A 57671-nucleotide genomic window follows, 5' to 3' on the forward strand; every position below is an offset into this window, starting at 1 on the left:
CTTCTTCGCCACGCCTTGCCTTCTTGCTGTGTCTGCAACGTACAAGTCATTCAGAACCCAAGTTCTAGCCGCAGAAACAGAAGAAAAGCTAGGATACAGTTGAGTAAAGCCTAGCCCATTGCCTTGCTCATCAAGTGCTAGAAATATAACTGATTCATTATTATTTAATCGAGATTCAATAAATTCACGTGCAACATTGAGATCACTTTTTTGACCATAAAACACTCGATATGAATCGAAAAGAGGAGAAATCACGTTTAAGTGTTCGACTTTTGCTTTTACTATTTCCATGTATCAAATCCATTTTTTGTAGAAAGGCATAACGCCCAACTTTGGGGCAGTAACATGCAGGCTTAACTTGGAGCGAAGCGACAGAAGCCTGCATGTTACTGTCCCAGCGAACGCAGTGAGCGACAACAGTTGTTTGTTATGTGCTTTACTCACCAAGCCACTCAAATCGAGCTTTTCTGGCTATTTGATTGAATTCGGCCTTATCTATTTTGCCCTCAGACAGGTCTTCTTCAGCTGCCATTATTGTTTTTTGGTAACTGTATTCAATCTCAGCAAGAACATACCCTAATTTCCTTTCTGTAATGCACCCTTTTTTATAACACTCTATTGCTAATTTCCTATTCCACGATTTACCCGCTGGAGGATCGGGTAGAGAAAAATCCTTTTCGAGTAGTGAGTTATCGGTTATAGAGTACCCCGCCGCTATCGACTCTTTAGCACATTGATAAAGCATATAATCAATTGAGTCTTGTAATCCATGAAGATGCCAATCAAACCCAGCAATACAACCACCAACTATTTTTCCATTTCGATCAATGATGTCAATTCGCCGTTCAGCACACGCCGACAACATAATCAAAAGGATTGTAAAACTCAAAAGCTTTAAATGCATAATCTCAACTTTTGAAGCACATAACGCCGTTTTAAGCGGCAAATTGTAGTTGGCTAAAATAAGTGAGGCACGAATAAAAAGCCAACTGTAATTTGTCTGACTTGAAAACCCTTGTTATATTTTTACTTCACTAATTTGAATGGGTGTTTTGCCAATAATCTGGCTATTATTTTTACCAGTTTTTTGGTGTATTGCTACAAAATACTCCATTGGGTATTTGATATTGGACAACTGTTCTTTAGAAGGGGAAAATGTTTTATCAAGTAAAGTGGGCCATGTAATTGATATTTCACCATTGGCTTTATCCAACTGACAAGGTATTCGCTTACCTGTTGAAGTAGAAGTTGTAGTTCCATCCAGAGCTAAAAACTGTACGGAGCAGTTGTATAAATTAGCCCCCTCGGCATACTCAGATATTTGATAGTCAAAGGATAATTTTAGTTTATGTTGCCTTTTTTTTAAGTTATAAACTTCTTTAACTTCAAGGTTTGATATAAAAGCCTCTCCCACTTCGAAGTTGGAATAATCAGTTGATGCACAACCAACTAAAGTTAAAAAAGTAATTGAAGTTACAAGTTTTTTCATTTCATTTTCCTTAATGATTAATTTACACCTAACGATGTGATAAAAATATAACGCCCAAATTTAGCGCGGAAAGCCGCGCAGCGGGTTGACGTCGCAGCCAGCGCTTTTTGCTGGCGATAAAATTTGTTTGTTATATTTTTTTGGCCGTTACTTCGACCTTATAAATATTTTTACCCTCTGTGCCAATCTCGATAACTGCTTGCTTTTCAAGCGCTACACGCAATACAGGCTCTGCAAACTTACTAAATGAACCATCCTCAAATTTGTGTAACGATGACGTCAAGGTAACGACCTCATCATTGAGGGTTGGCGTAACATCAAACATCAACACATCTTTCGCGGTAATTGATTGTAATTGACCACTTTTACCCTGTATTACGTCTGCTGCAACAAGCTCGTTATTCAGGTAAACACTGACATTTAACTCTAAAGGTTCATTAGCAAAAGCAGAAAATGCAGCGACAAGGGATAAAACAGAGAGTACTTTTTTCATTAAATTATTTCCTTATAAAACAATTGGGTTGGGTTACGTAAAAATATAACGCCCGCCACAAACGCGAGCAACTTGTTGCGAGTCGAGCCGCGAAGCGGCGTTTTGGTGGCGTTTGTTATACGTAGATTATGCACCGTACTTTATTCTAAAGAGCTGCTTCAGCAAATCAGTGCGTTTGACATTTGAATAACCAACACTACTAATAGCTATCGCAATTGGTAGTAATTGCATTGTTGTCCATGACACCGAAAACCAAGTAAACACAAATATCCAGATAATCATTCCCGCACAAAAAATTGCGGGTATATAACTCAGTCGATGTAATTGTCTCTCGATACGTTCAATTTGTTTTAGTTTTTGGTACTCATCGAGTGCATTAACATCTTCAATTGAATTAAGCTCCATCTGCTGAATCTCCTCTACGTATAACGCCCGCAACACACGCGAGCAACTTGTTGCGAGTCGAGGGCCGAAGGCCCGTTGTGATTGCGCTTGTTATGTACCATTACTAATGATGGATGCCACTGCCGAAAAACTTATTTTGGCAATCATTGCACTCCATTTTAATTGGTAACGGTTGCGCCCCTGTAATAGCTAACAAAGCTAACCCAAATGGATAAAGTATGAAGTTTGGAAGATAGCTCCGAATTACATGGATATTTTCAGAATTGCATTGACTGCAATGACAGTACAAATGCTCTTCAATGTATTTTTGTGGCATATAGCCTCCATTTCATTTAAGCCCGACCAAAGAATGATGAGCAGAACTATCTTGGTACATAACGCCGCAATAAAAGGCGAGCGTTAGCGAGTCCAGCCCACGTCTTTTGTGGGCGATTTTTAATTGCTTTGTTATATGCTCTTGCCTTTTTGGTGTTCGAACAAAAATCTAAATCCATTTAATAACCCAGCTGGCAAAACAAGCCCATGAGGTACATCTTGAAATTTATCTGACTTGAAACCTAAATTCTTAGGTAAGTACTTTTGTATTGCAGGCTCTAAAGAATCGTATACTTCACGCATTTCACCACCTTCATTCCCAATACTGATATAAAGAAAATTTTCAAGGTTAGGGGAGTTTTTTACAAATGCTTTAAACTGTTTGAGTGTTTCTCGAGCTCCCCACCAAACCGCGGGACTGTACGCTAAATGAGCTTGAAACAAATGAGGACGTGATTGAAGACTATGTAAAACAAATAGACCACCAATTGACGAGCCAACAATGGTTTTATTATCTGATGTTCGATATTGCTTATTTATCTGAGGTATTAATTCTTTTTCAATGAAATCTAAAAATTTATCAGCCCCTCCTCCTTGCCCTACTGGACCTCGAGGGTCGTAATTAACTGTTGGAGCAAGATCTCTTGTTCTATTTGTATTATATATGCCTACTACAATATGTTGATGAGCTTCATTTGCCAAATGCATTCTATGGAGCAAGCTCGCTGTTAACTCTAGTTCAGTTTCAGCGTCCAACACATATATTACAGGATATTTTTCATTTTTATTTTCAAAATAACCGTCAGGCAACTTAACAACTATTTTTCGTTCCTCAGATAGATTTTTTGATTCAAGACTAAAAACCTCACTAGAAACATTTGCATAAGCTAAGTTCAAACTTAAAATTGCAATTAGAATGAATATATATTTTTTCAAAACTATAATTCCTTTTTATCGTTGACATTGTAGAGCATATAACGCATTACTAATGGTCTGCCGCAGCGCAGCGTAGGCAGTCCCGTGGAGGCCGCGCCGTTTGTGGCCGGAACGAAATTTAGTAACTTGTTAGGTATTGTTTGAAACATAGCCAATGAACTTACTTTTGAACAATAGCCATATAACGCTAGTAAACGCCGCAGCAGCGCAAACAGCCTGGACTGCCGCAAAGTGATTGCCATACGAAATTGAGAAATACACAGCGGGCATCACCGTCAAAAAACCACCCAACCAATCATTATTCCTACGCCACAAAAACGGTAATACAAGAGCGGTATACAGACCATAGGGAATACTTAAAAATAATAAGGAGTAAATTGGCCTCTCAAAAAAGCTCATCACCAAAAAAATGACAGTAAATATCGCCAAAAACCACCGTGCATCACCAATCGTTTGGATGAATGCTTTTTTACTAGATGACTGCATCATTCTTACCTAACGCTTGCAGCATGCGCGGCTTTGTAGTGAAGGCAGAGCCGCAACGAAAAAGCCGTCGCTGTGCCTGCGATTGTTAGCTCATTCATTGGGGATTAGAATTTTCTCAAGATCCCAAGTTTTATCGCTCATCTCGCATTTGTACAACAACAGGTTCTTTTTCTTCATGTCAGAAATTATTTTCTTCATATTTTCTTGGGTCACACTTTTTCCATCTATATTTTTTGTAAAGTTCTTTCCGAAGAAAACCTCTTTGATGGCATCCTCGGGAACTGACAAGCAATATAGTTTTCTTTTGCCTATATTTATATCTCGCCATGTACCAGCATTGTTTTTGTATGTGGCTTCTCGAAAGCCACTAGCTGTAGGCGGACATCTTACGTTTTTCACAACCCTTACTTCTTCCTCGTATGCCCACTCAACTGATTTATAAAGAAAAGCGGATTTGTAGAATTCGTAGCAGCTGTCATCAAATTTTTCTATATCTGAACCAATTTCCTGTAGGTCTGAATCTGAGGGCATTGGCAATACAATTCTGGGTTTTGTCTTTGTATAGATGATTTCGCCATAGCTCGCAGGAATCACGTTTGACTGAAGATCAAAAAAACCTGCCTTATTTGCATCGAACCCTATCACCATACCCTTATGTGAATCTGCATAATGAGACCACATAAGTGCGTTAAGCGGTTGCCTTGTTAAAGAAAGCACGCCGAAATTATCATTGCACCTACTTTTCACTATAGGGACAGCGATCTCCTCCAACTCCCTCCGCTCTTCGTCTTCATACTTAAATGCGGACATCTCAAATGGATCGTTAAAATCCTTTGGTGACGAAAAACCGATAGACGAGTTATTTATAATCGCCATCCCACCCTCAAAAGAAACGTACTTATACAAAATCATGTCGACATTCGCCTCCTGGCTATCGAGCTAACGCTCGGGCTAAACGGCGCGAACGCAGTGAGCGTCCTGCGGAGTGATACGGAGCGAATTTAAGTCGCCTGTTATGCGTAATGAGCACCTACAAAAACTCGACTTTTAATGCTTCAGACCGCTCAACAGTACAGCTATATATCTCATCCCAATTTGCAGGCGTTGGAGTTTTAGTTAGCTTATTACAAAGGTTGTCTTTTTCGTATTCATTAATTTTCATAACTTCCACCCAGCAAGCCGACTTTACTTCCTCCAGCAACCCTTCTGATTTTGTTGATATAAGGCCGTAAAATCTTATTTGGGAGGGAGATTGCCTCGCCTGTAGCCTATTCCAATCTTCTTCCACTTTGGCTAACTCTTCTGAATATTTAGACTCAAATTTCTCTAATTCTTCTTGGTAGATGGTGTATTGCTTTTGCCACTGTCCATCTTTCGAATCAACGGTTACATAATGTTTGTATTTCGGTTTTTGAGAAGCAATTTCCGCTGGTAAAGCTGGACACATATCTGTAAGTTCAAGTTTTGGTTCCAGTTCAGCTTTTTGTTCGCAGCCAACCAAAATAAAAATGGCGCAAGTGCCTACCAAAAATTTATACATTTATACTCCTAGTAATTCAGATTTTTAGAAAACTTTAGTTAGCTGGATATGTCTAGATTACGCATAACGCCGCGCACAACGGCGAGCGTAGCGAGTCCAGCCAGCTTGCTGGCGATGTTGCTGCGCCTTGTTATACCCATTATTGAAACTTTTGATGACTTTGAATAAGAGTACAGCTCGGTTCATTTTCTCTATCACTATTTGTGAGATCGTATGCGGCTTTCACTGCTTTGCCTATGGATTGATTAACTTGATTTAAACCAACGGTTTCGACCGCCCTTAAGTATGCTTGCATCAATTCACGATCATTTTGAATGATAGTAAAAATCTCATTTGTAATTTTTGAATTCAATACTTCTATTGCTCTATTTGCAATTTCTTCTGGTGTCATTCTTTATTCTCCATTTTGGTATAACGCCCAAATTTAGCGCGGAAAGCCGCGCAGCGGGTTGACGTCGCAGCCAGCGTTGTTTGCTGGCGATAAAATTTGCTTGTTATAGCGCGACTGAACCGATTAAACCGGTTATGGCTAATACACCAGCACTAATAATTAGCTTGTCTGAAATTTGATGTCGCTTACTGGCACCTACTTTTTGAAAAGCCTCAGACATAGGTAAGAATAGTTTTTCTGGGGCAAGACCGATTGAAATACACCCAAGTGCGCCAGCTATACCCTTTATAAACTCAAAAAAGTTGAATACATCGAACTCGAAAATTTCTAGTACTGTATTAAGAAATATGGCCGCGCCTAAAGTCAAAAAGATAAATGACGCAATTTTGTACTTCCGTTTATCTCCTATCATCCAAACTCCATTTAGCGCTATAACGCTCAAAACAGCGGCGCGGTACGCGTCCGCCTGCTTTTGCTTGTTAGCAGCCTGAACCGGACTTGCGCGGCTTGCCGCACTGGCAAACCTGAACAACGGCAAGCTGCATTTATTAAAAACTACACCAGCCAACTGCGATACGGCGAGCCAACCGGAACCTGAAAAATTGTTAAGCGAAGCTACGAAGAACAACGCCAATTAACTAACCGTTTGCAGCAAACCCACAAACGGGCGAGCTTTGACTATTTGCCAGTGCTGCTTGGAAAGCCGAACACGAGCGATGCCCGAACAAAACTACTGACTAAACCCCTTAAAACTTTGAATGCCTGCTAACGCCCAAAGCAAGCGCGCGGTACGCGTCGCCGTGCCTTTGTTTGTTAGCAGCCTGCACCGGACTTGCGCGGCTTGCCGCACTGGCAAACCTAAACAACGGCAGACTGCTTTTAATTAAAACTAAGCCAGTTAACTGCGATACCGCGAGCCAACCGGAACCTGTAAAACTGTTAAGCGAAGCCACAAAGAACAACGCTACCGCCACCACTGTTTGCAGCAAAACCCGCAAACTGGCGAACTAAACCTTTTGGCGCTGCCGCTAGGAAAACCAAACGCGAGCAGTGCCGGAACAAAACTACTGACTGAAACTGTTAAAACCCGAACAACGGCAAGCTGCTTTTAATTAAAACTAAACCAGTTAACTGCGAAACAACGCACTAACCGGAACTTGTAAAACTGTTTAAGCGAAGCCACAAAGAGCAACGCCGCTGTGCCAACAAAGATTGCACCTAACCAACAAACTGGCGAACTTTAATGGCTTGGTTTTGCTGCTATAGAAAACGAAACACGAGCAATGCCAAAATAAAACTACAAACTAAAACCGTTAACACCCGAAACCTGCTAACGCTCGGCTAAACGGCGCGAACGTAGCGAGCGTCCGGCGGAGTGGAACGGAGCGAATTTGAGCCGCTTGTTATGCATTTTAAAGCAACTCTATTTCTAAAAAGTCAAGTAGTCTGATTGCTTCGAAACGATCAAATTTTGCTTTTTTTATTTTGTTTATAAAAATATTAATATCGAAATCAGTTGCACCTGAAAAGTTTACTCCTGATAAATTCGTATCCGCAAATGTAGAGCCGGAAAAGTCAGTATTCATAAAGTTAGAGCTACTAAAATCTCCACTTCTAAAATCAACATTGTGCGCCATACAGTTTTCAATGACTAGATCTTGCAGTGATAATCCATAAAATGAACTTTCGCTAACAATACAGTCATAGAATTGAATAGGCGAACTGAATATCAGTCTAGGCCAAGCCACTTTAGTCCAATCAATACCAATTAGTTTCGAATCCCGAAATGTAACATCAGAGAATTTGCTGTACTCCATCTTCACTATGCTTAAATTACATTTTGAGAATTCACAATCGACAAAATTAGATCTACTAAAAATAGCTTCAGAAAAATTACATCCTATAAAAGTACAGCCATCGAACTCTTTTGAGGAGATTCTTCTTTCAGAAAAATCTTCACCTTCAAATGTCTTTGACCAGTACTCCTTTTCGTCTCCAATACTCACTCTATATCCTCGCGACTCTATGAAGCATAACGCTTATTGGGCGGAAAGATCCGTATTTAAACACGGACTTTTCCGCCTTTGTAAATTTATTGTGTTGAACATTACGTAATAATTTATGAATTTACAATAGATTAAATGCTTAGAATAACTTTTGTTTGGTGTGAAATACGGAAATTTCCATCTAACAAGGCACAAGTAACACTTTCAGCTATACTGTTTATTTAAACAGCACTTCTTAGGAGGTAAGTTATGCCTGCGTCGTCACCATTCTTACACTATATCGCTGAAGAAATGCATACTCGTCGTTATGCTAAACGCACTATAGAAACTTATTTATATTGGATTAAGTTTTTTATTTTATTCCACAAAAAGCAGCACCCCAAAGATCTGTCGAATGAGCATGTAGAGCAATTTTTAACTTATTTGACCGTAACGCGACACGTTGCGGTGCAAACTCAAGCTTTAGCACTTAATGCGTTAAGTTTTCTTTATAAAGAGATATTAAAGCGGCCGCTGGCGTTGAACCTTAATTTTAATCAGTCTACCAAAGCCCGAAAATTACCCGTGGTGTTAACCCAAACCGAAGTTAAGCGGCTATTGGCTACTATTGATCCGCAGTATTTGCTATTAACGCAGCTACTATACGGCAGTGGCTTGCGGTTAATGGAAGCAATAAGGCTACGGGTAATTGCCATTGATTTTGACTATTTATCGCTAATGGTATGGCATGGTAAAGGCGGTAAACACCGTAGGGTTACGCTAGCGCCAGAATTAATAGAACCACTACGCCGGCAAATTAGTCTGGTCGACGCTTTTTATCAACAGGATATGCAAACGGATAGCTTTGCAGGGGTATGGTTACCTTTTGCGTTGGCGCGTAAGTACCCCGCCGCACCAAAAGAATTAGGCTGGCAATACTTGTTTCCGTCAGCACGCTTAAGCATTGAGCCGCGAACCACTTTTATGCGACGGCATCATATTGATGAGTCAGGTTTACAAAAGGCCGTACGCACTGCTGCGAAAAAAGCTGCCATAGCCAAAAACGTAACCTGCCATACTTTGCGCCATAGCTTTGCCACGCATCTTTTAGAAGCAGGTATGGATATTCGCACTGTGCAAGAGCAACTTGGCCATTCTGATGTTAAAACCACCCAAATTTATACCCATGTATTGAAACAAGGCGGCAATGCGGTAAAAAGCCCGCTGTCGCAATTAACGCTGTAACATTTAAGCCGTAAAACCAGCTGGCATTTACTCAGCTGGTTTTTATATAAAAAAGCATTTTAAAAAGTGTGCTTTAACCCAACCAAGGCTGATTAGCTTTTCGCTGTTGCTCGTAGCTGGCTATTTGCGGGTTTAGTTGCTCGCTGCTGCCAATGAAGTCTAGCCCGGATAGCAAACGCTGTTTAATGTCTGGGTCGATACTAAAACCCATAGCAGCATTGTTGCCGAACAGTATTTCTTGGTTTTGTAAGTCAATTTGCCAGTTTTGCGGCTCTTGCTGGCAGCGGTCAAATAGCAGTTCAATATTGGTTTTACTTAATTGAATTAATAACATGCCGTTGTTAATGCTGTTATTAAAAAAAATATCGGCAAAGCTTTGTGCAATAATAACGTTAAAACCAAACTGTTGAATGGCCCAAGGGGCGTGTTCACGGCTAGAGCCGCAGCCAAAATTAGCTCGGGTTAATAATATAGTGGCGCCAGCATATTGAGGCTGGTTAAGCACAAAGTTCGGGTTAAGGTTGCCGTTGGCTAAATAACGCCAGTCAAAAAACAGGGCATCGGCAAAGCCATCACGGCTAACACTGGTTAAAAACTGTTTAGGAATTATTTGGTCAGTATCTATGTTATTTTTATCTAGCGGGCATACTCGCCCTTGGCTGAATATAGTGCTCATGCTGGCTCTCCTTGTGGTTGTTCAATAGCGGCAATGTTGACAAACTTACCGGCAATAGCGGCGGCAGCGGCCATAGCAGGGCTAACTAAGTGGGTGCGTGAACCGCGCCCTTGGCGGCCTTCAAAGTTACGGTTGCTTGTTGAGGCGCAGCGCTGGCCAGCGCCGACGCGGTCGTCATTCATACCCAAGCACATGCTGCAACCGGGTTCGCGCCATTCAAAACCAGCTTGCTTAAATATTGTGGCTAAGCCTTCTTGCTCGGCTTGACGTTTTACAATGCCGGAGCCTGGCACCACTAACGCCCGCACACCTGTCGCCACTGTTTTACCTTGCACTAGGCTGGCCGCGGCGCGTAAGTCTTCAATGCGACTATTAGTGCAGCTGCCTATAAACACCACATCTACTGGGTAGTCGGTTAGCTTAGTGCCGGCAGTTAGTCCCATATACGCCAAAGCGCGCTCTGCCGCTTCGCGTTTAGTGGCATCAGCAAAATTGCTTGGCTCGGGGATGCTTTGGTCAACGGCAATTACTTGTTCGGGGTTGGTGCCCCAAGTAATTTGCGGGCTAATGATGCTGGCATCAATAACTACGGTTTTATCAAACTCAGCATCATGATCTGAATACAGGCTTTGCCAATATTGCACTGCCGCTGGCCAATGCTCGGCGCTGGGTGCATACGGTTTTCCTTGTAAATAAGCAAAGGTGACGGCATCTGGGGCAATTAAGCCAGCTTTAGCGCCCATTTCTATGCTCATATTACATAGCGTCATACGGGCTTCCATGCTTAAGCCTTTAATAGCACTGCCGCAAAACTCGGCTACATAACCATTGCCACCCGCTGTGCCTAACTGGCCTATTATTGCCATTATGATGTCTTTAGCTGTGACATAAGGGCTTAATTTGCCGTTAATTTCTACTTTTAAGGTTTTAGCGCTTTGCTGGGGTAGCGTCTGGGTAGCTAAAACATGCTCGACTTCTGAGGTGCCAATACCAAAAGCTAAAGCACCAAAAGCACCATGGGTAGAAGTATGCGAATCGCCACACACTATAATCATGCCCGGTTGGGTTAGGCCTTGCTCGGGGCCAATAACATGCACTATGCCTTGGTTAGGATGATTAAGATCGAACAGTTCAATTAGGTTTTCATCACAGTTTTTTGCTAACGCTTCCAGTTGCTGCCGGGCAATATCGCCTGCGGCTTCTAAAGTGCGTATTTGGGTAGAAACGTTGTGATCCATAGTAGCAAAGGTTAAGTCGGGCCGGCGCACCTGACGATTAGCTAACGTTAAGCCTGAAAACGCCTGCGGCGAAGTAACTTCATGAATAAAGTGCCGATCAACATACAATAAGTCGGTACTAGGGTTTAGTTTAGCCACCACATGGCTAGCATAAATTTTATGATATAAGGTTTGGGCCATGGTTAGTTTACTCCTACAGTTGCTATGGCTTGGCTAGTTAGTACTGGCATGCGGTTTATAATGGCAACAACGGCTGCGCCAACGGCAACCGTGCTGTAAATCGATTTAGGATCGATATCTTGGGTAACAATATGTTGAGCTAAACATTGCTGCACGGCTTGCTCTATGGCTGCGGCAGCATCGGGCTGGTTACAACTAAAGCGCAACATTAAAGCGGCACTTAATATTTGTGCTATTGGGTTAGCAATGCCTTTGCCGGCAATATCAGGCGCACTGCCACCGGCGGGTTCATATAGGCCAAAGCCTTGTTCATTTAAGCTAGCTGATGGCAATAAGCCTAGCGAGCCGGCAATAGCGGCAATTTCGTCAGATAAAATATCGCCAAATAAGTTATCGCATAACAGAACATCAAACTGCTGCGGGCTGCGAATTAACTGCATAGCCGCATTGTCGATATACATATGCTCTAGCTCAACTTCTGGATACTGCTTAGCTAGGTTGGTCACGGTTTCACGCCATAGCACACTGGTTTGCAACACATTGGCTTTATCAATAGAAGTAACTTTTTTACTGCGGGTTAAGGCAGCCTTAAAAGCCACATGGCTAATACGTTCAATTTCAGTTTTGCTGTAACGCTGAGTGTCGTAGGCACTATTAGCTGTGCGGCCTTTTTCACCAAAATAAATACCGCCTGTTAGTTCACGCACGCACAATACATTCATGCCTAAGCAACTTACTCGCGGGTGCAGCGGCGATAAGTCAGCAAATTCTGGGTAAATTTGCCCAGGCCGTAAATTTGAGAATAAATCAAAATGTTTACGCAGCGGCAATAACGAACCACGCTCAGGTTGCTGATCAGGCGCTAAATTTGCCCACTTAGGGCCACCCACAGAGCCAAATAAAATGGCATCGCTTTGCTGGCAAAGCTGTAACGTAGCAGCAGGTAATGGCTGGCCAGTGGCATCTATTGCTGCGCCGCCAACTAAAGCTGGCATTAAGTTAAGCGTAAACTGAAACTTGTTTGCCACAGCTTGTAGCACTTTAACCGCTTCGGCCATTACTTCAGGGCCTATACCGTCACCACTTAACACCGCAATATTGTAATGGTTTTTAGCTTGTTGGCTTGGTTGTGACTTATTCATATAGCACCTACCGCTGCGGTTTTTAGGCTACGGCTATGCTTATAAGCATCTATTGTTTGGGCGCGCTGGATCATATTTAGCACATGAACATAAGCCAATACTGAAGCGCGCACTATATCTGTGGCCAAGCCAGCACCATGAAAATGCCTTCCTTCATGCTCGGCAGTAATGTCTACTTGGCCTAAAGCCGACTCGCCACTGCCTTTAGCTTGCAGGTTATAATTGACCACTTTAACTTGTAATTTGCTAATACGGCTAATGGCATTAAAGGCCGCTTCAACAGGGCCATTACCGGTGGCCGCTTCGGTTATTAATACTTCATCGCAATGCAAGCCTACCGTCGCGCTTGCCACTTGGCCGGTATCAGTGGTAGAGCTTAAAAATGCCAAACGATAATAATCATCTGGTTCTTGTAAAGTTTGAAAGAACACTAAGGCTTCTAAGTCATAATCGAACACTCGGCCTTTTTCATCGGCTAGGCTAATAAAGCTGTTATACACAGCGTCTAAATCGTAATCGTCTTGGCTGTAACCTAATTGAGCTAAACGATGCTGAATAACATGGCGGCCAGAGCGCGACGTTAAATTAAGCTCGTTTTGACGAATGCCCACTTGCTCGGGCGCCATAATTTCATAGGTGTTTTGTGCTTTTAATACACCGTCTTGGTGAATACCTGAGCTGTGAGCAAAAGCATTCTCGCCTACTATGGCTTTGTTTGGCTGAATAGGCATATTGCAAATTTGGCTAACTAAGTGGCTGCTGCGGTAAATTTCTGTGGTTTTAATTTGTGTATACAGCGGCTGAAAAATATCCTTACGGGTATTAATAATCATAGCCACTTCTTCTAATGAGCAATTACCTGCTCGTTCGCCAATGCCATTCACGGTGCACTCTATTTGCCGCGCGCCAGCTTGTATGGCACTAACGCTATTGGCAACGGCTAAACCTAAATCGTTATGACAATGTACGCTTAACCGGGCTTTATCTATGTTGGCCACTTTATGCTTTAAAGCCGAAATAATGGCCGAAAACTCATTAGGCACTGTATAGCCCACAGTATCGGGAATGTTAATAGTGGTAGCGCCAGCAGCTATGGCGCGCTCTACTATCCAGCATAAGTCATCTATAGGCGTGCGCCCTGCATCTTCACACGAAAACTCAATATCGTCGGTATAACGGCTGGCTAACTTAATGGCCGCTACGGCTTGCTCGCTAGCTTGGGCTAAGGTTTTGCGCAATTTGTATTGTAAATGCAGGGGTGAGGTTGCAATAAAGGTATGAATACGTCGGCGTTCAGCATACTGCAACGCTTGGCCACAAGCTTCAATGTCGGCCGCAACAGCGCGGGCTAAGCCGCAAATAACCGGGCCTTTAATTTCCCGGCCAATTTGTTGCACAGAGCTAAAGTCTCCTGGGCTAGACACCGGGAAACCTACCTCCATAACATCTACATTTAATCGCGCTATAGCATGAGCTAATTGCAGCTTTTGCTTTTGACTTAAACTAGCACGAAGGGCCTGCTCGCCATCGCGCAAGGTAGTGTCGAAAATCCAAATTTTATTATCACCGTTCATCTTGTTAGTCCTGTTGCGGTTAATTAGCAGTTAACGGGCACATTTTGGACGGGATAAAAAGCAAAAAACCCCGGCCAATGGCACGGGGTTCTTTATTATTAGTATCGTTACATTTTTACCAATAAGCAGCACCCCGCACACCGTTACGGAGTACGAGGAGGTTAAAGATAGAAACACAACAATTAAAATTCATTAGTAATTTTTAACTCTTAATATTTATTCAGCTTAACAAAAGTTATGGCCTAAGCCAGTATTAAGGCTAATAGTAATAACATGCAATATTTTTAACTGCAACAGTGTAGATAGCTAAAATGTTAGTTTACAGCGTTTTTATTTAAACAGTGCCCAGCTAAAGCAATTTAACCAAGCGACCACTTATGTCAGCCAATACTCGTTATTTATGCTAAACAGCACTAAAACCGGCTTAAATCTAACAAAAAATAAGCAATCAGCAACAAGATAGTGATTTTATGCAGAAAACCACTTGCATCTTAGTTCAAGGTTAAATACTATGTGCGCCGTCTGACCAAGCGTATTTATTACGCCGCAACTCTGCCCGGGTGGTGAAATCGGTAGACACAAGGGATTTAAAATCCCTCGATCGAAAGGTCGTGCCGGTTCAAGTCCGGCCCCGGGCACCATTTATCCCCCTAGTTTAAATTCAGCTACTACAATATTTCATTACATAAATTGCCCTGAAAACTGTGTATCTAATATAACACCGTTATAGCGATTTTTACTGCTATTGCTTTAATTCTATATTGATTTAACTGGCCTAATTCAGTTCCCACTTACTACCTATATAAACTTTGTATTTATAAACAATAACTTAGACTTAACGTCTCCATTTACCTACACACTAAGCCATTGAAATATATAACTTAATTAAATTCACCGCCTTTAGTGTCTCTAAACTGCGACAGTGTAAGCTTAGCTTAGGTTCAGTTTTATTAATTCACCTTTAAAAACATTCATAACTAATTGTATTTAATGATAATTAAATACACGCAAATCATTGGCACAGACTTTGCTTTAACTATAGTAACGATAGCTTAGCAGCATGTTGCAAACACAAAGTTTTCAGGTTTTATAGCCAACAATAGTGTCTTTGCCAGATGTTGCTGCAAGTAGTTAGATGGCGATAGCCGTATTTTGGAGGAAGTTATGGATTTATTTTTATTAGGTACAGTTATGTTTCTGCTTGCTAATGTTGCAGTGGTTATCAAGATGCTGCGCCGAGTAAATTTGCATAACGACAGCGTATTAGCTTGGGAGCAAGCTCAGTTAACTCCTGTTGCTACGCCGGTACTGCAATACCCCGTAGCATTAGCACCACTTCAACCGCAAACGGTATTTTTAGCCGAAGCCGCTTAAGTGTAACAACTCCCCAATTTCAACCTTAGGGTTGGAGCTTTATGGCCAGTACCCCACTGGCCTTTTTTTTGCTTGTTTGTTGCTAGATTAAAAAGCACTCTGCTACAAACTTGGCTATTGATGTATGCTACAAGTATTAATAATTGCTAACGATAATATTGAAGTCTTATATGCGCTTTTCTTTGCAAACAGCCTCACTTAGGCAGCTAGTTATATTAAGCTTTTTTATGGCGCTAATTCCGGTGGCGGTGCTGCTGTGGCAAAGCCATACTTCGCTTAGCGGTGTGAGTAAAAATGCAGTTTCTGAAGCCGAGTCTGCGGTAACAAGCGTGCGTCGGGTTGAAAACATGCAAAATACAGTAGTAGATATTGAGCGTGCGGTACGCCAGTTTACTATTGTTAAAACCCCTGCGCTGGCTCAAGTTGCGGCTAACCATTTAGATAACTATCAGCAAATATTACAACCTATTTGTCAAAGCCTAGCGCAAGCTAGCTTATGTCAGTCACAACAAGCTTCTTTACTGCAACTACAAGCTGATTTTCAAATATTAAATAGTAAGCAGCTAGAGCCATTAATTTTGCAGTTTAAACAGCAACAACAGCAACTGACACAAGCGGTTTGGTCGATGTTAGAGCAAAACCTGCAGGATCAGCAGAATTATGTGGTGCAAAGCCAGCAACAGCTTGCTTGGCAAACCGTTTTGTTAGTGATTATTACTTTGCTGCTAGTATTGTGGGCATCTGGCCGCATTGCTGCGCCCGTTAAGAAGCTAGATATTATGATCCGCGCTATTGGTCAGCAACATCAATTTCCGGATGAAAAGCTTGTTGGCCCCAAAGAGCTAACTGAGCTAGGTGAGCAATTGCGCTGGTTAAGCGCTCGCCTGCAGCAATTAGAAGCCTTACGCTTAATATTGCTGCGCCATGCTTCTCATGAGCTAAAAACGCCTCTTTCTAGTATTCGTGAAGGTTGCGCTTTGTTAACCGAACAACTTGTAGGCCCGTTAAACCCCCAACAATTAGAGGTGGTTGGCTTATTAAATGGTAGTGCCGATAGGCTAAGCTTATTAACCGAGCAGCTTTTAGACTACAATCGTTTATTGCAGCAAGCCAGACCTGAACTGGATTGGCATTCACCGCAACGCTTATTTAGCCAGTGCTTTACCGATCATGCCCTATCACTGCAACAACGTGAACAGAACATAGAGTTAGATTGCCAGATCAGTGCTATTTTTACCGATGAAACCTTATTTAGACGTATACTAGACAATTTAATTAATAATGCCCAAGCCTATGGCAGTCAGGGCAGCCCTGTATGGGTTAAGTTATACCAACAAGAGCACCAATTAGTGCTAGATGTTGCCAATAATGGCACACCGATCCCTACTGCATTAAAGCGTTCGTTATTTGAACCTTTTCAACGGGGAACAACCCCTAGGTATGATGCGGTGCAAGGCTCTGGGTTGGGCTTGTCTATTGTTGCTGACTGCGCCAGATTATTAGGTGGCCATGCCGATATCGTGGATGTTATTTATGCTGATGTCTGTATTCGCGTGCGCTTGCCATTGTTAGGGGAAAAAACCGGATGAAATTTTTATTACCGCTGCTAACGGTATTTATGCTGATGGGCTGCCAAATCACTCAGCCAGAGCCAACAAATTCAACGCCTGAGATTGCCAGTAATCTGCCTGAGTTAACAGCCACTACTGAACCTCAAATTGAACAAATCAGCTCATTAACTATTTCTGATAGTCCAGAATCTTTATTAGCTTGGGTTGAGTTTCGCGCTCAACTACTAAACCAAGCAGCTAACGAGCGGGAGCAATTAAACCAGTTAGACACTACTGACGATGTGACTGAGCTAAAACGCATTATTTTACAGCTACACCCAGATACGCCTTACTTAACTCGGCTTAGGCTGCAAATGCAACTAAGCGAAAAGCTAGCATTATTACCTAATCCTTTGGCCAATTTATTAAGCTGGGATTTCGCTTTTAACCAAAAATTATTAGAAACTGAGTCTGCAGTGAGCGCCTTAACTCGGCTTAATGCCCAGCAGCAAAACAATATTGATAAGTTACGTAAAACCAATAAAGAATTACAAAAGAAAATTGACGCCCTTACTCAAATAGAAGCTCAACTTAACCAACCGACCATTGAGGTTAATAATGGCCAACCCTAAGCCTCGCTTACTGCTTGTAGATGATGACCCTAGCCTATTACGCTTATTAACCCTGCGCTTAGAGGGTGAAGGCTATCAAGTATTTACTGCTGACAGTGCAGAAACAGCCTTAACGCTATTACCAAAACATTCACCTGATGTGGTATTAAGCGATTTACGTATGCCCGGCCTTGATGGCATGAGCCTGTTTGACGAAATAGCCAAGCGTTATGCCGGTTTGCCTGTGGTGCTGATGACAGCTCATGGCTCTATCCCAGAAGCTGTCGCCGCTACCCAACGCGGAGTTTTTGGTTTTTTAACTAAGCCTTTAAATCATGCTGAACTACGAGATATTTTGCAGCGAGCCATACGGCAGTCTGTGCCAGAGCAAGCAACATGGCGGGCAGCCATAGTTACCCGTGCTAAAATTATGGAAGATGTGCTAGAGCAAGCTTACCGGGTAGCACAACGTGATGTTAGTGTGTTAATTACCGGCGCCAGCGGTACAGGTAAAGAGCTCTTAGCGCAGGCTATTCATCAAGCTAGCCCTCGTGCTAAGCAAGCTTTTGTTGCGATTAACTGCGGTGCCTTGCCCGAGCATTTATTGGAATCAGAGTTGTTTGGCCATACTAAAGGCGCTTTTACCGGTGCCGTAAATGAACATGGCGGCTTGTTTCGTGAAGCTGATGGCGGTACCTTATTTTTAGATGAAATTGGTGATATGCCAGCGCCATTACAAGTTAAATTACTTCGCGCCTTGCAAGAGCAACAAATTCGCCCTGTAGGCAGCAGTAAAACTATTGCTATTAATGTGCGGGTAATATCAGCGACTCATCGTGACTTACAGCATGGCATGGCCGATGGCAGTTTTAGGGAAGATTTATATTATCGTTTAAATGTAGTCAACCTTAAATTACCAACCTTGCAGCAAAGGCCAGAGGACATTCCACTATTAGCTCGCCATGTTTTACAACAAAGCGTGGCAAGGCATCAAGTGGATGTAAATCGCTTTTCTGATGATGCTTTGCAATTGCTAGCTACTGCTAAGTGGCCGGGCAATGTGCGGCAGTTAGTGAACGTGGTTGAGCAATGTGTAGCCTTAACAAATAGCCCTGTTATAGGGGCAGCGCAAGTTGAACAAGCCTTAGCCCAAAATAGCAGCTTTTGGCCATCATTAACGGAAGCAAGAGATCAGTTTGAACGCCAATATTTAATTCGAGTATTAAAAGTGACTGAGGGTAATGTTACCCGAGCGGCAGAATTAGCTGGCCGTAATCGTACAGATTTGTATAAACTATTAAAAAAGCATGATCTTAGTGCCGCACAAGTGATTGAACAAGATCAGGACGCTAAATAATTCAGTTCATAAAGTATAGAGAGAGCCAGATGAGTATTACACCACCTGACGCCCACTTAGCCGAAGACGCAGAAGATCCGGCATTAATAAGAGCTAAAATAATTAGCGAAACGGCAAAAATAAGCTGGTTAGAATTGCAAAAATTTTATGCTGCAGGTTCTGTTATAACCGTGCAACCAACATTAGACTTAATTGATGTGGCCTTTGCTTTTAGCCAAGACGATAAAGCCCAAGTTGCCAGCTGGTTAGCAAGTGGCAGCATAAACCGCACCAGTAAAGAGCAAGCGCAGCAGTGGTTTGATAAAGAAACCCAGTTATGGGCTGTGGTTATTTCGCCATGGATTTTAGTCCAAGATAAGCCTGACCCAGCAACCCTAAATTAACCGGCCACTAGGCTTAAGCTAAGAGTAAAACATGACCGATAGTTTTCAAAAAACCAATAGTTCACGGGTAACCTTATCGCAGCTAATGCTACCATCACACTCTAACTTTAGTGGTAAAATTCATGGTGGTTACTTATTGTCACTAATGGATCAAATTGCTTTTGCTTGTGGCTCAAAATATAGCGGTATGTATTGTGTTACAGCCTCGGTTGATCGGGTCGATTTTTTAAACCCCATAGAAGTAGGTGAATTGGTTACCTTAAAAGCGTCGGTTAATTATGTTGGTAATAGCTCTATGGTAGTGGGCATTCGCGTTGATGCTCAAAATATTCAAACCGGTAAAGTAAAACATTGTAATTCATCTTACTTCACCATGATTGCAAAAGACGAACAAGGCAATAACATTAAAGTGCCACGGCTTATTTTAACCAGCAAAGAAGATGTATTGCGCTACATGAAAACCATAGAGCGCTTAAAGTTACGCCATAGTTATGCCGAGTTGTGCACTGACTTTAATGGTGATATTCAACAAGCCATAAATAATATAACTAAAAATGGTGATGTTAAGGTGCAGCTTAGTTAAGCACTAGCTACATAAAGGTGTGCCCTTAACTGCTCTAACTGCTGGCCAGTTAAAGGTTTAGCTTTATTGTTATTGTAGTCAAACTGCACCATTACCGCTGTACCCGACACGGTTTTAACGCCTTGTTGCCAAGCTTCTTGATAGACATCAAACGAGCTACCACCAATGCGACTAATATGAGTGCGTATTTCTACTTCAGCACCATAATGGGTTTGAGCGTGATAATCTAGCTTTACGCTAGCCACTATTAACGGCCAATGTTTTAAGTCTAATTCTGGGGTAAAAATACGAAACACACCTTGGCGAGCACCTTCAAACCAAACCGTAAAAACAGTGTTATTAATATGGCCTAAAGCATCAGTATCGGCAAAGCGTGGCTGTAATTTTTCTGTAAACATCTAGACCTCGAATTAAATATTTATCTGGTTAATAACAACAAGCTACTATAGCAAGCAACACTAGGTTAAGTAATAAAACTTAGTTTACCCTAGCTAGTTAGTTGTTATAAGTTTTTACTTTCCCCTCTTGGCCAAATGCAGTAAGGTAACGTAAATTTAGTGTTATCAACTAGTGCTTATTGCTTTATTGCAAAGGTTAAGCTGGGCTTTAGGGCGAAATTTATGACTGATTTTATTGAAATTTATGACAACGCATTAAGTGCTGAGTTTTGTCAGCAGTTAATCAAAACATTTAACACTAGCCCTCACACTACAGCGGGTCGTACTGGGGGGGGCGTAGATCTTACTAAAAAAAATAGTACTGACTTATACCTTAACCAACACCCTGAATACCAACAACAATTACAACAAATTTTGCAAGCAACTACTCACTATGCCGGTGAATACTTTAAAAAGTATCACTTTGCCTTAATTGGCCCCGTTGGTTTAACAATTCAGCATCCTAACTCTGGCCAACCTGTAGCTATTACCCAAGATAATTATGCTGAAATTGGTGCACCAAAAGCATTAGACTTTATGCGTATGCTGTATCGATTGGGGCCTATTCAAGCTCAAAAATATCAAGCAGGCGTAGGTAACTATAAATACTGGCACTCGGAAGTTTACCCGCAACAGGGCAGCACTGAGCCATTACATCGCACACTATTATTTATGTTCTATTTAAATGATGTAACAGAAGGTGGCGAAACAGAGTTTTATTACCAACAAAAATCCATTAAACCAAAAGCCGGTAGAATGGTTATAGCACCGGCTTACTTTACACATACCCACCGCGGTTGTATTCCAAAATCAAATGATAAATATATCCTTACTAGTTGGATTTTATTTAACACTGCAGAACAGTTGTATCAGCCAAAATAATAATGAATTAGAGCAACTTCCGGTCAGAAAACTGGCCGGTCAACCTTAATTGCTGGGTAAAATCATAGTGATATGGGGAATATCGTCTTCTAAATAAGACTCGCCTGCTGTATTAAAGCCAAGTTGTTGATAAAACTGCTCTAAATAGCATTGTGCTGATATATAAATATCCGTTTCTGGCCAGAACTCTTTTACTACACTTATACTTTTTTCTACTAATACTTTACCAAGACCTAAGCGTCTTGCCGTTTGCGACACGCAAAGGCGACCAATAGCCGGAAAGTTTTCAAAAATAAGTCCTGGCGCAAGCACTCTGGCATAGGCGATAACTTTATCACCTTTTTTCAAGATAATATGGCGAGTATTTAAGTCTAAATCTCTATCATCCAACTCTGGATAAGGGCAGTTTTGCTCAACCACAAATACATCTACCCTTAACTGCAACAAATTATATAGCGTTAAGGTATCAAGCTCAGAGAATTTAACTACATGCCATTGCATTTGTTAGCCCTGTAAAAATAAATATAGGTATACTATTTTAGCAATGCCTGTGGCCATTGCTCAATTAATACCTGTTTAATAAAATCGTTAATCTGGGTTTCTGGGATGGGCCGAGAAAAATAATAGCCTTGCAGTATATCACATTGAAACCCTTGTAATTGTGCAACATTCTCTGCGGTTTCTACCCCTTCGGCAACCACTTTCAATCCCAGCTTATGTACCATAGCAATAGTAGAAATAACTATCTGTAAGTCTGCTTCATTCTCCTGCATGCCTTGAACAAAGCTTTTATCTATCTTAATAGTATCTACGGGCATCCGCTTTAAATAATTAAGCGACGAATAACCCGTACCAAAATCATCAATAGCAAAAGTAAAACCTAAGTCTTTTAGCTGATACATCATATCTAAGGTTTGGCTAATATTATTAACTAAAGTGCTTTCTGTTAATTCTAATTCAAAACGTTCGCCACTTAACTGATACTTATCTAGCAACTGAGAAAACTGCTCGGCTAAATCAGCCTGTAAGAACTGAGTTGCCGACAAATTTACGGCAATAGTGACACCTGTTAACCCTTGCTGCATCATCTGTACAGATAGCTGGCAACAACGCTCAAATACCCAATAGCCCACCGCTACCATTAACTGTGCTTGCTCTAAGGCTTCAATAAATACATCTGGTGGCACTGCACCTCGTGTTGGGTGTTGCCAACGTATTAAAGCTTCAAAACTATGTAAGCGATGCTTTGTTAGGCAAACTTTTGGCTGCAAACTCAAACTAAATTGCTGCTCTTTTATCGCTTGTTTTAATTCAGCTTCTAATTGCAGTCGCTCTGCTAAATCTGTCGACATTTGCTCAGTAAATAAGTAATAGCAATTTCGGCCTTGCTGCTTAGATTGATACATAGCTAAATCGGCTTGCCGAGTGAGTTCTGCTGCACTGCTATTAGCATCTTTAGTAAGGCTAATGCCAATGCTAGCACTTAAGGTAAGTTGTGAGCTTGGGGTAGAAAAAGGCTCTATGAAAAGAGTTTGCAATTGCTGGGCGACTTGCTCTGCACTCGCTGGGCCTGAGAGTGCAGTTAATAATAAGGCAAACTCATCACCTCCTACCCTATAAATTGTTGCTAAAGAGCTTAATTGTTGCAGTCGTTTTGCCACAGCGACTAATAACTGGTCGCCTACCGTATGGCTACGGCTATTATTAACATTTTTAAAGTTATCTAAATCAAGAAAGACTAATCCAACGTAATCTATTTTATTAACCAGCTCTAATAATGCTTGGCTTAAGTCGTGCTGAAGACTGTTACGGTTACCTAAGCCAGTTAAGCTATCAAACATAGCCATTTTATGCAGTTCAGCTGTATTTTTTACTAGCTTTTCATCTAACTGTTCTAGCTCATTAGCTAGTGAGGTGACTGATTGCTGAAATGTCGTTAGCTCATCCGGAAACAGGCCTGTTTTAATTTGGCTCTGCTGACGAAACTGACTATATTGGCGTTTAGCTAACAAAGGTAAAGCTTGGGCTAACTGTAAAATTCGTTGGCTCATGCGGCGGGTAGTTACCCAGATTAATAATAGTAATAAAATTAAACTAGCTAGGGCTAACAATAAAATTTGCTGCTGATAACGACGGTTATCTTGCATTACTGTGCTAATGTCTTCTAGCATCAATAGTAAATGTATACTATCGGCATCATCATCTAAATCAATTAATTGTAGATAGTACACCTTGTCATCTACTTCTCTAATTAAGCCATGTTGTTGTATGGTGCTTAACTTAATGTCCTTATCGGTTTCGTTATATAAACGCTGCACTAACGCGTGATCTGACGCTTGGACTATTTTAAATTGTTGCTGCCACGGTAAGCTAGGCTGAATGCTGATAATAGCAACTTCTATGTTTAAGGTTTGATGTAAGTTAAGTAACACATCGGTAAGATCTGTGGTCATTATTAAAACCGCAACTTCGCCTTGCCTATTTAGTAGCGGAATACCTAATTGTTTATAGCATTGCTCTAAACAAAAAATACTAGATTTAGGCTGCTGTAGCTGCAAAACTTGCGCAGATAAATGTTGTGAGGCAGCCAAACCCTTAGGGTTAAATTGATATAATAATTGTTGGTTCTGATCAAATAAGCTGAGCTGTTTTAGACCAAAATTAACTTGTAATGACTCACTCTGACTAGCTATCTCTTGCGCAAAATCATTAAAGTTATTATTTTTATTTTTATTTTGTAAATCAGTAAAAGTTTGAAACCAAGTTAATAATTGCTGCTCTACAGCATAATTATACTGTTGAAAGTATTGCTGTCCCTGAATCCGCTTTTGCTCCTGCTGCCTAGAAAATTGCTCATTAATATGCAAAAAAGATAAACTGGTAAAGCAAATTAAGACTAGAAACAGCAAAACCTGCATTAATAGCAGTACTTTCCACGATAAACTTAAATAGCGCATGGTTTAAAATCGATACATAAGCTGTAATGCATACAACTGCCAATATTCTGCTTGATTATTGGCTATGTCGGGCACTATTACTGGGGACAATCGGCCTACACCTTTTACCCAATGTACTTCTGCGCTTAGGCTTAATGATGAACTAAAATCATAATTTAAACCCGTAGCAAAAGTATGCTGATAAGCAAAATAATCTGCTACCTTACCACCGGTATTAATCTCTAATTCGCGACCCGAGCGATCATTTTTATTATTTACTGAATAGTCAACAAAACCAAATAACCGCCACTGTTCAGTAGGTCGGTATTGCAATAATAAATAGCCGCCTTGGCCAAATTGATTTTGGTTAAACCCATGAGCAAAAAAACCTTCAACTTTTACTCGCTCTTGTTGTAGTTCTAGCGCTAACTCCCATAACTCTTGATGATAACGCATATGTAACATTACCCGCTGCACAGTAAAGTTAGCATCGGTAAATAGCGGTTCATCCTGTCGTGCAAAGCTAAACTCAGTATCAATTAATGATACGCCCATACTTAACCGACTTAAGCTGGGCTGCCAATACAAGCTGGCTTTATGGTCATGCCCTAGCTGCAGCTTGCCACTAACATCTCGACCTAAGAGCATTTTATGTTGTTGATTTGAAATTGGCGTGACGCCATAGCTCCAATTATAGGTAAAATCACCGTAATAATTACTATGCCTTACCTGTAAGGCTACACCATCACTGCTAACGGCAATATCGCGAAAAGCATCAAAATATACCGATTGTGGTAACACTATTGAAGCCCGAGTAAAAGGTACGTCTCGGGTGGAGGAATAAAGCCAATGTTGATTTTTAGAGCGACCTAAGTATAAATTTGCCTGCCAGTCTAATGAGCTATAAAAGTTCCAGTCGACAAATAAATAATCTAGCCTAGCGCCGCTAGGATAACGATTACCGCCCTCTAAATACACCAGTTGACCGGCAATTCGCCACGCCGGCGCTAGACGAACACTGCCATTTATTCCCAGCTCAGTTAAGTTTGTTGAAATTTCATCATCAAAGGCAACAAAGCTATCATCAGATGTTTTTATCAAGCCTTGAGCAATAAAGCCCTGCCAATTGATATCTGCAGCCGTTACAGGGAAGATGGTAAAGCACAATAAAATATAACAATGCTTTAGCAACTTAAAATATTTAGTATTCAATACTAAGCTCCTTAACCCTAACGTCTGTATCTAAAAAGCTGCTATAGCCAATACTTCCGGGGGTGATTTTAAGTTGCTCTAACATCATAGATTCGTCCGCTACTACTGTTGGTCGTGCGCCAGTACCAGAAAAACTTAATCGATCCCAGATCATGCTTAATTGATAAGGGAACAAATATAATTGCTGACGGCTAAATAGCTGATGTTGCGGGGCAGCTTCTGGCAAAATATAGACTTTTATGGGTGAACCATCAGGCCATTGTGTTTGTCGCATAGTAAAAATGCTGCGTAGCTGCGATTGCGTTAACGCATCTAGAGGCACTGAGTTATGCACTACAACTTTAGTCGCAGATAACGGTAGTGAGATTAAAAGCAATAAGAGGCCTAACAGCCGCATATCATTCCTAAGGAATTCACTTCAAATACATTTAAGTTACTTTCATGCACTATTTTTACTCTCACACAAAGCATGCAACATGCTAAAGCAAATAAGAAATATTAATATAGCACTATAGAAACAAAGTTGCCGCCACTATTTTAGCAGCAACTGAAAGCTAAGCCATTATATGTACTTAGTTTATTTTAATTTCACATTAATTTACCGACGTAGAACGCTGTTGCGCTGGCATTTTTCTCTTAGGCTTTTTCGGCTTATAAGGCTTAGTGTTTAGAGGCAAACTGGGCAGCTCATTAACAGGAATGTAACCTTCTACTGTAACCCGTGGCAAAGTTTGCTTAATTAAACGCTCTATTGCGGTTAACTCTTTAATTTCATCAAGACAGACTAATGATATAGCATGACCTGCAGCGCCCGCCCTTCCGGTGCGACCAATACGATGCACATAATCCTCAGCCACATTAGGCAACTCAAAGTTTACCACTTGAGGTAGTTGATCAATATCTAAACCTCTAGCCGCAATGTCGGTTGCAACTAAGGCTTTTATCCGGCCATTTTTAAAGTCGGCTAAGGCTTTTGTTCGAGCATTTTGGCTTTTATTACCATGAATAGCCGCAGCATTTATCCCAGCAGATCCTAAATGAGTCGTGAGTTTATTGGCTTGATGTTTAGTTCGAGTAAAAATAAGTACCTGTTGCCAATTGTTGTCTTGAACTAATTTTGTTAACAGAGCTGCTTTACGGCCTTTATCTACCGGATAAATACTTTGTTCCACTCGCTCTGCTGTACTATTGGCCGGGCTTACCGATACTTCTAAAGGATTAGCTACTAAACCTTTGGCTAACTTACGTATATCGTCTGAAAACGTGGCAGAGAAAAGTAAGTTTTGGCGTTTTTTAGGTAACAGAGCGATAATTTTTTTAATATCATTAATAAAGCCCATATCTAACATGCGGTCGGCTTCATCTAGCACTAAAACTTCTAACTGACTAAAGCGTACAGCATTTTGCTGATATAAATCTAATAACCGCCCAGGGGTGGCCACTAAAATATCAACGCCACGGCGCAGCGCCATCATTTGTGGATTTATTTTTACACCACCAAATACCACTGTGCTTTTTAGTGGTAAATATTTACTATAATCGACAACACTTTGCGCAACTTGCGCGGCTAATTCACGTGTCGGGGTTAAAATTAAAGCCCTTGCTTGATTAGGCTGTACTTTGGCACCATCACTAAGTAGCTGTAATAAGGGTAAAGTAAAGCCTGCGGTTTTTCCGGTGCCAGTTTGAGCAGCAGCCATTAAATCCCGACCAGCTAATATGCCTGGTATTGCTTGTTCTTGAATAGGCGAAGGCGCACTATAGCCTTTATCTGCTATAGCTTTTAGTAACCCAGGGGCTAAGTTTAAATCTGTAAATTGCATGCGAAATCCCGCAGTTATGCTGCGTGATACATCTGCCGCAGCTGCAGTTACCACCAAAATGGAGGGGCGCGAAGTTTACAGCAAAAGCAGTGGCAATGCGAGCTTAAGCACTAAGTAACACTTTGTGCTTAACTATTATAGTCGCTTTATTATTGCAGCTGATTACACTAAAGCCTGCATACTATAAATTTTAACCTTGGGATCTGCATTTGAAATCAAAAAACTCTGATTCATACAAAACAGTTTTTATGCGCCACTTAGAGCGTATTATGGCAGCGCTCTATACTGATGATAATAGTTTAGTCGCCCAAACAGAGCAGTTTTATCAAAGCACAAGCGATGCAGTGCCTATTAACTTATTTCCAGATTTACTATTTACAGCTGAGCGGATTTTAAATTTAACTGAAGGCAGCATTCAGCAAGAAACACTAACCCGATCTGCTAAAGTCCTAGGCTCTTTGCAACTCACAGTACCTGACTCTACAAGGCGCTGGCGTGAAGTTCAGTTTAGCTTCAAACCCATTTACCGTGCTGTACTTGCCTTACGTTTATTAGATCATACCTTAGAACATAAGCAATTAACTGACCCTAAATTACAAGCCCATTTTGCTGCTAGACAGCCAGGTAATGCAGATTGCCAATACCGACTCTATGTGCAAACTCCCTTAGTTATTGCCATTTTATTGCTTGACTCTGGTTTACATGATCCTAAAACCTTAGCTATTCTCTATGGCAATAAAATTCAACAATTAGATCCGCTGCGAGCCATGTCTGGTCAAGAAAGAGTAGATTTTAATACCACCAATCAAAATGCAAGATCGCTGTTAACGCAAAAAGGCTTGCGTCCTAGCGCTTATCGCGGCAATTGTAAACTAGAGCAGCAGCAACATCAGAAAATGCAACAAACACAATTACAGCTAGTGCAAGCCATAATACAGCTGGTTGAAAATGCACAGAGCATTTTAGGTAATATTGCTAAAATTCCACAAATATACAGTTCTGTTGTTTTACCTGGTCGAAATCGATTTCGTTATGAATCCTTACCAAAAGTAGTACTAATTTTAAAACAAGCAGCAAAGCGACTTCAGGTTGATGCGAAATTAGTTGATCAACTATTACGTATTACCGGTATTTTTCCTCAAGGCTATGGCATTGCATTTTTACCAAAGCAGTTAGATCTGAGCACCCAAGAGAAGTATGAGTTAGCTATTGTTAACCAATTATACCCCCCCTCGCCAGAACAACCTTTGTGTCGTGTTGTAACGCGCAATTTGCAATATCGCCGTGGCGGCCAAAATTGCCAAATCAGCGTAGACTATAACCTCTACTTTAAGCCGGCTCGCGATAAGTTAACCATTATGCCAGAACAGCGATTACGTGAAATCTTAAGTAAACTAAGCGCAGACTGGCACCCTGGTGAACTCCGCCGTTTAGTACCTCGTTATTGGCAACCGTCGGAATTCTTTAGTCATTCTGATCAGCAAAATCTCTGGAACCAAGCGCCTAAAGTAATTAACTAGCAGGTAAATTAACTGGCTATAGTCATTTAATAATAAATCACTTGAATTCAGTAACATTATTGCGCAGGATCAAGCCCTCATTAGCTTAACTAGATAAATATTATGCTTGATACAGCCCTTAATTCATTGCATGGCCTACCGGCCTTTGCTACTTATTTTGCCCTAGCTTTACTACTATTGATGATTTTTGTTCGTTGTTACACTTGGCTAACGCCACATGACGAATTTGGCTTAATTAGGGCGAACAAGCCTGCTGCCGCTATCGCCTTTGCTGGTGCCTTTATTGGCTTTGCTTGGCCGCTATCTAGCGCAATAACCAACTCATTATCATTATTAGACTGTGCGATCTGGGGGGCCGTGGCATTATTGGTCCAGCTTATTGCCTTTTTTATCAGCTCTTTGCTGTTAAAGCAGCTACCTAAACGCATCAGTGATGGCGAAGTAGCAGCAGGAATATTTTCAGCCGGCTGCTCTATTGCAATAGGTATGCTTAACGCCGCTAGTATGAGCTACTAAGGAAACATTATGTCACGCGAATTTAAACGTAGTAAAACAGCACGCCTTATTATGATGGTACCGGCTGCAGGTTTAATGTTAACGGGCTGCGGTGAAGAGCCGGTTGAAGTGCAAGTTTATAATACCCCTGATGAGTGCGCCGCTTATTATAACCCTCCAGCACAATGCCAAGCCGCTTTCGCTGAAGCTAAAGCACTGCATCCTAAAGTTGCTCCGCGGTATAGCAATAAAAGGGAATGCGAAACCGACTTTGGTGCCGGCCAGTGCGAAGCGGCTCCGGTTATTGCAAATGTAGAAAATAATGCAACTCAATCTGAGCCTCAAGCGCAAAGCCAGCAAAGTAGTGGCTTTTTTATGCCAATGATGATGGGCTTTATGGCTGGGCAAATGCTAAATCGCGGTGGCTTAGCTGGTCAAGCGCCACAAACTGCAAGCAAAAATGCCAGCCCTGTTGCTTCACAGCCTTTATATAAGTCTCGTGATGACAGGCAAACCTTCCGTACGGCAAGTAACACGCCTGTTGCCAGCCAACCTGGACCAGCCCGAGTAAAACCTTCAGCCGTTAAACCTAAACCTGCGGTTAAAGCTCGTCGTGGCGGCTTTGGTGCTCAGGCAGCTAGACGCACTAGTTCAAGCTTTGGTGGCTAAACCATGAAGCGAATTAATTGTAGTCCGCGTCCGGGCTGGCAGCAGTTTGCCCAAAGTGTTGGCTTTAACTTTCATACCTTTGATGGCGAGCCTTATTGGGATGAAACGGCGTATTATCAGTTTAGATTACAACAAATTGAACAGGATTTAGAGCAGCCCACCGAAGACTTACATCAGATGGCATTAGCTGTGGTTGACGATGTAGTGCAAAGCGAGCAATTACTACAGCAATTAGCTATTCCTGAAGCCTATTGGCAAGCTGTGCGCGATAGTTGGCACAGTGCCCAGCCGCATTTATATGGCCGAATGGACTTTAGTTATGATGGTACAGGCCCAGCTAAACTGCTGGAATTAAACTACGATACGCCAACCTCTTTATTTGAAACGGGCTTTTTTCAATGGGTTTGGCTGGAAGATCAGTTAATGCGCGGCGAGATCCCGCAACATGCCGATCAGTTTAATTCGCTGCAAGACAAGCTGCAGCAAGCTTTTGCTGAACTTGCCTTACCACAGCCTTTCTATTTTAGCAGCGTGGCCGACAGCATAGAAGACAAAGGCACCGTTGATTATTTAATGGATATCGCATTACAAAGCGGGCTGGATGCGCGCTATATCGCAATAGAGCAACTCGGTGAGGCCGATGGCCAACTGGTCGATTTAGATGGCTATGCTATAGAAGGGCTATTTAAACTCTACCCTTGGGAGTTTATGCTACAAGAAGACTTTGCCAGTACTATTATTAGCAGTAAAACCCAATGGTTAGAACCACTTTGGAAATCTATTATTTCAAACAAAGGTATTTTGCCTTTGCTGTGGCAGAAGTTTCCTAATCATCCTAACTTATTGCCCGCCATGTTTGAACAAGGCCAAGCTTTAAAGCCCGGCTGGGTTAAAAAGCCATTATTTTCTCGCGAAGGCGCTAATATTGAGCTAATTACTCCGCAAGGCAAAACGGTTAAAGAAACAGGGCCTTACGACGACAGCGGGTATATTCTGCAAGCTTTACAGCCCTTACCGAAATTTGTCGATAGCTACAGCCTTATTGGTAGTTGGGTCGTTGGTGATAGCGCCGCAGGTATTTGTATTCGCGAAGACAACAGCTTAATTACGAAAGATAGTTCACGGTTTTTACCTCATATAATTCTTGATTAACAACGAAACAATAGAATTAATATGCAATAAAACTAGATGTATACCCAAACACTATTTAAAATGCCAACTTGAAAATAAAACGATTGGCATTTTTATTTTTTTACTGCCATCTTTAACCTATCTCATGCTTTGTCTTACTATCAAGGAAATACATACTCGTGCGCACTACTGAACTTGTATCTGGATTTCGCCAATCGGCACCTTACGTTAATGCTCACCGTGGTAAAACCTTTGTTGTTATGATGGGTGGTGAAGCCATTAACCAAACTGGCTTTCGTGGCATTATTAATGATTTGGCTTTATTAAATAGCCTAGGTATTAAAATAGTATTGGTTTATGGAGCACGGCCACAAATTAACAGCGCCTTGCAAGACGCAGGATTAGCGCCAAGCTTTCATCAGCATATTCGCATTACCGATGACGAGTCATTTCGTTTAATTAAACAAGTAGCCGGTGAGCTGCAACTGGATATTACCGCTCGCTTATCTATGAGTTTAAGTAACACCCCTATGCAAGGCGCACAAATAAACGTGGTTAGCGGTAACTTTGTTATTGCCCAACCTTTAGGTGTAGATGAAGGCGTAGATTACTTTCATAGCGGCCGTGTTCGGCGTATTGACACTGCCGGCATTCGCCGCCAGTTAGACAACAACGGCATTGTCTTAATGGGACCTATTGCCGCTTCTGTTACCGGTGAAAGCTTTAATTTAACGGCTGAAGATATTGCCACCCAAGTCGCTATAAAGTTAAAAGCTGACAAAATGATTGGTTTTAGTGAAATGGGCGGCATTACCGATGATGAAGGCAGCATTATCGCCGAAATGATGCCTAATTATGCTGAACAATTAGTACAAAATATCCAGCCTACCTTAGCAGCTTGCCCTAGCACTTTAGCATTTTTGCACGCGGCTATTTTAGCCTGCAGAGGAGGCGTACCTCGCTGTCACTTAGTCAGTTTTGCCGATGATGGCGCCTTATTACAAGAGCTATTTTCTCGCGATGGTATCGGCACGCAAATTGTTACAGAATCAGCAGAAAAACTACGCCAAGCTACTATTGCCGACATTGGCGGTATTTTAGATTTAATTCGCCCTCTTGAGCAACAAGGTTTGTTAGTAAGACGCTCTCGTGAACAGTTAGAAATGGAAATTAGCCAATTTACCTTAATTGAGCGCGATGGTTTAGTCATTGGCTGCGCCGCTTTATATACCTTCCCTGAAGATAATGTCGCCGAGTTTGCTTGTTTAGCCGTACACCCTGACTATAGAGATGCTGACCGTGGTAGTTTACTGTTAAATAGTATTATTCAGCTAGCCCGCCAACAACGTTTCGACAAGCTTTTTGCCTTAACTACGCGCAGTATTCATTGGTTTTTAGAGCAGGGCTTTGAGCTTTTAACTGTAGATGATTTGCCAGCACAAAAAAAGCAGATGTACAATTATCAACGCCGTTCAAAAATTCTGGCTTTAACCTTATAAAGAGTGACAAACTGAAGCGATAGAATAACGAGTTACGACTTTATCTGCTGTATTTGCTGCAGCACCTGCTTAGCTAAAGCGCGTGCTGTAGTCCACTTCCCCCCAGACACTGTTAACAATTGGTCTTGCCAATTAAGCTGATACTCTCGACTGGCTCGGCTGGCATTATCACTGCCAGCTAATAGCGGCCTGACGCCTGCAAAGTCGGCTAAGACATCCTCAGGAGCCTTACTAGGAGCAAAATAGTGGTTATAGGTATTTAATAGGTAATCGCGCTCTTGCTCTGAACACGCTATAGGTTGTTCTAGTTTTTGCCGCACTTCAGTTGTACCGACCAAGGTATTTCCCTGATATGGTAAAACAAAAATTAACCGTGTTTCATTAGGTACTTCCAGCATATGGCCATAACGGCCCATTGCCGGCAACAATAAATGACTGCCGCGAACTAAGTCTAACTTTTGCTTAGGTTCAATATTGGACTGCTCTAATAAGTGCTGACTCCAAGGCCCTGCAACATTAATCACCCGATCAAATTGTTGCCAGCCCGCCGCCAGTAAAACTTTGCCATCTGTTGTCACTTGCTGCACTTCGGTATGAGCCTGAATAGCGACACCGGCTTTTTTACATTGCTCGGCCATCCATAAGCCTAATTTGTGATCATCCATTTGGCCGTCAAAAAATAAATAAGCGCCCCGTAAACCATCAGCTTTTAATTGCGGTGAACATCGCAAGCTTTGCTCCGCTGTTAACCAGCGATGCTGACCTATCCCCTTGCGGCCGGCAAACTTATCATATAACCATAGGCCAACTTTTACTTGCCAGCGCGGACGTTGGGTATGGCTATAAAAAGGGTATAGAATAGCTAAACGCCGAGTTAACTTAGGTGCTTTTTTTAGCCACCAACGGCGCTCTTGTAAGGCTTCATAAACTAGCCGGAATTCGGCTTGCTCTAAATAGCGTAAACCACCATGCAATAACTTAGACGAGGCACTGCTAGTTGCTTGCATTAATCCATCACGCTCAAACAAGGTAACCTGATGCCCTGCTAAAGCAAGCTGCCAAGCGCTACTTAAGCCATTAATGCCACCACCCACTACGGCTATTTGCATACTTGCTCCGTTATACCTAAAGCGATATCGTCACGATGTACAACAACCTCGCTAGGGCAAAAGCCTAAAATTTGGGCTATATCTTGACTATGTTGGCCTTTAATAAGCTGTAGTTCTATTGCACTATATTGGCTAATACCTTTTGCTAATGGCTCACCATTTTCATTGCATAACCAAACCGCATCACCTTTATCAAATTGGCCAACACTATTTAATACACCTTTGGCTAATAATGATGCCCCTTTTTGCAATAAGGCATTTACGGCACCTTGATCTAACAAAATACTACCGGCACTTTTAATGCTATGTAATAACCAGTGCTTTTTAGCACTAACCCGATCTTGTTGGCGTTGAAATAAAGTACCTGTGGCTTGACCTGCAAGTAAGCGATCAAAATTAACACCATGCTGACCATTAATAATTAAGGTGTCTACTCCCTGCCGAGTTGCTTTTTCAGCGGCCTGCAGTTTAGTCACCATACCACCAGTACCAATACTATGATGGCTAGCGCCAGCCATAGCATAGATATCTGCATTTATGCTGGCAACTAATGGGATAAAGGTAGCATTAGCATCTGTTTTAGGATTAGCACTATATAAGCCATCAATATCAGAGCAAATAATTAACGCATCGGCATCAACTAAAATAGCGACCATAGCCGCTAAATTATCATTGTCTCCAACTTTTAATTCAGCCGTTGCCACAGAGTCGTTTTCATTAATAATGGGCAGCACTTTATTAGTTAGCAAGGTGCGTAAAGTATTATCAATATTTAAATAACGACGGCGATTAGCAAAATCATCATGGGTCAACAATATTTGCGCGCAACGAAAATCAAACAAATGACTCCAAGTCGCCATCATTTCTGTCTGGCCAACTGCAGCCATAGCTTGCTTAATATTAATAGGTAAAGGGTGGTGGGCAAAGGCTATTGCATTTTTACCTGCTGCCACGCTACCAGAAGAGACTAAAACAACTTCAATCCCTATTGCACGGCACTCACTAATAAAGTGAGCAATACTTAATAGATAGCGGGTAGAGCAGCCGTTAGCAGTAGGCGCTATTAACGCACTGCCAACCTTAATCACTATACGACGCCAGCGCAAACTTAGCATACTAAACCTTATTTAAAATAGTTGTGATAGCAGCTTAAAGTTTAGCGATATAAGTGTCTAGATTAATTTGAGCTGGCTATAACAGTATCACAATCACCAGCAGCTAAATGGGTGAAACTACCATAAGCAGCGATAACTAATCGATCTTCTGTTAAAGTTTTTACGTGCCAATTAACAGCACCATTGCCATAGGCAACATGATTAATAACAAAGCTACCAGGCTGCTGGCGGATAGGGTATTTAAAAGTGTCTGAATGCTGGCCTTGCTCAATATGCTGCACCATTTCACGCTCTGTAAACAGCCATGTTTTACGCAAAGCGCTATCTCGCTGCAAAGTACTAGCAAGCTGTTGAGACGTACCCACTTCGCACCAACTCCCTGTGATTAGCTTATCTACTGTGTCAGACGTTTTTTGTTCAGCGAAACGTAAATCTAATAGTAACTCTTCCGCTTCACGGCAAGGTTCACCTTGAAATACAACTTTGCCCTCATCATCAGTACATTTATAGACTGATGCTTGTAAACTAGCTGATAAAAACATGCAGCTGAGCAAAAAAGTACAATGTAAAATTAATTTCATGCTTAAGTCCTGTATCCATACTACTAAAAGCCATTCCTATTAATGAGGCGGCTACATCATACGCAAAGCCACGCCAAAAGTGAATAAGTATTGAACGATAAGTACAAGTATTTAACATGAGCTTGCTATTAGTCACTGTAAAGTATTTATGAATTCAGCAGTAATTCATTTGCTCTTGCTAAGCTGTAATAGTATTAAAAAGGAGTACCTATGCGAATTTCAACCTTAGTAGTGACACTTATATCAGCAGGTTTATTAGTTTCTGGCTGTGCTAGTCAAAATGGCGCAGGCACAAGTTCTAATAATGCCGGTAAAGGTGCAGCAATAGGCGCTGTAGTCGGTGCTATTGCAGGCAAGTCTACTGCAAACCATAAAAATAAACGCTTAGTTATTGGTGCTGCTGTTGGCGCATTAGCGGGTGCTGCTGTTGGTAGCTATATGGATCAGCAAGAAAAAGCCTTACAAGAAGAGCTATCTGGTAGCGGAGTTAAAATTATCCGTGATGGTGATAAATTAAAGTTAGATATACCAGCTCAGTTAACTTTTGAATTAAATCGTTCAGATATTCGCGCTAATTTATTTCCAGTATTTAATGATATAGCAAAAGTATTACGCGATTATGACAAAACCATGTTGGTGATTGCAGGCCATACCGATGATACAGGGCCATACCAGTATAATATGAACTTATCACAAGCTAGAGCTAGTAGTGTTAAGCAGTATTTAGTTGCCCAAGGTGTGCAGGATATTAGAATTGAAACCCAAGGCTATGGTCCAAGTTACCCTGCTGTACCTAACAACTCAGATAGTAACAGAGCTGCAAATAGGCGGGTAGAAATTCATATTGAGCCTATTGTTGAATAACAGTTACTGTATCTGCTTTGAAACAAAATAGCGCCTTACGGCGCTATTTTGTTATCGGTTTCGCGCTTTTAAATTAAAAGCGATATGTCACTTTACCATAGATGTACTGACCACGAGGGTTGTGTACCTTTGATGCATAACCGTATAAGTCTGAATCGCCGTCACCAATAACAAATGGTGGATTCTCATCTAAGGCGTTATTCATACCTAACACTAGCTGCATATTATCACTGACATTATAGCGTCCTTGAATATCTAATAACATTTGTGCACTTACACTACGTGTTTTAGTGGACTCAACCTGACTTGGCGGCGCATAATCTTCAAACTGACCAATATAGCTTAAACTGCTGGTAATACCCCAATCGCCTAAATTCCAATCAGCCGATGCTAACCAACGATGCTTCGGGTAGTTATATTCACCCGCATAATCAATACCATTCTTTTTAAACTTGTTGATATAAGACCAATCTAAGCTAAAACGTACTTGCCCCATATCTTGCATCGTTAAGCGGTAAGATGTTGATAAGTCTAAACCTGTTGCTTCTTGTGAGCTGATATTGACATAAGTATTATACAAACGCGCTAAATGACCTAAGTTTTCACCAGGTTGCACTGGTAAACGGATACAAACTGTACTGTTTTGATTATTACACTCGGCATTATAAACGTTTTGATAATCATTTTTATCAATCTTATTATCTTGAGTAATACTCCAGATATCGGCAGTGATATCAAACTGTTCTGTTACCTGCCATACCGCACCTATATTAAAGGTTTCAGACTCTTCAGGTTGTAAGCCTTCGCCACCAACAAACACTATAGTGTAGTCGGTTGTTGCACAGCCTGGATTAGAGGCGTCAGGCGTTGGACAACGATAAGTGTCTGTAAAAAATAAAGACTCTTGTGAAGGGCCTAAGCCAATTTGGGCCAATGAAGGAGCACGGAACCCTTGGCCGTAAGAGGCCCTAAGTGTAAAGTTGTCTAGTGGACGCCATTGTATGGCCGCTTGAGGGTTAGTGGTTGAACCAAAGTCACTGTAGTGATCATAACGGCCGGCTAAAGTAAGCTCTAAAGTATCTGTTATTGGCACTAAAAATTCTAAGTAAGCTGCATATTGATCTCGAGCTGCTTGGGCGGAAACTGATTCAGTACCAAAAATTAAACTGCGTTGGAACTGATCATCTGGCTGGTCAAAAGCGTCTTCTTCTCTATATTCTATACCAGCAGCCATAGATACCATTTGTTCGCCTAAACTAAAGGCCTCGCCGGTGATACTAGCATTATAAGACGTTAGGTGTGACTCACCACGGCGAACTAAGCTGGTTGTTATAGCATCAATGACTTCTGGTGAGTTATATGTGCCACCAAAAGGATTATAATTACCTAAGTTAATCTGCTCCTGCAAAAAGTCGGTGCGGATCCACCCTTGACTCTTATCACCTGTCTGCATAGATTCGCTGCGTGCCTTTTGCGCCGAGATATCCCAATCCCAATTGTTGAATGTACCGCGTAAGCCCATCACCATGCGTAAGGTATCGGACTCAATACTCCACTGTCTAGCACCCGCATCAACCATACGATAACGATTAATTCCTACATCTACTCCAAATGGATTATTTGGATGGCTTGCAGGGACAGTTAAGCCTGCTTCAGCGTTAAGTGGTGTAGGCGCACCCATTGCTTTAGAACGGTTATGCTGCACAGCTAACTCGATATAGCCTTGTATGTCATTACTAAAGTCTTGGCTACCTTGTAACATAGCACCAAGCCGCTCAGCAGGTGAACTAGCAAAACCATAAGGACCATAATCGAATACACAAATTGGCCCTGATACCCGATCAGCAGGGCAGCTAGGGTCTACTGTAGCAACACCATTAACATAAAAACTACCTGGAAACCCCATAGATGAACGGTAATCTTCACCGCCGTAAGGTGCTTGATTAGCCGTACCATTACGGCCCATTTCAGCCCCAGTTATTGCAGTGTTTTTAAAGTAATCCATTATAAGGGTTACACTAGAATTTTCACCTTGGCCCCCCCAAACTAAACTTGCCGAGGTTTCATCATAAGATGGCCCTGTAGTACCACCATGGCTAACACTGATTTCAGTGCCTTCAAAATCTTTACGCATAATAATGTTAACAACACCTGCTACAGCGTCTGAGCCATACACAGCAGAAGCACCATCTTTTAATATTTCTACCCGTTCAATTGCTGCAACAGGAATGGAGTTAATATCTACGAATGAATTGGCCACATTTTCAGCAAAAGCGCTGACTGCAACACGCCGACCGTTAATTAGCACTAGGGTGGCGTCAGAGCCAAAACCACGTAAACTTATTGCTGCACCGCCATTAGCGGTAGAGTCTTGATTATTACCCCGGGTAGAAAATGTGCCAGTACCTGCAACCGGCGTACGCTCTAGTAATTGCTGTAAATTTGCAAAACCTGACTTAGCAATCTCATCACGACTAATAACATCTATTGGTGCCGCGCCCTCTAAATCATTACGTTTAATCCGTGAGCCGGTAACTTCAATACGCTCTACACTGGCTTCGTTTTCTTGTGCTATTGCAACACCACCACCTAACAGGCTGCTTACTGCTAATGCACAGAGTGAGTAATTTATAGATGTCTTCATCTGGTTCCCTTTCTTGATAATATTTATTTGCTTAAATATAGCACTAAAGTTGTAGCACAAATCAAGAAATTTAACACAAAAATATCCATTTTATTACTAGTGTTGCTTTTATGGCAATTTAAAGTAGCCGCACGTATATTTTTAGCCATAAAAAAGCCTCGCATATAGCGAGGCTTTTTATACAACTAACAACTTAATTCTGGGCGTATTGGCGCTCTAAGTTATCTGTCTTTGTTTTAATGCTAAATAAGCTTTTACGCTCACTGCTTATTTTTTCATCAAACTGCTTTTCTACATGAGCAATTTTTTTATTTAAGGCATTTAATTCTTCAGAGCGTGGAAAGCTGCGGCGTAATTTATATAGCTCAGACTTCAACTGATCAACTTCATTTTCTTTATCATGTTCAAGTTTGCTAATTTTAAATTCGAGATAGCGTGCTTTACGTTTCAACGAATTAACTTGCTGGGTATACTCACCTGGTGTACCAGATAAAGCAGTACCTACTGGACGCATGTCAACTTGTTCAGCATTGGTTGCGCAAGGAAACTGGCTAAATTCAACTACGCCATTTATTTCGCATTTATATACCGCTGCTTGAGCTGAAAATGCACCACATAATAATAATAATGCGAATCTCATCATTTACTTCTCCACTAATGAATAATAAATGTACGAAAAGTATTCACTATTAGCAAGCCCAATTAGCCTTTTATTTGATAATAATGGCTAAAAGTACTGAATCTGCCATTTTAGTCCCGATTAAGTGCTTTTTTCATAAAGTTTGGCCATGCCGATGCCGCTTTGTGTACTTCAACATTATAATATTCGGTATTAAAACTAGCTCGTTCAGCATCCGCTTCACGAAAGCCGGTAAACTCACCTTCTTTACGCGCTAAAGTACAAGTCCACCAACCAGACGGATAAACCATTTGCGGAAACAATAATGTTTGTAACGCAGAAAAGCCAACATCAGACATGGCATCACGCATATCTTTTAATAATGGCATATGAATTAATGGCGACTCACTTTGCTGCACTAAGATACCATTTGGTTTTAATGCCTTACGACAGCTGTCATAAAAAGCACGGTTAAATAAACCTTCACCTGGGCCAATTGGATCTGTTGAGTCAACAATAATTACATCAATTGATTCCGCTTCAGCTTCGCGCATATATTTAATGCCATCATCAAACTTTAAAGTTGCCCGCGGATCATCATTGGATGCGCAAAGTTCAGGGAAGTATTTTTCTGACATCCGCGTAACTTGTTCATCAATATCTATTTGCGTTACCTTTTCTACATCTGGATGCTTTAAAACTTCACGCAGTGTTCCACAATCGCCGCCGCCAATGATAACCACATTTTTTGGTTTATCATGAGTAAATAGTACTGGGTGGCTTAACATTTCATGATAAAGAAAATTATCACGGCTACTTAGCATGATGACATCATCAATTACCATTAAATTACCGAAATGTGTTGTTTCAAACATTTCTATATGTTGAAACGGTGACTTAACTTCATCTAATTTTTTTGTGATAGCTAAACCAAAGGCGCTGCCGCTGGCTGCGAATATTTCGGTGTACCATTTGTTATCGCCTGACATTAGTATTACCCTCAAAACCTATTTAGCTGTGTATTTTGCCTTGTGATGACGGCTAGGACAAATATTTTAGCAATTTATGCTGCAGCTTGTTGCTATTGGCTTTAAACTATACAGAATCAACTTTTAAAGGAACGATAATGTCTGACTGGGGTACTGAAAAAGCACGCTCGACTTATAATGTCGCGGTTTGGAGCGAAGGATACTTTGATGTCAATAAACAAGGTGACTTAGTTGCCTATCCTGATCAAGATCACAGTAAGCCTGGAATTAGTTTTCCTGAGCTAACTAATCGCTTTAAAGAAGAGGGACTAACTCTACCCGTGTTAGTTCGCTTTACTGATATATTACAACATCGTGTAGACACCTTAATTAAATCTTTTCAACGCGCTAAAGCAGAAAAAGAATACCAAGGCCAATACACAGCGGTGTACCCAATTAAGGTTAACCAACAGTTTTCTGTGGTTAAACGCTTAATTAGCCATGAAAGCGGTAAAGTTGGCTTAGAAGCAGGTAGTAAGCCTGAGCTTATGGCGATTTTAGGCGTAACTGAAACACCGCTCCAAATTGTTTGTAACGGTTATAAAGATAGTGAGTTTTTACGTTTAGCCACTATTGGCCATATGATGGGCCATACGGTTTATATAGTAATTGAAAAGCTATCTGAATTAAAAACACTGCTGCGTGAAATTGATAATCTAGGCACTGCGCCGCGCATTGGTATTCGTATTAAGCTTAATTCGGTTGGTAAGGGTAAATGGCAAAATACTGGCGGCGAAAAAGGCAAGTTTGGCTTAACTGCAACCCAAGTATTACAAGCCATTGAAATTTTGCGCGAAGCAGGAAAAATTGATTTACTGCAACTAGTGCATTTTCATATTGGTTCACAAATTGCCAATATTCGTGACATTCATAATGCTATTCGTGAATGTGCACGTCATTATGCTGAGTTACGCACCTTAGGCATCCCAATTGAAACCGTTGATGTCGGCGGTGGTTTAGGTGTCGATTATGAAGGTTCTAAATCACGCTCAGCCTGTTCAATGAACTACACTATGTACGAATATGCACGTAACGTGGTTAATGGCTTAAAAGAGGTTTGTGACGAATACGACTTACCGCATCCAAATATTATTACCGAATCTGGCCGTGCTATGACAGCACACCATGCGGTATTAGTAACAGATGCTATTGATATTGAACGCGCACCAGGTTTAATAAATTTGCCTGAACCTAGTGACGACTCACCTACGGTTATTTTAGGCTTGTGGGAGTCTTATCAAAATGTAACGCCTCGCTCTGCAATAGAAGCCTATCATGATGCGGTGCATTACTTTACCGATGCCCACTCACAATATGTGCATGGTTTATTAACCTTACAAGATTGGTCCTTATTAGAGCAGCTGTACTTTGCCACTATTAATAAAGTTAAAGCCAATTTAGATTTATCATCACGTTCGCACCGTGCTATTCATGACGAGTTAAATGAAAAACTAGCTGATAAGTTATTTGTTAACTTTTCATTATTTCAATCCATGCCAGATGCTTGGGGTATTGATCAAATATTCCCAGTAATGCCATTAGAGCGAATGAATGAATCGTTAGAAAGTCGCGCTATTATCCAAGATATTACTTGTGACTCAGACGGCCAGTTAAAAAGCTATGCCGACGGTAACGGTATTGAAAGCACCTTGCCATTGCCAGCTTATAAAGAAGATGAGCAATATTTACTCGGTATGTTTATGGTAGGCGCCTACCAAGAAATTTTAGGCGACTTACACAACTTATTTGGTGATACTGACTCAGTGCATGTTGAGCTAACAGATAATGGCGGTTATAAACTAACCAACATTATTAAAGGTGATACCGTTGCTGATGTGTTACGTTATGTCCAATTTGATGCCAACAAGCTAATTCGGTCTTATACCAAGCAGCTAGCTAAGCTTGATTTAGATAGCAGCAAAAAAGATCGGCTACTTGATGAGTTAAAATCAGGTGTTTATGGTTACACTTACTTTGAAGATTGACAGCTTTGAAGATTGAGAGTTTTGAAGATTAAGCTACAATAGGCACTCATCGGAGGTGTTAGCAGCAGCTTTTGCTGCTAACACAGACGCCGACTAATAATTTTTCAGCTATTTGTTTAAAAACAACTAGCATTGAAACCATATTTTAGGTGCCGTTATGTTCCATTTTTTGCCAAGCCCTATTACGGGAACCTTATCGTTAATTTTATATATTATTAATACCCTATTCTGGTTTGTTCCCGTTATTATTTTAGCCATTCTTAAACTCTTGCCCCTAGCCAGTTGGCAACGTTTAATTACTTACTTATTAGATGCTTGCGCTGTGGCTTGGATTAGCCTAAACAATGTTACAACACGGCTATTTACCCGTATTTCTTGGCAAGTTTCTGGCGTAGAAGGGTTAACTAAAAAAGACTGGTATCTAATTTTAGCCAATCATCAATCTTGGGCTGACATACTAGTACTACAAAAGATATTTAATCATAAGGTACCTTTTATTAAGTTTTTTTTAAAAAAAGAACTTATTTATGTGCCTTTTTTAGGCTTGTGCTGGTGGGCGCTGGATTTTCCCTTTATGAAACGCTACAGCAAACAATTTTTGCAAAAGAACCCGCACTTAAAAGGCAAGGATATTGAAACCACCCGTAAGGCTTGTGCCAAGTTTCGCTTTAAACCCGTTACTATAATGAACTTTGTTGAAGGTACCCGCTTTACGCCAGCTAAACATGATATGCAACAGTCACCTTTTAAAAACCTACTAAAGCCAAAAGCCGGAGGCGTTGCTTTTGTACTAGGCGCTATGGGACAGCAGATTCATAAGATTTTAGATGTCACTATTTTTTACCCTCAAGGCATTCCTAGCTTTTGGGACTATGTTTCAGGCAAAGTACGTGAAGTTACAGTAAAAGTAGAAATGAAACCTATTCACGCCGACTTACTAGGTGATTATGAAGATCCTGACTATCGTAAACAGTTTCAAGCCTGGATCAACGAACTTTGGCAGCAAAAAGATCAACAAATTACCGAGCTAAAAAAGGGTCAGAGTGATTTAGCGTGACAATAAAATCACTCTGACCCTTTTTAAGTTTTTATCGCAGTTAACAGCAAGTTGCGGGGGCTGAGGCGAAAGTCGCAGAACTCGTGGGCATTAACTTTATAGCCGTGCTGCTGTAAATACAGCATTTTATCTAATAATAACCAAAGTTCTAATGGCCGTCTAAATAAGTGCCGCACTAATTCAATGCGCTTAATTAATTGCTGGCGCTTGGCGGCCATATTAAGAAAATATGGCCAGTCAATATTTGTTGGCAAAGTCCATTGGTGTTGCTGCGCGGCCCAATTAGCAAAATTACTAAAGTCACCACTAAATAGCTGCTTAGATACCGATTTTAGTGTTCTATACTCAGTATCCTTAACATAATATTGGCGTAGTAATTCATAAGCTAAGCGCCAGTGTATTTCAGTGTGACGTAACCTTTCTACCCTAGCGCCTGCTGTTACCTGCCCCTGAACAATCAATTTTAATTGTTGCTGATCTAACTGCAAATTATGTTGCTGAGCTAAGGCTGACAAGGGCTGATATTCGGCATCATCTATAAGATGATAACAACAAGGCACCAGATGAATAGAGCTAGAGCCTGCTTGTATCGCCTGTTGCAACATACTGATATGCAGTTGACCACAAGCATGGAGTGCAACCAGATGCTGCTCTGGTTGCAGTATTGCCGGCAATGATGGCGCTAACACATCAGCTTGAATAAAGTGCTGTGGCAGCTCAAACTGCTGAGCTAATTCCTGCCCTTGCTGACATAAGTTTTGCTGCCATTCTAAGCTAATAACCGGCTGAGCAAAACGATAAGCAAGCATTCGACCAAGATGGCCTTTACCTGCACACCACTCAACTATGGGCAGAGATGAATTCGGCCAATGCTGACAAAATGCTTCAATTTGGCCTAATTTTCGGCCATTAACACCATTAGTTAACCAAAATGGTAATGCTGGTAATGTATTTGGCTGGTTAGTCGCTATTATATTTGGCAAATTAAACAGTTCAGGAAATACTAAGCTAAAATACTGCTGTTGTAGCTGGCTGCTTTGGTCAATTAAATCTAGATCTTGATCAGATAAATCTGTTAAAACCTGTTGTAAATTAGCATCCTGCCATGGCAACTCACTACAAGTAAAAGGCGTTAATCGCCAATAGGCTTGGTGATTTTGTAGCAATTGGCTAAGCTGCAAAAACTGCTGTTCTAAAGGTAACGTCATTATTTATACTATTAAGAAACTTAGAGAAATTAACACTTAGCAATGCCCTTCTTGACCGCAACAAGGTTATAATCAAACTATTGTTGACAATAATTATTACGATTATACCAGCGCTAGGAAAAGTAATGGCAGAATTAAAAAATATTATGCATGTTGAGGATGACCCTTCAATTCAACAAGTGGCCAAGATTGCTCTTGAAGCCGTTGGTGGCTTTAACGTTCATACCTGTAGCAGTGGCAAACAAGCCTTAGCAGATTATGCCACTGTATTACCACAACTTATTTTATTAGATGTCATGATGCCAGGCATGGACGGCCCAACAACATTGCTGCAATTACAACAGCAATTTGATTTAAGCCAAATTCCTATTGTTTTTATGACAGCAAAAGTGCAAAGCAATGAGATTGCTTCTTATAGAGCTTTAGGAGCTGTTGATGTGGTGGTTAAACCTTTTGATCCTATGACATTGTCGAGCCAGCTCCAACAGATCTGGCTCGACTTTCATCAGTAACGGCTTATAGACTAGCTTTGGTTATAGATAAGTATTGCTTTTAAGCAAGCTTAGTATAATAAACTATAGAGTTTACGGCGGTACGCCGTTGCCACGCTATCCCCTTTAGGTAATGCAGCTAAAATATCTAAGTATAGTTTTTTACTGGCGCCAAAATTTAAATCTTGCTGCAAAATACTCAGTAAAAGAGTTAATGCTTCTTCAGAACGCTGTACTGCTTGGTATTGCACGGCAAGTTGCTCTTTTAAGCTAAAATTATCAGGATCCGCAGCTAAATTAGCTTCTAAAGCTTTAATTTCCGGTGAGTCGGCAGCTTCTTTGGCTAACTCAATTTTAGCTTGGACCGATTTAAATAAAGAATCTTGATCAGCAAGCTTTATCTCAGCTAATAGCATTTCTGCTTGTGGTATCTGACCTAAACTCACAGCGGTATCGGCTAACCATAACTTAATGTCAACCCGCTCTGGCGCTAGCAGTAAAGCTTGCTTTAAAAATGGATAGGCTTCTTGGTAGTTTTGCTCTGCTAAATAAGCTTCAGCCTGCTGCAGTAAGCTATCTTCTGGCTTAGGTAAATAAGCACTTAACTTAGCTAAAATAGCCTCTTCAGTTTCTACACCGGCAAAACCATCAACCGGCTTACCCTCTTTAATCATCATAACCGTTGGTAGTGACTGGACACCAAACTGCATAGCTAAATCTTGTTGGCTATCGCAATCGACTTTAGCTAACACTAACTGTTGTGGGTATTGCTGAACAATTCGCTCTAATATTGGCGTTAATTGCTTACAACCTTCACTACGGGCTGACCAAAATTGAAATAATACTAACTTGTGCTGTGATGCATCTAGCACCTCGCGGGCGTTGTTCATGCTTACATCAATAATTGAAGGCGTCATAAAAGCTTATATCCTGTGAAATAAAATATGTATTACTGCTAGTACTATGTGGGTGCAAAGCCTAGTTTACAAGCTTATGCTTGTTGTCATTTATGCCGATATTAGCTAACTAGTTCCTTTCTAAAAAGATGCTTCACAAATTTCTTAATATCAATCTTGGCAATCAATACTAGATGTTTCATACTGTATTTAGAATATTTTTGCCGAGATAACCATGAGTGATGATGAACAGCTAGACCAAGCTATGCTATTTGAAGTGGTAGAAAATCAACTAGCTGATAAGTATCCTAAACAAGTTACCGCAACCCTAATGCGCTTATGTATGACAGGCAATAGCCGCGATGAAGCGATAGAACTTATTGCTTGCGCCTTAGCACCAGAAATGATTGATGTTATTGAGCATCAAAAAGACTTTAATTTAGAGCGTTATATTGCCCACTTAGAGCTATTGCCACAAACACCTTGGTTAGACGAGGAAGAATAATGAGCGCAGCAACAGTACAACACCAACCCGAGCAGCAACGTTTTGTGCTACAACTAGACGGCCATCAAGCTGTGCTCGATTATCAGTTACAGCAAAACGATATCAACTTTAACCACACTTTTGTACCGCCGGAATTTCGTGGTAAAGGCTTAGCCGAAAAGCTAGTAAAAGCCGGTCTCAGCTGGGCTGAACAGCAAGACTACACTATTCACGCCAGCTGTAGCTATGTGCAACGCTTTTTAAGCTAAATAAGCCACCTCACTTATGTTAGTGCAAGGTTTCCTGCTTTGAGCTTATTCTGCCGTTAAAAATGTTTGATAACTATGATTATGACTTACTAACTGATACTGGTAGCCTAAAGCCTGTAAGTACTGCTTAATTTCGTCATGGCTAGCCACTTCAAAACCGGCTAATACATCTCCGGTTGCGGCACCATGGTTACGATAATGAAATAAACTAATATTAAAATTATCACCTAAAGTATTTAAGAAGTTCATTAAAGCACTAGGGTACTCAGGAAAATGAAACTGATACACTTGCTCTTGCAGCTTTCTAGGTGGGATACCGCCAACCATATACCTAACATGCTGCTTTGCTAGCTCATCGTCCGATAAATCTTGATAATCATAACCGCCATCAGTCAAGAGTTGCTTAACCGTATCTAGCTCTGTTTGGCCATAGCGTAACTTAATGCCCACAAAGATATGGGCTTTATCATCATCGGCATAACGGTAATTAAACTCGGTAATAGCTCGGCCGCCTATAGTCTGGCAAAAACGTTTAAAGCTGCCTTTGCGTTCTGGAATTGCCACAGCAAAGACTGCCTCTTTTTTCTCACCTAGCTCACAACGTTCTGATACATAGCGTAAGGTATCAAAATTTAAATTAGCGCCACTTAACACAGCGGCTAATTGCTGCGGCTGTACCTGCTGCTCTGGTTGCAATTGCTGACAATACTTTTTTAAGCCAGCTAAAGCTAAAGCACCAGCAGGCTCTGCTACAGCTCGTAAGTCTTCAAAAATATCTTTAATAGCTGCACAAATCTCATCGCTAGTGACTGTTATAACTTGATCGCAAAAACGACGAGCTAAATTAAAGTTTTCAGTACCAATGCGCTTAACGGCCACACCATCAGCAAATAAGCCCACTCGCTCTAAAGTAACTGGCTGGCCAGCCGCTAGCGCCGCTTGTAAACAAGCAGCATCTTCGGGTTCAACGCCTATTACCCGCACATTAGGCTGAATCGCTTTAATATACACCGCCATACCAGCAAGCAAACCACCGCCGCCAACAGGAATAAATACGGTATCTAATTTGTTGTGTTGGCTTAGTAGCTCTTTAGCTACTGTACCTTGGCCGGCTATAACATCGGCATCATCAAAGGGTGGAATATAGATAGCGCCTTGAGTATTAGCTAGGTTAATGGCATAAGCATTGGCTTCATCAAAAGCTGTACCATGCAAAACTACATTGCCGCCAAGACCTTTAACAGCGGCAACTTTGATTTCGGGCGTAGTAATAGGCATAACAATAGTCGCTTTTAAGCCTAGCTTACTGGCAGATAGCGCTACACCTTGAGCATGATTACCTGCCGATGCACAAACTACGGCACTGCTTGTATTTTGTTGCTGTACTTTATGTAATTTATTAAAAGCACCACGCAATTTGAATGAGAATACTGGCTGTTTATCTTCTCGCTTTAATAGCACCTTATGGCCTAAGCGTTGACTTAGTTTTGCCATATCATCTAAAGGTGTTTCTACCGCAGCTTGGTATACTGGTGACAGCAAAATTTCACGTAAATACTGCTGCATTAGCTCAGCATCTGTTTTAAAACTAGTATTAGCGCCAGAAATTGATTCATGAACCTGTTGTTTTACCACTGCTAGATTTCTCATTGTTGCTCCACTGCTTGGTTAAATTACTAGCGACTATTAGTTAGTTGTTCTAGTTTAGCTAGATCGCGTACTGCACCTTTATCTGCGCTGCTAGCCAATAAGGCATACGCTTTTAAAGCATTACTGACAATACGTTGCCGGTTTTCTGGCTTCCAGGCTTGCTTGCCTTTGCTTTGCATGGCGGTACGTCGCTTAGCTAGAGCCTGATCGCTAATGGCAATAGCAATTTTACGCTGTGGAATATCAATTTCTATAACATCGCCTTCTTCTACTAAAGCAATGGCGCCACCGCTAGCAGCTTCTGGCGAAACATGGCCAATTGATAAGCCTGAGGTACCACCAGAAAAACGACCATCGGTAATTAAGGCGCAAACTTTACCTAAACCCATAGATTTTAAATAGCTGGTTGGGTACAGCATTTCTTGCATACCTGGCCCGCCTTTAGGGCCTTCATAACGAATAATTACCGCATCACCAGCAATTATTTTGCCCGCTAAAATTGCAGCAACAGCGTCATCTTGGCTTTCAAACACTCTAGCACGACCGGTAAAGACTAAATTTTCTGGCTCAACGCCAGCGGTTTTCACAATACAGCCTTGTGGCGCTATATTGCCAAATAGAACAGCTAGTCCACCATCTTGAGAGTAAGCATGGGCTTGACTGCGAATACAACCAGCAACACGATCATCGTCTAAGCTGGGGTAGCGACAGCTTTGCGAAAAAGCTTGGGTAGTACGAATGCCTGCAGGCCCTGCAAGATACATCTGTTTAGCGGCATCAGTTGCTGTTGAGGCAATATCCCACTCTGCCAATACGGCAGCTAAATTCTTACCTGATACATGCGGCGTATTCGCATTCAGTAAACCTGCTCGATTAAGCTCGGCTAAAATAGCCATTACGCCACCAGCACGATGCACATCCTCCATATGATATTTAGGTGTAGAAGGCGCTACTTTACATAAGTGCGGCACTATCCGAGATAACCGGTCAATATCGGCCATGGTAAAGTCAACTTCGGCTTCTATTGCCGCGGCCAATAAATGCAGCACCGTATTAGTTGAACCGCCCATGGCAATATCTAGCATCATGGCGTTTTCAAAAGCAGTTTTATTGGCAATATTACGCGGTAATGCACTGGCATCATCTTGTTGGTACCAGCGATTACACAACTCCATGATCCGATAGCCAGCTTGCACAAATAACTGTTTACGATCGGCATGAGTGGCTAATAAAGAGCCATTGCCTGGTTGTGCCAAACCTAAGGCTTCAATCAAGCAGTTCATAGAATTAGCCGTAAACATGCCCGAACAACTACCACAAGTTGGGCATGCACTTTTTTCTATAGCATCGCTATCTTGATCAGAAATAGCAGGATCGGCCGCTGATACCATGGCATCGACTAAGTCTAGCTTGATAATTTGATCTGACAGCTTGGTTTTGCCTGCTTCCATAGGGCCACCCGATATAAAAATAGCCGGCACATTTAAACGCAACGCTGCCATTAACATACCAGGGGTGATTTTATCGCAGTTAGAAATACAGACAATGGCATCGGCGCAATGGGCATTAACCATATATTCTACTGAGTCCGCAATTAGCTCGCGTGAGGGTAAGCTATACAACATACCACCATGGCCCATAGCAATACCGTCATCTACAGCAATAGTATTAAACTCTTTAGCTATACCGCCAGCTTCAGCAATACTGGCAGCAACCAACTTACCTAAATCGCGCAAATGGACATGGCCAGGTACAAATTCACAAAATGAGTTCACCACAGCAATAATAGGCTTACCAAAATCAGTATCTTTTACTCCTGTCGCGCGCCAGAGCGCCCGCGCTCCTGCCATATTGCGGCCTTCAGTAACAGTGGCGGATCGTAATTTTGGCATAGCAGTGACACTCCGTAATAGTTTTAAAAATAAGTTATAAAGTTATGCTTGTAGCATTGCTAAATTGGCAGAGGCCAAGTCTAACTGCTTAATATCATGCAGTTTATTTAACTGGCTAGTTAGAAGCTGAATAGGTTTATCGCTACTTACTGTTAAGGTTATTTCTAGCCCTGAGCTATTTGCTTGAGTGTTAAACTCTAAACCCAAAAGCTGGTAACCACGGTAACGGGTTACTTGCAATAAGCGTTCGATAACAGCAGGTGTATTGGTCGCGGTAATATTAAGTGTATGCAGCATTAGTTTGCCTCCATTAACATATCTTCATTGCCGGCCCCAGGCGGTACTAAAGGCCAAACGTTATCTTGCTCATCTATAGATACATGCAGTAAGTAAGCTCCTGGCCATGCAAACATGGCTTCTAAAGCATCTGCTACTTCTTCTTTACGGCTAATACGATGCCCTGGGATAGCAAAAGCTGCGGCTAATGCAACAAAATCAGGGTTATCGGATAAGTCAGTTTCACTGTAGCGCTCATTAAAAAATAACTGCTGCCATTGCTTTACCATGCCTAAACGCTGGTTATCGATAATGACAATTTTGACCGGTAAGCGAAAACGCTTAATAGTTGCCAATTCTTGAACATTCATCATAAAAGAGCCATCGCCAGATACCGTAATTACGGTGTCGCTGGGTCGGGCTAACTTGGCGCCAATAGCAGCAGGTAGGCCAAAGCCCATAGTGCCTAAGCCACCGCTAGATAAATGATTACGGGGATTATCAAAACGCATATGCTGCGCTACCCACATTTGATGTTGGCCAACATCACAGCTGATTACAGTATTATCCGGCATGCGCTCACTTAATTGCTTTAATAATAAAGGGGCATAAATACGCTCACCGGGATGGTCATAGCGCCAGCCATGTTGCTGTTTTAATGCTAAGCAATGCGTTAACCAGTCTTGACAGTTTGTTTGGCTGCTAATTGCTGGCAATATTTGCTTCATATCACCCAATAAAGCGACATCGGCAAACCGAACCTTATTAATTTCAGCCGGATCAATATCGACATGTATTACTTTAGCGCCAGCAGCAAACTTGTCTAAATTTCCAGTAACTCGATCATCAAAACGTGCACCTAAACAGATTAATAAATCACATTGTTGTACCGCTAAATTTGCCGCTTGGGTGCCATGCATACCCAGCATACCTAAATAATACGGGTCATCTTTAGCAACAGAACCCATGGCTTTTAGTGTTGTTACCGATGGCATAGCATTAGCATGTAAAAACTGCTGTAACTCTGGCATAGCATCGGCCATATGCAGGCCACCACCAATATACGCCATCGGCCGTTTAGCTTGACTAATTAACTCGCGTGCTTTGGCGGCATTGGCAAGAGATGTTGACGTAACACCTGGGCTTGTTGTTACTGCAGTAAGATCAACGGCACTGGCAGTTGCTAATTGAATATCTTTAGGAATGTCTACTAACACTGGGCCAGGACGACCGGAGCAAGCCACAGTAAAGGCTTGTTGCAAGGTGCTAGCTAGTTCATCAACATGGCGCACCATATAACTATGTTTAGTCACCGCTAAACTTAAACCTAATACATCTACCTCTTGAAAGGCATCAGAGCCCATGACGGCTTGCGATACTTGGCCGGTAATAGCAACAACAGGCACTGAGTCCAACAAAGCATCAGCCAAGGAGGTAATCAAGTTAGTGGCCCCGGGCCCTGATGTCGCCATGCAAACGCCAACTTTACCTGAAGACCGCGCATAGCCTACTGCTGAAAATGCTGCACCTTGTTCATGCCGACATAAATAATGCTTAACATCGCTTTGATACAGAGCGTCATAAATCGGCATAATAGCGCCGCCAGGATAACCAAAAATGGTATCCACACCATGTTGCTGCAGCACCTTTAATACCAACTCTGCACCTTTCATTGTCTTACCCTCTTCCTGTTATTAACATTATTTTTACCCTAAAACGAAAAAACCCCCGATTCTTACGAAGCGGGGGTTTTGGAAAAGCAAATTATGCTAGTTTATTTTTTCCAAATACGCGCCCCCGCGGCGACTAATAATCACCACGACGACGAGGACAATAATATTTAGAATGGTAGCTAAACGCATAAAATAACTCTTACTTTTCTAATATTTTAAAATTGAAATAATTTTTTATTTGGCAAAAGTCTACTGTACAGACCGAATTACTATTAGAAGTAACCGTCTATTAAAGCAAAGTCAATACTTTTTTTTAAAGGTAGTAAAAAACTAGTTTATAGCTCTAATTTGCACCAACGAGTGTTCTCAACGTACACTTAGATTAAGTCTTAATTGGTGAGGTTGTTTTGTGGATCAGTTAGAGCTATTTGAGTTGCCTAACCCGTGCATTGGTGTCTGCCAAAGTAATAATCGAGGCTACTGCCTTGGTTGCTTACGCTCAAGAGAAGAACGCTTTAATTGGCATGCCAAACCAGCCGCTGAGCGTGCTCGTATTTTAAAGCTATTAGCCCAGCGTAAAATGCGGATAGCCCTTAAAACCAAAAAGCCACAAGATCCACCACTTAACGATGGATCTCTAGATTTATTTTAATTAAATTACAGTGCTTATTAACCGCTTTTTTTCACTAGGCTAATTAAGAACAACAACACTACAGCCCCTACCGTTGCCGTAACTAAAGCTCCAATTAAACCGTAAGACGCTAAGCCCAGCATACCAAAAATAAACCCACCCAAAAAAGCGCCAACAATGCCGACAACCATATTACCTAACAGGCCAAAACCTCGCCCTTTCATTATCAAACCTGCCAACCAACCCGCTACAGCACCTATAATCAAAAACCATAGAAAATTCATATACTAACCTCTTCAATTATGTATTCAGCTTTTTCTTGCTCGCAGCATAAGCAAAGCATATATTCAGACAAAAACAAGTATTTGTACTGCATATTTTTTGCTAAAGACTGTTGTAACACCTCTAACAAGGGTGTCGACGTTAATTTGCTATATGCTTCTGCAGTTGTCCAGCTTTGATAAAAGCCGGTTAAGTTTTCAACGTTAGTCAAGGCTAAATATTCAGCCTTAAAGGATTCAAACTTCCTTGGCTTAACTTGCTCTATATCTAAGCCTAAACGATGAGCTTTACTTACTGCCACTGCAATAGCTTGGCCGGAATGACTAATAGACAACTGCCAACTTTGCTGGTTAACCTTTAAAGCTGGTGCTTTATCTGCAGGTAATTCAATGGCAACCTCAGTAGAATTGCAATTATGGTAGCGCTGCAACAATTGCCGCGTTAGCGCACGACCATTACTAAATTGTAGTGCTCGCTTTTGGCTTAACTTTTGCGCATACTGCCACTCAACATTGGTTAAATATTGACGACACTGCTGTAAAGGTAACAGTTGCAACCGGTAACTTAGCCAAATCATATTCTTATCCTAGACAAGATTCTCCCTCTCCTTGGTCGCAGCATACCTGCAAACTAGACTAGCTGTCATATCTTTGTTACTCAGAACTACCGTGACAATACTGGATGTCTGGGGTAAACTTCCAGCTTTTATTTTCTAGGCAAATTAATCTTTTGAATCGTGTCGATTTAGAACAACTATTACCCCATAGAGGTGCTGCTCTTTGGCTAGACTCTGTTAGTCATATAGAGTCGACACAGATTATTGGCCAAACAACGGCTAATTGCTTAGCAATGTATGGCCAATATAGCCCAAGCTATCTGCTATATGAAGCTGCAGCCCAACTTTGTGCTGTGCACGGCGCTAGTCAATCTAGCCAAGCAAAACAAGCTTATGTTGTTAAAATACAAAAACTTAAAGTATATCAAGCTACAACTTCTGCTACTCCTGCTACCTTGCACTGTCAGCTACTTAATCAAAATGGTTTTGGTGCTCAATATCAATTTGAAGTAACCCAAGATCAGTGTTTAATTACTGGTAAACTCTTAATGGTTATTGAGCATGCTTAAGTTATCAGCAGTGTGTTACCGCTATCCAGGCGCCGATATTAATGCCTTAGATGATTTAACTTTATCACTGCAAGCTGGAGATATTATTGGCTTACTTGGCGCTAATGGAGCCGGTAAAACCACCTTATTTTCATTACTTAGCGGTTTAGCTCAGCCTGTAAGTGGCAAATTAATCTGGCAGCAAAAAACGATGCAGGTTGGATTAATACCACAGCATTTAGCCTTTTATAGCCAACTAAGTATTCTAGAGAATCTCAATTTTTTTGCTGATATTTATCAGCTCAAAGGGCCACAACGCCAGCAGCAACTGCAAGCAGTAATTGATGCCTGCAACTTAGGTTCTAGACTAAAGCAAAAAGCAGCAACTTTATCTGGCGGCTGGCAGCGGCGCTTAAATTTTGCAATTGGCATATTACAACCAGCTGATATTTATCTATTTGATGAAGCTACAGTTGGGGTAGATGCCCAATCGCGCCAGCAGTTACTAGCTGCCATTAAGCAACTGGCAGATGCCGGTAAAACCTTGTTATATACTAGCCATTACCTACAAGAAATTGAGCAAATAGCTAACCGCATCTTGGTATTGCAACAAGGTAAGTTATTACTTGATGTGCCGCTTAGTCAATTTGGCACCGACAGCTGGCAACTCTTAGTGCATTGGCCGCAGCAAGTTCCTGCTGGCTGGTTAGCTTTACTAGCAAACTTAGGCTTAACCGAACAACCTTTAGCTTTAGGTAGTTTAATAAATTTGTCTAATACCGACCAATGGCACAGCTTAAACCAGTTTATAACTGCGCAAACTGTGCAACCAACATTACTTCGCTATGGTAAGCCGTCACTAGAACAACTGTACTTACATGTTACAGGAGGCCAGCTATGAGAATATGGGCCTTACTAAGCAAGGAGTGGCGTTTACTCTATAGAGATATCCATGCCTTAGCAGTATTGTTCTTAATGCCATTAATCTTTGTCTTACTGATGGCTTTTGCCTTGTCTGATCTTAATGCAGGCACAACTGCACCTGCAAATTTGCACCTAATTCAGCACGCTAAAGACACTAACAGTCGTTTTTTTGCTGCCGCTTTAGCCGAACAGGTTAAGCTATTACCAAGCAGCGACGAAAATACCATAACAGTAATAACCGGTGCGAATTTTAGCGAGCTATTAGAGCAAGAAACAACAGCCTCCTTACCTCAGTTACAACTTATTTTCCCTGCAAGTACCGCACCTGTGATGCGACAGCAGATAAGAGCAGCTGTGACTTTAAGTTTAGCCCAAACTCGGTTACAGGCTTTTTTAACCGCCAATGAAATGCTGTCAGACGATCAGAGTCTAGAGCAACAACTGGCAATTATACGCCAGCAAACCGATAGCACCCTGGATGAGCAGGACCGCGGCCGTGGCGGTAAAGTGTTTGATCAGGCTAGCGCTAGCCAGCATAGCGTGCCTGCTTGGTTAATTTTTGGTATGTTTTTTGTTATGTTGCCTATGGCTAACACTCTACTTGCAGAGCAGCAAAGTGGTACCTTATTGCGTTTAAAATCTGCTGGTTTGCCACCGCTAACACTCGCTATAGGCAAGTGTTTACCTTACTTTGTTATTAATTTATTACAATTTGCTATATTGCTGGCGGTAAGTCGCTTATTGTTACCACTATTAGGTTTAGAGTCTTTACAGCTTAATGGCAGTATACTTGCCTACATAGTTTTAGCCTGTAGCATAGCGCTATGCAGTAGCTGTTTTGGCTTTTTAATCGCCAGCCTAGTGCGCAGTAATGAGCAAGCTTTAATGTTAAGTGGCGGCTGTAATATTATCTTAGCCGCTATTGGCGGTATTATGGTACCAAAATCAGTGATGCCAGAAGCCATGCAGCAACTGGCCGCGGTATCACCCATGAGCTGGGCCTTAGATGGTTGCCTTATTTTACTGACAGGTCATGGTGGTGTAATAGATATTGCCCCTTCAGCTTTAAAACTAACACTATTTGCGCTGGGTAGTTTTACTTTAGCGTTCTTTATTTATCAATATAAACTGAGTCGAATAAAATGGACCGCAATTTATTAACTGAAAAATTAAAACAATTGCTTGTAATTGAGTGTGACAAGGAAGATGAACTAGAATGGCAAGAAATTGCTAATGAAGAAGTATTATTTGGTAATAAGAGTCGGCTAGATTTAGATAGCCTTGACGCTTTGCAGCTAAGTTTAGCCGTACAAAAGCAATATGGTATCCGTATTGAAGGCGCCAGCCAAGGCCGAAAAGTGCTGTATAATATTGATAGTTTAGCTGATTACATTTTGGCTAATACATGAAGCCTGTTTACCTAAGTCAGTTTCAGCTTTGTTCTGCTTTAGCCGACAATTTACCCCAAGCTGCTATCTATTACGCCCAAGGCAAGCAGCCTTTACCAACTTATGCTGATGATGTTTTATCGTTACCCTATTTCGCTGTACCCAGTTCGGATAAAAGCTTACATTTACGCTTAAAACAACTGTTAAAAACCACACTAGATGCAGCTAATTTAACCGCAGCTGATTGTTTACTGCTGGTTGCTTCTACTGCGTTAGATGTTGGCTTGCTAGAGCAACGCTTAGAGCAAGGAGTACCACTTAGTTACGCACTAATGCCATCCTATGATAGTTTTAGTCAAAAAGTCGATGACGGCTTTAATTTTGCTGCGGTACGTATAATTAACACTGCCTGCACTAGCGCCGCAAATGCCTTACTTTATAGCCAACGTTTTTTGCAACTTGGCTTATATCGTCATGTTTTAGTATTAGCCTTTGAACCACCAGGAAAAATTACCCGCTCTGGTTTTAGCACTTTAGAGCTCACCAGCCAAAGTGGCCAATACCGCCCCTTTCATCCCCAACGTGATGGTTTAATATTAGGTGAAGCCTATGCCACGGCAATAGTGAGTAAAACAGCTGACTTTAATCCAATAGCTAAGCTGCTTGGTGGCTACAGCGCTTGTGATACCTACAATATTACCACTACAGCAGAAGATGGTAATCATATAGCTCAAGTTATGCAGTTAGCTCTAGAAAAAAGCGGCGTTAATCAAGATGAAATTGCTTTATTAAAGTTACATGGCACTGCGACACCGGCTAATGATACCGCCGAAACTAATGGCATCTTGCGCTTATTTACTAACAAAGTTCCACCCCTAGCAGTACTAAAGCCCTATTTAGGCCATACCTTAGGGGCCTGTGGTTTAAGTGAATTAGCGCTATTA

The 57671-nt window shown here is 41.4% G+C and carries 61 protein-coding genes and 1 tRNA gene (2 of these 62 cut by a window edge); 26 read left to right on the forward strand and 36 right to left on the reverse strand.

Going from position 1 to position 57671, the window contains the following annotated elements; all coding sequences use genetic code 11:
- The 12 genes from RDV63_RS00405 to RDV63_RS00460 form a co-directional block, all read right to left on the reverse strand.
- Positions 1-291 carry the 5' portion of a GNAT family N-acetyltransferase gene (locus tag RDV63_RS00405; protein ID WP_313907566.1) on the reverse strand. 159 nt of this gene lie to the left of the window's left edge, so only the first 291 of its 450 coding nucleotides appear in the window; its start codon is at positions 289-291; its stop codon lies off the left edge, out of view.
- 145 nt (positions 292-436) lie between these two features.
- Positions 437-904 carry a hypothetical protein gene (locus RDV63_RS00410; RefSeq protein ID WP_313907567.1) on the reverse strand — a complete coding sequence of 156 codons (468 nt, stop codon included), beginning with the start codon at positions 902-904 and terminating at the stop codon, positions 437-439.
- Between the two features lie 114 nt (positions 905-1018).
- Positions 1019-1489, reverse strand: coding sequence for a hypothetical protein (locus RDV63_RS00415; protein WP_313907568.1), 471 nt, complete (start codon positions 1487-1489; stop codon positions 1019-1021).
- A gap of 130 nt (positions 1490-1619) precedes the next feature.
- Complete coding sequence (locus RDV63_RS00420; RefSeq protein ID WP_313907569.1) at positions 1620-1982, reverse strand: hypothetical protein; 363 nt, start codon at positions 1980-1982, stop codon at positions 1620-1622.
- Positions 1983-2108: 126 nt separating this feature from the next.
- Entirely contained in the window at positions 2109-2387 is a 279-nt protein-coding gene (locus RDV63_RS00425) for a hypothetical protein (protein WP_261259724.1), read from the reverse strand.
- A gap of 447 nt (positions 2388-2834) precedes the next feature.
- Positions 2835-3638 carry an alpha/beta hydrolase gene (locus tag RDV63_RS00430; RefSeq protein ID WP_313907570.1) on the reverse strand — a complete coding sequence of 268 codons (804 nt, stop codon included), beginning with the start codon at positions 3636-3638 and terminating at the stop codon, positions 2835-2837.
- Positions 3639-3767: 129 nt separating this feature from the next.
- On the reverse strand, positions 3768-4124 hold the full coding sequence (locus tag RDV63_RS00435; protein WP_313907571.1) for a hypothetical protein: 357 nt from the start codon (positions 4122-4124) through the stop codon (positions 3768-3770).
- A 90-nt stretch (positions 4125-4214) separates the two neighbouring features.
- A complete protein-coding gene (locus RDV63_RS00440) occupies positions 4215-5036 on the reverse strand; it encodes a DUF2971 domain-containing protein (RefSeq protein ID WP_313907572.1) in 822 nt (273 codons plus the stop codon).
- A 118-nt stretch (positions 5037-5154) separates the two neighbouring features.
- Positions 5155-5664, reverse strand: a complete 510-nt coding sequence (locus tag RDV63_RS00445) for a hypothetical protein (RefSeq protein WP_313907573.1) — start codon at positions 5662-5664, stop codon at positions 5155-5157.
- Between the two features lie 139 nt (positions 5665-5803).
- Positions 5804-6055 (reverse strand): hypothetical protein, encoded by a 252-nt coding sequence (locus RDV63_RS00450; protein ID WP_313907574.1) that lies wholly within the window; start codon positions 6053-6055, stop codon positions 5804-5806.
- Positions 6056-6158: 103 nt separating this feature from the next.
- The gene (locus RDV63_RS00455) at positions 6159-6689 is read right to left on the reverse strand and encodes a hypothetical protein (protein ID WP_313907575.1); all 531 of its coding nucleotides are present in this window, start codon (positions 6687-6689) and stop codon (positions 6159-6161) included.
- 778 nt (positions 6690-7467) lie between these two features.
- On the reverse strand, positions 7468-8061 hold the full coding sequence (locus tag RDV63_RS00460; RefSeq protein WP_313907576.1) for a pentapeptide repeat-containing protein: 594 nt from the start codon (positions 8059-8061) through the stop codon (positions 7468-7470).
- A gap of 249 nt (positions 8062-8310) precedes the next feature.
- Here RDV63_RS00460 and RDV63_RS00465 point away from each other — a divergent pair, with 249 nt between their 5' ends.
- Positions 8311-9285, forward strand: a complete 975-nt coding sequence (locus RDV63_RS00465; RefSeq protein WP_313907577.1) for an integron integrase — start codon at positions 8311-8313, stop codon at positions 9283-9285.
- A gap of 73 nt (positions 9286-9358) precedes the next feature.
- Here RDV63_RS00465 and leuD read toward each other — a convergent pair whose 3' ends face one another.
- From leuD to leuA, 4 genes are read right to left on the reverse strand one after another with little or no spacing between them, the layout of a single operon-like run.
- Positions 9359-9961, reverse strand: a complete 603-nt coding sequence (leuD, locus tag RDV63_RS00470) for a 3-isopropylmalate dehydratase small subunit (protein ID WP_313907578.1) — start codon at positions 9959-9961, stop codon at positions 9359-9361.
- A complete protein-coding gene (gene leuC / locus RDV63_RS00475) occupies positions 9958-11379 on the reverse strand; it encodes a 3-isopropylmalate dehydratase large subunit (protein WP_313907579.1) in 1422 nt (473 codons plus the stop codon). Before leuC ends, leuD begins: the two co-directional genes overlap by 4 nt.
- A gap of 2 nt (positions 11380-11381) precedes the next feature.
- Entirely contained in the window at positions 11382-12521 is a 1140-nt protein-coding gene (gene leuB, locus RDV63_RS00480; protein ID WP_313907580.1) for a 3-isopropylmalate dehydrogenase, read from the reverse strand.
- A complete protein-coding gene (leuA, locus tag RDV63_RS00485; protein WP_313907581.1) occupies positions 12518-14095 on the reverse strand; it encodes a 2-isopropylmalate synthase in 1578 nt (525 codons plus the stop codon). The genes leuB and leuA overlap by 4 nt, the downstream gene beginning before the upstream one ends.
- Before the next feature lie 554 nt (positions 14096-14649).
- Here leuA and RDV63_RS00490 point away from each other — a divergent pair.
- The 7 genes from RDV63_RS00490 to RDV63_RS00520 all read left to right on the forward strand — a co-directional run bounded on the left by RDV63_RS00490 (position 14650) and on the right by RDV63_RS00520 (position 19953).
- Positions 14650-14736, forward strand: a tRNA-Leu gene (locus RDV63_RS00490).
- A 523-nt stretch (positions 14737-15259) separates the two neighbouring features.
- Complete coding sequence (locus RDV63_RS00495; protein ID WP_313907582.1) at positions 15260-15469, forward strand: hypothetical protein; 210 nt, start codon at positions 15260-15262, stop codon at positions 15467-15469.
- 170 nt (positions 15470-15639) lie between these two features.
- Positions 15640-17058 carry a HAMP domain-containing sensor histidine kinase gene (locus RDV63_RS00500; RefSeq protein ID WP_313907583.1) on the forward strand — a complete coding sequence of 473 codons (1419 nt, stop codon included), beginning with the start codon at positions 15640-15642 and terminating at the stop codon, positions 17056-17058.
- Positions 17055-17651 carry a hypothetical protein gene (locus RDV63_RS00505; protein ID WP_313907584.1) on the forward strand — a complete coding sequence of 199 codons (597 nt, stop codon included), beginning with the start codon at positions 17055-17057 and terminating at the stop codon, positions 17649-17651. Before RDV63_RS00500 ends, RDV63_RS00505 begins: the two co-directional genes overlap by 4 nt.
- Entirely contained in the window at positions 17638-18987 is a 1350-nt protein-coding gene (locus tag RDV63_RS00510) for a sigma 54-interacting transcriptional regulator (RefSeq protein WP_313907585.1), read from the forward strand. Before RDV63_RS00505 ends, RDV63_RS00510 begins: the two co-directional genes overlap by 14 nt.
- Positions 18988-19016: 29 nt before the next feature.
- Positions 19017-19370: a DUF2288 domain-containing protein gene (locus RDV63_RS00515; protein ID WP_313907586.1), complete on the forward strand. Its 354-nt coding sequence runs from the start codon at positions 19017-19019 to the stop codon at positions 19368-19370.
- A 31-nt stretch (positions 19371-19401) separates the two neighbouring features.
- Complete coding sequence (locus RDV63_RS00520; protein WP_313907587.1) at positions 19402-19953, forward strand: acyl-CoA thioesterase; 552 nt, start codon at positions 19402-19404, stop codon at positions 19951-19953.
- On the opposite strand, the gene RDV63_RS00525 is transcribed toward RDV63_RS00520, so the two are convergent.
- Positions 19950-20351, reverse strand: coding sequence for a thioesterase family protein (locus RDV63_RS00525; protein ID WP_313907588.1), 402 nt, complete (start codon positions 20349-20351; stop codon positions 19950-19952). The genes RDV63_RS00520 and RDV63_RS00525 overlap by 4 nt on opposite strands.
- Positions 20352-20573: 222 nt before the next feature.
- On the opposite strand from RDV63_RS00525, the gene RDV63_RS00530 reads away from it, so the two are divergent.
- Entirely contained in the window at positions 20574-21272 is a 699-nt protein-coding gene (locus RDV63_RS00530; protein ID WP_313907589.1) for a 2OG-Fe(II) oxygenase, read from the forward strand.
- 45 nt (positions 21273-21317) lie between these two features.
- Here the strand turns inward: RDV63_RS00530 and RDV63_RS00535 are convergent, their stop codons facing one another.
- The 5 genes from RDV63_RS00535 to RDV63_RS00555 form a co-directional block, all read right to left on the reverse strand.
- The gene (locus RDV63_RS00535; RefSeq protein WP_313907590.1) at positions 21318-21773 is read right to left on the reverse strand and encodes a GNAT family N-acetyltransferase; all 456 of its coding nucleotides are present in this window, start codon (positions 21771-21773) and stop codon (positions 21318-21320) included.
- Between the two features lie 32 nt (positions 21774-21805).
- Positions 21806-24229 (reverse strand): bifunctional diguanylate cyclase/phosphodiesterase, encoded by a 2424-nt coding sequence (locus RDV63_RS00540; RefSeq protein WP_313907591.1) that lies wholly within the window; start codon positions 24227-24229, stop codon positions 21806-21808.
- A gap of 3 nt (positions 24230-24232) precedes the next feature.
- The gene (locus tag RDV63_RS00545; RefSeq protein ID WP_313907592.1) at positions 24233-25420 is read right to left on the reverse strand and encodes a hypothetical protein; all 1188 of its coding nucleotides are present in this window, start codon (positions 25418-25420) and stop codon (positions 24233-24235) included.
- Positions 25410-25817, reverse strand: a complete 408-nt coding sequence (locus RDV63_RS00550) for a hypothetical protein (protein ID WP_313907593.1) — start codon at positions 25815-25817, stop codon at positions 25410-25412. Before RDV63_RS00550 ends, RDV63_RS00545 begins: the two co-directional genes overlap by 11 nt.
- Positions 25818-26013: 196 nt before the next feature.
- Positions 26014-27243: a DEAD/DEAH box helicase gene (locus RDV63_RS00555; RefSeq protein WP_313907594.1), complete on the reverse strand. Its 1230-nt coding sequence runs from the start codon at positions 27241-27243 to the stop codon at positions 26014-26016.
- Positions 27244-27452: 209 nt separating this feature from the next.
- Here RDV63_RS00555 and RDV63_RS00560 point away from each other — a divergent pair, with 209 nt between their 5' ends.
- The 5 genes from RDV63_RS00560 to argA all read left to right on the forward strand — a co-directional run bounded on the left by RDV63_RS00560 (position 27453) and on the right by argA (position 32557).
- On the forward strand, positions 27453-28763 hold the full coding sequence (locus tag RDV63_RS00560) for a hypothetical protein (RefSeq protein WP_313907595.1): 1311 nt from the start codon (positions 27453-27455) through the stop codon (positions 28761-28763).
- A gap of 102 nt (positions 28764-28865) precedes the next feature.
- Positions 28866-29279: a DUF350 domain-containing protein gene (locus tag RDV63_RS00565; protein WP_313907596.1), complete on the forward strand. Its 414-nt coding sequence runs from the start codon at positions 28866-28868 to the stop codon at positions 29277-29279.
- A gap of 9 nt (positions 29280-29288) precedes the next feature.
- Positions 29289-29927: a DUF1190 domain-containing protein gene (locus tag RDV63_RS00570; RefSeq protein ID WP_313907597.1), complete on the forward strand. Its 639-nt coding sequence runs from the start codon at positions 29289-29291 to the stop codon at positions 29925-29927.
- 3 nt (positions 29928-29930) lie between these two features.
- Complete coding sequence (locus RDV63_RS00575) at positions 29931-31079, forward strand: glutathionylspermidine synthase family protein (protein WP_313907598.1); 1149 nt, start codon at positions 29931-29933, stop codon at positions 31077-31079.
- Positions 31080-31237: 158 nt separating this feature from the next.
- Positions 31238-32557, forward strand: coding sequence for an amino-acid N-acetyltransferase (gene argA / locus RDV63_RS00580; RefSeq protein ID WP_313907599.1), 1320 nt, complete (start codon positions 31238-31240; stop codon positions 32555-32557).
- A 32-nt stretch (positions 32558-32589) separates the two neighbouring features.
- Here the strand turns inward: argA and RDV63_RS00585 are convergent, their stop codons facing one another.
- From RDV63_RS00585 to RDV63_RS00595, 3 genes are all read right to left on the reverse strand, one after another.
- Positions 32590-33666: a glycerol-3-phosphate dehydrogenase/oxidase gene (locus RDV63_RS00585; protein ID WP_313907600.1), complete on the reverse strand. Its 1077-nt coding sequence runs from the start codon at positions 33664-33666 to the stop codon at positions 32590-32592.
- The gene (gene proB, locus RDV63_RS00590) at positions 33657-34781 is read right to left on the reverse strand and encodes a glutamate 5-kinase (protein WP_313907601.1); all 1125 of its coding nucleotides are present in this window, start codon (positions 34779-34781) and stop codon (positions 33657-33659) included. The genes RDV63_RS00585 and proB overlap by 10 nt, the downstream gene beginning before the upstream one ends.
- Before the next feature lie 62 nt (positions 34782-34843).
- Positions 34844-35362: a DUF4124 domain-containing protein gene (locus tag RDV63_RS00595; protein WP_313907602.1), complete on the reverse strand. Its 519-nt coding sequence runs from the start codon at positions 35360-35362 to the stop codon at positions 34844-34846.
- A 210-nt stretch (positions 35363-35572) separates the two neighbouring features.
- Here RDV63_RS00595 and RDV63_RS00600 point away from each other — a divergent pair, with 210 nt between their 5' ends.
- Complete coding sequence (locus tag RDV63_RS00600; RefSeq protein ID WP_313907603.1) at positions 35573-36226, forward strand: OmpA family protein; 654 nt, start codon at positions 35573-35575, stop codon at positions 36224-36226.
- Positions 36227-36299: 73 nt separating this feature from the next.
- On the opposite strand, the gene RDV63_RS00605 is transcribed toward RDV63_RS00600, so the two are convergent.
- The 3 genes from RDV63_RS00605 to speE all read right to left on the reverse strand — a co-directional run bounded on the left by RDV63_RS00605 (position 36300) and on the right by speE (position 40478).
- The gene (locus RDV63_RS00605; protein ID WP_313907604.1) at positions 36300-38870 is read right to left on the reverse strand and encodes a TonB-dependent receptor; all 2571 of its coding nucleotides are present in this window, start codon (positions 38868-38870) and stop codon (positions 36300-36302) included.
- Positions 38871-39063: 193 nt separating this feature from the next.
- Positions 39064-39513, reverse strand: coding sequence for a DUF4124 domain-containing protein (locus RDV63_RS00610; RefSeq protein WP_313907605.1), 450 nt, complete (start codon positions 39511-39513; stop codon positions 39064-39066).
- 107 nt (positions 39514-39620) lie between these two features.
- Positions 39621-40478: a polyamine aminopropyltransferase gene (gene speE, locus RDV63_RS00615; protein ID WP_313907606.1), complete on the reverse strand. Its 858-nt coding sequence runs from the start codon at positions 40476-40478 to the stop codon at positions 39621-39623.
- A 137-nt stretch (positions 40479-40615) separates the two neighbouring features.
- Here speE and speA point away from each other — a divergent pair, with 137 nt between their 5' ends.
- Both speA and RDV63_RS00625 read left to right on the forward strand, forming a co-directional pair.
- On the forward strand, positions 40616-42502 hold the full coding sequence (gene speA / locus RDV63_RS00620; RefSeq protein WP_313907607.1) for a biosynthetic arginine decarboxylase: 1887 nt from the start codon (positions 40616-40618) through the stop codon (positions 42500-42502).
- 157 nt (positions 42503-42659) lie between these two features.
- A complete protein-coding gene (locus tag RDV63_RS00625; protein WP_313907608.1) occupies positions 42660-43559 on the forward strand; it encodes an acyltransferase in 900 nt (299 codons plus the stop codon).
- Positions 43560-43582: 23 nt separating this feature from the next.
- Here RDV63_RS00625 and RDV63_RS00630 read toward each other — a convergent pair whose 3' ends face one another.
- The gene (locus RDV63_RS00630; RefSeq protein WP_313907609.1) at positions 43583-44767 is read right to left on the reverse strand and encodes an SAM-dependent methyltransferase; all 1185 of its coding nucleotides are present in this window, start codon (positions 44765-44767) and stop codon (positions 43583-43585) included.
- Positions 44768-44892: 125 nt separating this feature from the next.
- Between RDV63_RS00630 and RDV63_RS00635 the strand changes: the two genes are divergently transcribed.
- Entirely contained in the window at positions 44893-45279 is a 387-nt protein-coding gene (locus tag RDV63_RS00635; RefSeq protein ID WP_313907610.1) for a response regulator, read from the forward strand.
- A gap of 50 nt (positions 45280-45329) precedes the next feature.
- On the opposite strand, the gene RDV63_RS00640 is transcribed toward RDV63_RS00635, so the two are convergent.
- Positions 45330-46175, reverse strand: coding sequence for a tetratricopeptide repeat protein (locus RDV63_RS00640; RefSeq protein ID WP_313907611.1), 846 nt, complete (start codon positions 46173-46175; stop codon positions 45330-45332).
- 214 nt (positions 46176-46389) lie between these two features.
- Here RDV63_RS00640 and RDV63_RS00645 point away from each other — a divergent pair, with 214 nt between their 5' ends.
- On the forward strand, positions 46390-46659 hold the full coding sequence (locus RDV63_RS00645; RefSeq protein ID WP_313907612.1) for a hypothetical protein: 270 nt from the start codon (positions 46390-46392) through the stop codon (positions 46657-46659).
- On the forward strand, positions 46659-46907 hold the full coding sequence (locus tag RDV63_RS00650; RefSeq protein ID WP_313907613.1) for a GNAT family N-acetyltransferase: 249 nt from the start codon (positions 46659-46661) through the stop codon (positions 46905-46907). Before RDV63_RS00645 ends, RDV63_RS00650 begins: the two co-directional genes overlap by 1 nt.
- Before the next feature lie 45 nt (positions 46908-46952).
- Here RDV63_RS00650 and ilvA read toward each other — a convergent pair whose 3' ends face one another.
- The 4 genes from ilvA to ilvG form a co-directional block, all read right to left on the reverse strand.
- Positions 46953-48473, reverse strand: coding sequence for a threonine ammonia-lyase, biosynthetic (gene ilvA / locus RDV63_RS00655; protein ID WP_313910370.1), 1521 nt, complete (start codon positions 48471-48473; stop codon positions 46953-46955).
- A gap of 110 nt (positions 48474-48583) precedes the next feature.
- The gene (gene ilvD, locus RDV63_RS00660) at positions 48584-50449 is read right to left on the reverse strand and encodes a dihydroxy-acid dehydratase (RefSeq protein ID WP_313907614.1); all 1866 of its coding nucleotides are present in this window, start codon (positions 50447-50449) and stop codon (positions 48584-48586) included.
- A gap of 42 nt (positions 50450-50491) precedes the next feature.
- Positions 50492-50746 (reverse strand): acetolactate synthase 2 small subunit, encoded by a 255-nt coding sequence (gene ilvM / locus RDV63_RS00665; RefSeq protein ID WP_313907615.1) that lies wholly within the window; start codon positions 50744-50746, stop codon positions 50492-50494.
- Positions 50746-52398: an acetolactate synthase 2 catalytic subunit gene (gene ilvG / locus RDV63_RS00670; RefSeq protein WP_313907616.1), complete on the reverse strand. Its 1653-nt coding sequence runs from the start codon at positions 52396-52398 to the stop codon at positions 50746-50748. The genes ilvM and ilvG overlap by 1 nt, the downstream gene beginning before the upstream one ends.
- Positions 52399-52807: 409 nt before the next feature.
- Between ilvG and RDV63_RS00675 the strand changes: the two genes are divergently transcribed.
- Positions 52808-53050 (forward strand): DUF1289 domain-containing protein, encoded by a 243-nt coding sequence (locus RDV63_RS00675; RefSeq protein ID WP_313907617.1) that lies wholly within the window; start codon positions 52808-52810, stop codon positions 53048-53050.
- Positions 53051-53067: 17 nt separating this feature from the next.
- Here RDV63_RS00675 and RDV63_RS00680 read toward each other — a convergent pair whose 3' ends face one another.
- Positions 53068-53313 carry a GlsB/YeaQ/YmgE family stress response membrane protein gene (locus RDV63_RS00680; RefSeq protein ID WP_313907618.1) on the reverse strand — a complete coding sequence of 82 codons (246 nt, stop codon included), beginning with the start codon at positions 53311-53313 and terminating at the stop codon, positions 53068-53070.
- Positions 53310-53888, reverse strand: coding sequence for a hypothetical protein (locus RDV63_RS00685; protein ID WP_313907619.1), 579 nt, complete (start codon positions 53886-53888; stop codon positions 53310-53312). The genes RDV63_RS00680 and RDV63_RS00685 overlap by 4 nt, the downstream gene beginning before the upstream one ends.
- Positions 53889-54040: 152 nt before the next feature.
- Here RDV63_RS00685 and RDV63_RS00690 point away from each other — a divergent pair, with 152 nt between their 5' ends.
- The 5 genes in view from RDV63_RS00690 to RDV63_RS00710 are tightly spaced (each overlapping or abutting the next) and all read left to right on the forward strand, a layout consistent with a single transcriptional unit that may run on beyond the window.
- Positions 54041-54436: a hypothetical protein gene (locus RDV63_RS00690; protein ID WP_313907620.1), complete on the forward strand. Its 396-nt coding sequence runs from the start codon at positions 54041-54043 to the stop codon at positions 54434-54436.
- Positions 54429-55316: an ABC transporter ATP-binding protein gene (locus RDV63_RS00695; RefSeq protein ID WP_313907621.1), complete on the forward strand. Its 888-nt coding sequence runs from the start codon at positions 54429-54431 to the stop codon at positions 55314-55316. The genes RDV63_RS00690 and RDV63_RS00695 overlap by 8 nt, the downstream gene beginning before the upstream one ends.
- Positions 55313-56500: an ABC transporter permease gene (locus RDV63_RS00700; RefSeq protein WP_313907622.1), complete on the forward strand. Its 1188-nt coding sequence runs from the start codon at positions 55313-55315 to the stop codon at positions 56498-56500. Before RDV63_RS00695 ends, RDV63_RS00700 begins: the two co-directional genes overlap by 4 nt.
- Complete coding sequence (locus RDV63_RS00705) at positions 56482-56748, forward strand: acyl carrier protein (RefSeq protein WP_313907623.1); 267 nt, start codon at positions 56482-56484, stop codon at positions 56746-56748. Before RDV63_RS00700 ends, RDV63_RS00705 begins: the two co-directional genes overlap by 19 nt.
- A protein-coding gene (locus RDV63_RS00710) for a beta-ketoacyl synthase N-terminal-like domain-containing protein (RefSeq protein WP_313907624.1) crosses the window boundary here: on the forward strand, positions 56745-57671 show its 5' portion. 165 nt of this gene lie beyond the right edge of the window; 927 of the gene's 1092 nt are visible here — the first part of the coding sequence; it begins with the start codon at positions 56745-56747; the stop codon falls past the right edge of the window. The genes RDV63_RS00705 and RDV63_RS00710 overlap by 4 nt, the downstream gene beginning before the upstream one ends.

Source organism: Rheinheimera sp. MMS21-TC3, from assembly GCF_032229285.1.
Taxonomy (GTDB): Bacteria; Pseudomonadota; Gammaproteobacteria; order Enterobacterales; family Alteromonadaceae; genus Alishewanella.

Excerpts from the sequence above, each read along its gene's own strand:
- RDV63_RS00540 (WP_313907591.1), bottom strand. The coding sequence starts at position 24,229 with ATGCGCTATTTAAGTTTATCGTGGAAAGTACTGCTATTAATGCAGGTT.
- RDV63_RS00645 (WP_313907612.1), top strand. The coding sequence starts at position 46,390 with ATGAGTGATGATGAACAGCTAGACCAAGCTATGCTATTTGAAGTGGTA.
- RDV63_RS00695 (WP_313907621.1), top strand. The coding sequence starts at position 54,429 with ATGCTTAAGTTATCAGCAGTGTGTTACCGCTATCCAGGCGCCGATATT.
- RDV63_RS00510 (WP_313907585.1), top strand. The coding sequence starts at position 17,638 with ATGGCCAACCCTAAGCCTCGCTTACTGCTTGTAGATGATGACCCTAGC.
- RDV63_RS00600 (WP_313907603.1), top strand. The coding sequence starts at position 35,573 with ATGCGAATTTCAACCTTAGTAGTGACACTTATATCAGCAGGTTTATTA.
- RDV63_RS00445 (WP_313907573.1), bottom strand. The coding sequence starts at position 5,664 with ATGTATAAATTTTTGGTAGGCACTTGCGCCATTTTTATTTTGGTTGGC.
- RDV63_RS00550 (WP_313907593.1), bottom strand. The coding sequence starts at position 25,817 with ATGCGGCTGTTAGGCCTCTTATTGCTTTTAATCTCACTACCGTTATCT.
- leuC (WP_313907579.1), bottom strand. The coding sequence starts at position 11,379 with ATGGCCCAAACCTTATATCATAAAATTTATGCTAGCCATGTGGTGGCT.
- RDV63_RS00535 (WP_313907590.1), bottom strand. The coding sequence starts at position 21,773 with ATGCAATGGCATGTAGTTAAATTCTCTGAGCTTGATACCTTAACGCTA.
- speE (WP_313907606.1), bottom strand. The coding sequence starts at position 40,478 with ATGTCAGGCGATAACAAATGGTACACCGAAATATTCGCAGCCAGCGGC.
- RDV63_RS00525 (WP_313907588.1), bottom strand. The coding sequence starts at position 20,351 with ATGTTTACAGAAAAATTACAGCCACGCTTTGCCGATACTGATGCTTTA.
- RDV63_RS00530 (WP_313907589.1), top strand. The coding sequence starts at position 20,574 with ATGACTGATTTTATTGAAATTTATGACAACGCATTAAGTGCTGAGTTT.
- RDV63_RS00625 (WP_313907608.1), top strand. The coding sequence starts at position 42,660 with ATGTTCCATTTTTTGCCAAGCCCTATTACGGGAACCTTATCGTTAATT.
- RDV63_RS00410 (WP_313907567.1), bottom strand. The coding sequence starts at position 904 with ATGCATTTAAAGCTTTTGAGTTTTACAATCCTTTTGATTATGTTGTCG.
- RDV63_RS00450 (WP_313907574.1), bottom strand. The coding sequence starts at position 6,055 with ATGACACCAGAAGAAATTGCAAATAGAGCAATAGAAGTATTGAATTCA.
- RDV63_RS00610 (WP_313907605.1), bottom strand. The coding sequence starts at position 39,513 with ATGATGAGATTCGCATTATTATTATTATGTGGTGCATTTTCAGCTCAA.
- RDV63_RS00705 (WP_313907623.1), top strand. The coding sequence starts at position 56,482 with ATGGACCGCAATTTATTAACTGAAAAATTAAAACAATTGCTTGTAATT.
- proB (WP_313907601.1), bottom strand. The coding sequence starts at position 34,781 with ATGCTAAGTTTGCGCTGGCGTCGTATAGTGATTAAGGTTGGCAGTGCG.
- RDV63_RS00585 (WP_313907600.1), bottom strand. The coding sequence starts at position 33,666 with ATGCAAATAGCCGTAGTGGGTGGTGGCATTAATGGCTTAAGTAGCGCT.
- RDV63_RS00650 (WP_313907613.1), top strand. The coding sequence starts at position 46,659 with ATGAGCGCAGCAACAGTACAACACCAACCCGAGCAGCAACGTTTTGTG.
- RDV63_RS00465 (WP_313907577.1), top strand. The coding sequence starts at position 8,311 with ATGCCTGCGTCGTCACCATTCTTACACTATATCGCTGAAGAAATGCAT.
- RDV63_RS00565 (WP_313907596.1), top strand. The coding sequence starts at position 28,866 with ATGCTTGATACAGCCCTTAATTCATTGCATGGCCTACCGGCCTTTGCT.
- ilvM (WP_313907615.1), bottom strand. The coding sequence starts at position 50,746 with ATGCTGCATACACTTAATATTACCGCGACCAATACACCTGCTGTTATC.
- RDV63_RS00570 (WP_313907597.1), top strand. The coding sequence starts at position 29,289 with ATGTCACGCGAATTTAAACGTAGTAAAACAGCACGCCTTATTATGATG.
- RDV63_RS00425 (WP_261259724.1), bottom strand. The coding sequence starts at position 2,387 with ATGGAGCTTAATTCAATTGAAGATGTTAATGCACTCGATGAGTACCAA.
- RDV63_RS00505 (WP_313907584.1), top strand. The coding sequence starts at position 17,055 with ATGAAATTTTTATTACCGCTGCTAACGGTATTTATGCTGATGGGCTGC.
- RDV63_RS00435 (WP_313907571.1), bottom strand. The coding sequence starts at position 4,124 with ATGCAGTCATCTAGTAAAAAAGCATTCATCCAAACGATTGGTGATGCA.
- ilvG (WP_313907616.1), bottom strand. The coding sequence starts at position 52,398 with ATGAAAGGTGCAGAGTTGGTATTAAAGGTGCTGCAGCAACATGGTGTG.
- RDV63_RS00640 (WP_313907611.1), bottom strand. The coding sequence starts at position 46,175 with ATGACGCCTTCAATTATTGATGTAAGCATGAACAACGCCCGCGAGGTG.
- leuB (WP_313907580.1), bottom strand. The coding sequence starts at position 12,521 with ATGAATAAGTCACAACCAAGCCAACAAGCTAAAAACCATTACAATATT.
- ilvA (WP_313910370.1), bottom strand. The coding sequence starts at position 48,473 with ATGCAGCAGTATTTACGTGAAATTTTGCTGTCACCAGTATACCAAGCT.
- speA (WP_313907607.1), top strand. The coding sequence starts at position 40,616 with ATGTCTGACTGGGGTACTGAAAAAGCACGCTCGACTTATAATGTCGCG.
- leuA (WP_313907581.1), bottom strand. The coding sequence starts at position 14,095 with ATGAACGGTGATAATAAAATTTGGATTTTCGACACTACCTTGCGCGAT.
- RDV63_RS00685 (WP_313907619.1), bottom strand. The coding sequence starts at position 53,888 with ATGATTTGGCTAAGTTACCGGTTGCAACTGTTACCTTTACAGCAGTGT.
- RDV63_RS00420 (WP_313907569.1), bottom strand. The coding sequence starts at position 1,982 with ATGAAAAAAGTACTCTCTGTTTTATCCCTTGTCGCTGCATTTTCTGCT.
- RDV63_RS00440 (WP_313907572.1), bottom strand. The coding sequence starts at position 5,036 with ATGATTTTGTATAAGTACGTTTCTTTTGAGGGTGGGATGGCGATTATA.
- RDV63_RS00515 (WP_313907586.1), top strand. The coding sequence starts at position 19,017 with ATGAGTATTACACCACCTGACGCCCACTTAGCCGAAGACGCAGAAGAT.
- RDV63_RS00575 (WP_313907598.1), top strand. The coding sequence starts at position 29,931 with ATGAAGCGAATTAATTGTAGTCCGCGTCCGGGCTGGCAGCAGTTTGCC.
- ilvD (WP_313907614.1), bottom strand. The coding sequence starts at position 50,449 with ATGCCAAAATTACGATCCGCCACTGTTACTGAAGGCCGCAATATGGCA.
- RDV63_RS00680 (WP_313907618.1), bottom strand. The coding sequence starts at position 53,313 with ATGAATTTTCTATGGTTTTTGATTATAGGTGCTGTAGCGGGTTGGTTG.
- RDV63_RS00630 (WP_313907609.1), bottom strand. The coding sequence starts at position 44,767 with ATGACGTTACCTTTAGAACAGCAGTTTTTGCAGCTTAGCCAATTGCTA.
- RDV63_RS00595 (WP_313907602.1), bottom strand. The coding sequence starts at position 35,362 with ATGAAATTAATTTTACATTGTACTTTTTTGCTCAGCTGCATGTTTTTA.
- RDV63_RS00555 (WP_313907594.1), bottom strand. The coding sequence starts at position 27,243 with ATGCAATTTACAGATTTAAACTTAGCCCCTGGGTTACTAAAAGCTATA.
- RDV63_RS00415 (WP_313907568.1), bottom strand. The coding sequence starts at position 1,489 with ATGAAAAAACTTGTAACTTCAATTACTTTTTTAACTTTAGTTGGTTGT.
- leuD (WP_313907578.1), bottom strand. The coding sequence starts at position 9,961 with ATGAGCACTATATTCAGCCAAGGGCGAGTATGCCCGCTAGATAAAAAT.
- RDV63_RS00605 (WP_313907604.1), bottom strand. The coding sequence starts at position 38,870 with ATGAAGACATCTATAAATTACTCACTCTGTGCATTAGCAGTAAGCAGC.
- RDV63_RS00700 (WP_313907622.1), top strand. The coding sequence starts at position 55,313 with ATGAGAATATGGGCCTTACTAAGCAAGGAGTGGCGTTTACTCTATAGA.
- RDV63_RS00635 (WP_313907610.1), top strand. The coding sequence starts at position 44,893 with ATGGCAGAATTAAAAAATATTATGCATGTTGAGGATGACCCTTCAATT.
- RDV63_RS00520 (WP_313907587.1), top strand. The coding sequence starts at position 19,402 with ATGACCGATAGTTTTCAAAAAACCAATAGTTCACGGGTAACCTTATCG.
- RDV63_RS00495 (WP_313907582.1), top strand. The coding sequence starts at position 15,260 with ATGGATTTATTTTTATTAGGTACAGTTATGTTTCTGCTTGCTAATGTT.
- RDV63_RS00500 (WP_313907583.1), top strand. The coding sequence starts at position 15,640 with ATGCGCTTTTCTTTGCAAACAGCCTCACTTAGGCAGCTAGTTATATTA.